Source organism: Phreatobacter stygius, from assembly GCF_005144885.1.
In the GTDB taxonomy this organism is placed as follows: Bacteria; Pseudomonadota; Alphaproteobacteria; order Rhizobiales; family Phreatobacteraceae; genus Phreatobacter; species Phreatobacter stygius.
Genome location: NZ_CP039690.1, coordinates 787167 through 843540, shown reverse-complemented (window position 1 = coordinate 843540; position 56374 = coordinate 787167). Strand labels below are relative to the sequence as shown.

Genomic DNA, 56374 nt, shown 5'->3' with positions numbered 1-56374 from the left:
TGATCCGCGACGCTTCGCTGGGCCGGCGCCTTGCCGGTGCCGCGCGTCAACGCGCCCAGGCCAGCTACGGGGTGGCATCGGCTTGCGACAGCCTGGAAGCGGCCTTGTCGAAGGCGCTGTCGGGTTAGCCCGTCAAGCCCGCCACAGTTCGACATGCGGCGGCTTGGTCGCGCGGTCGAGGACAGCCTTGACGTCCAGGACAAGGTTGGCGCCTGGCTTCAACAGCTTGGCGATACCGCCCCAGGCGGCCTTGACATAGTCGGCATGGGCAACCGCGAGGATGACAGCATCGGCCGGTTCCAGCTCGGCATAGGGCGTCAAGGCGACATCATATTCGCGCATGCAGTCTGCCGGGTCGGCCAAGGGATCGGCGACCTGCACCGCGACGCCAAAGCTGTTCAGCTCCCTGATGACGTCGATGACCTTCGAATTCCGGATGTCCGGAACGTTCTCCTTGTAACCGAGGCCCAGCACCGTGACGGATCGTCCGCCGCCATTGCGGAGCAGCCGCTTGATGCATTCGCGCGCAATCCAGGCCCCCATCTGGTCATTGATGCGACGCCCCGCCAGGATGACCTGCGGATGATAGCCGGCACGTTCAGCGCGATGGGTCAGGTAATAGGGATCAACTCCAATGCAATGTCCGCCGACCAATCCCGGTGTGAAATGGAGAAAGTTCCACTTCGTTCCGGCCGTCGCAAGAACATCGGCCGTATCCACGTCCAGCAAGCTGAAAATGATCGCCAGCTCGTTCATCAGGGCGATGTTGAGGTCGCGTTGGGTATTCTCGATGACCTTGGCGGCTTCGGCGACCTTGATAGAGGGCGCTCTGTAGACGCCGGCGGCGACAATCGAGCCGTAGACCTCGGCGATAATCTCCAGCGTGGCGTCGTCCTGACCGGCGACCACTTTGGCGATCGTCTCCAGGCGGCGTTCGCGATCACCGGGATTGATCCGCTCGGGGCTGTAGCCCACGGTAAAATCCAGGCCGCAGGTGAGGCCCGACTCGCGTTCCAGCAGGGGAATGCAGTCCTCTTCGGTGGCGCCTGGGTAAAAGGTCGACTCGTAGACGACGATGTCGCCTTTCTTGAGAGCCTTGGCGACCGCGCGGGATGCTGCCAGGACCAGTCGCATGTCGGGGCGGTTGGCGTCGTCGATCGGCGTGGGCACGGTGACAATGAAGAAATCCGCGGCGTCGAGCGCCGACGGATCAGTCGTGAACATGATCTTGGCCTGCGCCAGGTCGTCCGCGTTTGTCTCGAGGGTGCGATCGAAGCCGGCTTTGAGTTCTGCGACGCGCGACGGGGCTATTTCAAAGCCGACGACGGGCTGTCCCGTCCGGCCGAACGCGACCGCCACGGGCAAGCCGACATATCCAAGGCCAACGACGGCGATGCGGCGACCGTGCGACATGTCCAAGCTTGAAAAAGTACTCGCATTCCCCAGGGACACCGAGCGATCTCCGTTGCCGTCGTGCATGTCAACCCATTGCTGCGCATCGGCCGATTACGTAAGAGAGTGGCAGATGCCGACGCCTATGCCGGAATACTCGCCCACCGTCTTGCACGTCATTACCGGGCTTGCAAATGCAGGTGCCGAGAATTTCCTGTTGCGGCTCATCAAGGCCACGTCGTCGCTGCTTGGACGCCAACCGGTCGTCCGGCTGAGGACGGTCGATGATCTCGACGCGGCTTACGGCGCGGCAGGCGTTGACGTGATCGCCCTGGGCCTGGACCGCCTCGCCGAGGCCCCGGCGGCCATCACGCGGCTGGCCCATATCATTGAGGAATGCCGCCCGAGGATGGTCTTCGGCTGGATGTATCATGGCTCGTTGGCTGCGAGCCTTGCAGCGCGCCAGGTGGCTTCGGTCTCGCGTCCGCAGGTCACCTGGAACATTCGGCACGGGCTGCAGGTCGGCGCGGCGCAATCCTTGACCCGCAGGCTGGCGATCCGCGCGCTTCCGTTCATGGCCGGTCCGCCGGATGTCCTGACTTTCAATTCGGCCCGGGCCGCCGAGGCGCATGGCCGGCTGGGATACCGTGCCCGGGTGACCCAGGTCATCCCCAACGGGGTTGATGTTCACAACTTCAAGCCGGATGCGGCTGCGGCGAGCCGCTTGAGCGCTCTGTTTCGCGAGCGAGCACCATATTTTGCCGGCCAAGGACCGATCATCGGCCATGTTGCACGCGTGGATCCGCTGAAGGACCATGCCACGGCCATAAAGGTCTTCCGTCACATCGCCGAGGCGCGTCCGGACGCCCGTTTCATGTTCATTGGCGCAGGCACGGATCGGGCCGAATTCTGTCAACGGCTTTTGCTTGCGGGCATTCGCGAGCGGACCGCCGTGCTGGGCGAGCGGCGAGATATTCAGGCGCTGATGCCCGGGCTTGATCTCCTACTTCTGACCTCGCGGAGCGAAGCTTTTCCCAATGTGCTCGCCGAGGCCATGTCATGCGGGGTCGCATGTGTCAGCACGGATGCCGGCGAGGCCGAAGCGATTCTCGGAGACGTTGGCATGTTGGCGAAGCTGGGCGATGCGCGAAACCTTGGCGCGCATGTCCTCGCACTCTTGGCCGAGCCGTCCGACCAGGCCGCCGCTCGCCGCGAGGCGGCGCGTTGCCGTGCGGTCCGGCTACTGTCGTTTGATCATGCCGTCGACAGGTTCGTCCAGATCGTCATCGGGGCAGGCGTCCGTCCAGCCTGAACTGTCCGGCCAGCGTGGCGCCGTGGCTATTTGGCGCGATGTTTTGGCGCGCGCCGTCCCGGCGGCGCGTGATCAATGTCCGATCCATCCGGCGCCGACGTGCCGCTGCCGGGCATCTGAAACGTGAGTGCCGCGGCGCCCGCCAGGTGCTGGCGCATCAGTTCGGCTGCCTTTTGGCGGTCGCCGGCGACAAGCGCATCGAGAATGGCGAGATGCTCGCGCACCGACACCTCGACGCGTTCGGCCCCGCGCTGCCAGGCATAGTTCGACAGAAGCCGCAGGCGGTTCTGCTGGGCGATGACCGGTGCGAAGAAGCGGTTGCCCGAGGCTTCGGCCAGGCCGGCATGGAAGGCCGCATTGGTTTCGAAGAAAGCGACCGCGTCATCGGCGGTCCAGGGGCGATCGAGGAAACGGGCGTGGTCGGCGCGCATCCGGGCTTCGAAGCCGGGCGGCAAGGCGAAGGTTGGTTCGAGCAGGGCTGCCGGTTCCAGCAACATGCGGAAACGATAGGACGCGGCACGATCCTCGGCCGAAGCGAAGCCTTGCGTGAAGCTCCAGCCATGGCCGCGATTGCGCGTCACGACGCCGGCCTCGGCCAATTGCCTGAGCGCATGGGCAACCGTGGTGCGGCCGGCGCTGAAATGCTGGGCCAGATGCCGCTCGGATACCTCGTCGGGCAAGGTGCCGTCGCGACGCGCCCTGGAAATGCCGACCAGCAGGCGGGCGATGCTGGTTTCGTCGCCTGACGAGGCCAGGCGCGACGCATCGCGGTCGAGATCGACAATGCGCACCGAGCGCCCTTCGATCGCGACGATGCCCATCTCTTCGAGCAGCGCCACCGCACCATTGACCGGCGTGCGCGAGACGCCCAGCGCCTCGGCGAGCGCCACCCGGCTCAGCCGGTCGCCGGCTGCCGCGCCGCGGCCGCGCAACAGATCGAGAATGCCGCGTGCCAGGTCCCGCTGCAACGGACTGACCGAGGATGTCGTCTTCGTCATGGCCGTCATTTTGCCATCGGAATGCATTTTGCGATACCAAAAATCTAAAACAATGCCAGGCAGCGCGCCGCGCGGGCGGCGTCAAGCGAACCCGGGCCTTGCCGCCTGCGCCGGGACGATAGCTGTTCCAAGGGGGCATTGGCAGGCCCGCAGACGAACGGCTCGATGGTTTGGCGCCGACGATCGTCGCCAAAGCACCCGCGTGGCCGTTTGACGTTTGGACCGGCGGCAGAGTTGATGCAGGTCGGCGACGTCGTCGTGGCTCGGACGCTCGCGGATGCCGATGGAATGACCAGGATGTATCGACCCGGTGGTGACGTGACCTGTCAGGACATGCTGGAAATCCCAGGCGGCGATGTCGGCCTGAGGGACGACAGGACAAAGCGCCAATGGAATGTCGCGATCCAGCCGTTCATGCTGGCCAGATATCCCGTGACACAGGCGTTCTATCGTGCCGTCACGGCGCAATCGCCTGCGGTTTTCAAGGGCGACCACTATCCGGTCGAGAACGTGTCGTGGTTTGACGCGATCCGCTTCTGCAACCGGCTGTCCGGGGAGGCCGGGCTCCGGGAAAGCTACCGGATCGGCAGTGATGGCGAAGACGTCAGCTTGCGTCCCGATGGCGACGGCTATCGGCTGCCATCCGAAGCGGAGTGGGAATATGCCTGCCGCGCCGGGACCGGCAAGGTCCGATATGGCGAGCTCGACGACATTGCCTGGTACCGGGGCAATTCAGGCAACCAGGTTCAGGCCGTCGGACAGAAGCAGCCCAATGCCTGGGGATTGCACGACATGCTGGGCAATGTCTGGGAATGGTGCTGGGACCAGTACGACCCGGCGGTCTATGGGCCATACCGGGTTTTTCGGGGTGGTGGCTGGGCCGACGCGGAGCGAGGGTGCCTGGCGACAAATCGCCGCCGAAGCCATCCGACCTTTCGGATCGACGATCTGGGGTTTCGCATCGCAAGGTCGGCCTGACGCGCTGTCAGCCACGTGATGTCATTGGCGTAGAGGCTGAGAGGCTCACGCGGACAGCGCGCTGCCCGCAAGAGTTTGGTGAAACCACGCCGCGATGCGTTTGGGCATGGTTTCCCTCACCGTGCGATGTCGATTTTCCACCAGTTCGGGCATGAGTCTTCAAACGCGTGAAACACCGGACGGAACTCCGATATGTCCTTTGCATCGAAACTGCCGGTGACCAGCGCGACGGTCGGATGATCGTCAATGGCCCCCAGTGTGCTGCCGCAACGCGGGCAAAAAGAGCGGCTGGAGCCGTTTGACGATCGATAGAGCGTCGGCATTCCGCCTTCGCCAATCCATTCGACGGCCTCCTTCGGAAACTCCACCCAGCACAGCGTCGGTGCGCCCGAATGACTTTGGCAGAGCGTGCAGGAGCAGGTGTGGGGATTGCCTGGCACGCCCGTCGCCCTGAACCGGATGGCCCCGCAAAGGCACCCACCGAGATAGTGTTTGGTTTCCACCCGAGGCCCTTTCGGTTTGTGTCACACATGTCGTCACAATACGGCCAGCGAAGTCGCCACGCAGTCTGGCGGAGCCGCGGCGATACCCTTTTGCCTCATCGTCTGGCCGGACGCAGCCGGTGCAGCCAGCGGCGGATCGGGTTTTGCGGGATCAGCTTGTCCATGGCGAAGTCGTTGTCGTCCCACTGGCTGTAGGAGCGCAGCTCCCGCGGCAGGCTGTCGATCACCGTGGCCGGGCCCTCGACATCCCAACTGATGACGCAGCAATAGCAACCCTTGTCGACGAAGGCGGTGAGCGACGGCTTGTTCTCCGCCAGCCAGGCTTCCGCCGTGGCGACGAGATCTTCGTCCCTGATATCGATGATGACGGTCGCACGTTTCGTCACGGCTCCACCCTTTCGGGTCATCAGCGGCATGTCGGGTTTTGCCGGGACACCATTGGCGCGAACGGGCCGGCTGGCGGTCCGTTCGCCGTGATCGGCGCAGGGTGCCCGGTCAGCGGCCGCGCCGGGCCGCTAGGTCGGCCATCAGATTGCGCAGACCATAGGTCCAGGGCGGGCACTCGGTGGAGAGCCGGACCCGGTTGGTCAGGCTGCCGAGTTCGGCGCTGGCGATGGTCACGACGTCGTCGAGCTTGTGGGTGAAGCCCTTGCCCGGCGCCTCGCGATCCTGGATCGGCGCGAACAGCGTGCCACAATAGAGCACCAGCCCGTCCGGGTACTGGTGGTGCGGGCCGATCGCCTGGCGCGCCAGGTCCTCGACATCCCTTGATATCGCCGCCATGTCGCTGGCGCCCTGCATGACGAAGCCGTCCTCGCCCGACACGGTGAGCGACACCTTCATGGCGCGGACCTGGTCGACGCCGAAGGTCGCATCGAACAGGCGCACGAAGGGACCGAGCGAAGCCGAGGCATTGTTGTCCTTGGCCTTGCCGAGCAGCAGGGCCGAGCGGCCTTCGACATCCCTCAGGTTGACGTCGTTGCCGAGCGTCGCACCGACGATCCGGCCGGCCGAGGAAATGACCAGCACGACCTCCGGTTCGGGATTGTTCCAGGTCGAGATCGGGTGCAGGCCGACATCGGCGCCGGTGCCGACCGAGGACAGGACCGGCGCCTTGGTGAAGATCTCGGCGTCCGGCCCGATGCCGACCTCGAGATATTGCGACCAGAGCCCGCGCTGGATCAGGTGGGCCTTGAGCGCCTCGGCCGCCGGCGAGCCGGGCTTCAGGCCTTTCAGTTCGCCGCCGATGATCTCGCCGATCTCGGTGCGGATGGCGCTGGCCCGTTCCGGCACGCCCTTGGCCTGTTCCTCGATCACCCGTTCGACCATGGAGAGGGCGAAGGTGACGCCGGCGGCCTTCACCGCCTGGACGTCGATCGGCGAGAGCAGGACCGGTTTGCCCGCGCCCTGCGCCTCGGATGCGGTATTGGCCAGGATCTCGGCGAGCTCGCCGAAGCGCTCGCCGGCAACCGCCTTGAGCGCCGCCGCCGGATCGGGTTGGTCGAACAGGTCGGCGGTGGTCGGGAAGTGCGCGGTGACATCGAACAGGCCGCCGTCGCGGATCGCCACCACGGAGGCGCCGAGGCCCGGGCGATGGACGCGGCCGACGAGCGTTCCGGCCGTGCCGTCCTTCGGCAAGGTCGAGGCTGGGTCAAGCGCCGGGCGGGCCATCAGATGCACCGGCCGCCGTCGACTTCCAGCACCACGCCGGTGAGGAAATTCCCCGGGTCGGCGGCCAGGAACAGCGCGGCATCGGCAATGTCCTTCGGGGTCGACAGCCGGCCCATGGGGATCGAGGCAATGAACTTCGCCCGCATTTCCGGGGTGTCCTCGCCCATGAAAGTGCCGAGCAGCGGCGTGTCGCCGGCGACCGGCGCCAGCGCGCAGACGCGGATCTTGTCCGGGGCGAGTTCCACCGCCATCGATTTCGACATCAGGTTCACCGCGCCCTTCGAGGCGTTGTACCAGGTCAGGCCGGGGCGCGGCCTGAGGCCCGCGGTCGAGCCGACATTGATGATGCAGCCGCCGCCATTGCCGCGCATCAGGGGCACGACGGCATGGGCGAAGTGGAAGATCGACTTCACATTGACGTCGAAGACGCGGTCGAAGGTCGCCTCGTCGACATCCAGCATCGGCTGGTTGCGATGCGACGTGCCGGCATTGTTGATGAGGATGTCGACCTTGCCGAAGCGGGCGACCACCTTGGCCACCGCGCGCTGCACGTCCTTGGCCTTGGACACGTCGCATTTCACGCCCATGGCCTTGCGGCCGATGCCCTTGGCAACCTCCTTCGCGCCGTCCTCGTTGAGGTCGAACACCGCCACCTTGCAACCCTCGCGCGCGAAGGTCTCCGCGATGCCCTTGCCGAAGCCCTGAGCGCCGCCGGTGACGATGGCGACCTTATCCTTGAGACGCATGGTCCCCACTCCCTTGAAAGCAATGATGCGTGTTGTCGGTCCGACCGATGGTGATCACCCCCTGATGATCGCGATCAGCCGGGCCGATGGTGGCCAGCCGGGCTGATGGTGATCAGCCGGGCCGATTGTGATCAGCCGGGCCGATGGTGATCAGCCGTGATTGATGACGACGGTTTTCGAGGCCGAGAATTCGTAGAGCGCCTCGAACCCCTTCTCGCGGCCATGGCCTGATTTCTTGACCCCGCCGAACGGCAGCTCGATGCCGCCGCCGGCGCCGTAGCCGTTGACGAAGACCTGGCCGCAGCGCATGGCGCGGGCGACCCGCATGGAGCGCTTGGCCTCGCGGCTCCAGACACCGGCAACCAGGCCGAAATCGGTGCCGTTGGCGAGCCGGATCGCATCGGCCTCGTCGTCGAAGGGGATGGCCGAGAGCACCGGTCCGAAAACCTCGTCGCAAGCCAGCCGGTTGGAGCGCGGCACCGGGCCGAACAGGGTCGGCGCGACGTAGTAGCCGCCGGCCGGCACGTCGCCGGCGACCGATCCTTCGGCCAGCACCGGGATGCCGTCGGCGCGGGCGCGCTCGACAAAGCCCTCGACGCGCCGCTTCTGGCCGGCATTGATCATCGGGCCACAGTCGAAATCCATGTCCCAACTGCCGACGCGCACGGTCTTGAAGCGCTCCGCGACCCGGCCGACCAACTCGTCATAGGCCTTGCGCTCGATCAGCATGCGCGAACCCGCCGAACAGGTCTGGCCACCGTTCTGGACGATGGCATTGACCAGCACCGGCACGGCCGCGTCGAAATCGGCATCGGCGAACAGCACCTGCGGGCTCTTGCCGCCGAGTTCGAGGGTGCAGCCGATATGGTTCTTGGCGGCCGCCGTCTGGATCAGCGTGCCGACCTCGGGCGAACCGGTGAACGAAATGAAGTCGATGCCGCGGTGGTTGGACAGCGCCGCGCCGGCCTCTTCGCCGAGCCCGGTCAGGAGGTTGATGACGCCAGGCGGGAAGCCGACCTCCAGCGCCAGCTCGCAGATGCGGATGAGCGACAGGCAGGCGTCCTCGGCGGGCTTGACCACGCAGGTATTGCCGCAGGCGAGCGAGGCCGCGACCGAGCGGCCGAAGATCTGGGCCGGATAGTTCCAGGGCACGATATGGCCGGTGACGCCATGGGGGTCACGCACCACGGCGACGGTATAGCCGTTGAGGAAGGGGATGGTCTCGCCGTGAACCTTGTCGGCGGCGGTGCCGTAGAATTCGAAATAGCGGGCGGTGGCGGTGATGTCGGCCTTGCCCTGCTTGAACGGCTTGCCGGTGTCCATGCTCTCGAGGATCGACAGCTCCTCGTGATGGGCGAGGATGGCTTCGCCGAGCCTGACCAGCAGGCGGCCGCGCTCGGTGGCCGTCATCCGGCCCCAGGGGCCGTCCTCGAAGGCGCGGCGGGCGGCGGCCACGGCACGGTCGACATCGCCGGCGCTGGAGCGCGGCATGATGGCGATGACCTTGCCGTCGGACGGACCGACAGCGTCGATGGTGCGGCCGTCGGCGGCCTCGCTCGACGCACCGTCGACAATGTTGAAGACCTTACGGATCTTGGCGGCGGGTTCGCGGTTCCCGGCGGCAGGTTCGGCGATGGTCATGGCGATCTCCTTGGAAGGCGGCCGGGCTCCGGCGGGGTTGGACGGAACCTAGCCGCGCGCGGATATCACTGAAAGGGGCCTGCGCATGGGTGCCGCATGCACAAGTGCGGCATCTGGAAGCGGCCGGAGGATCGGCCGCCGTCCGGACCGCCTCAGCCGCGCGCGGCGATCTGGGCGGCCGCCAGGATCGCGCCGACGCCGAGGCCGATACCGATCAGGAACACCACGAAGGCGCCGAGGCCGCTGAAGCGCACACCTTCGCGTGCCGGTGCCGCCATCGGCACCTCGGACCGGGCCGCGGCTGTTTCGGACCTGGCGGGCGGCGCTTCGGGCCGGACCGGGGCCGACGCCTCGGCAGGTGCCGCGAAGGACTGCGCCGCGAACGACTGGGCCGGGAGCGCATCGGCTCTCGCCTGGACCGCTTGTCCGGTTTCGGCAGGGCTCGCCAGCACGGCCGGCAGCCCGGCACGCGGCAGACCTGTCGGCTGTGGTTCCGCCAGCTGAACGGCCGCCGCGTCGGTGCTCGCCCGCGGTGCGCCGAGCATGCGCTCGCGCTCGATCAGGCGCTGGGCGACATAAGCCGTGACACTGTCGGCAATGGTATCGGCATTATCGCTTTCGAGGATGATCGAGCGGCCGAGACGGCTGTCCTGCAGGAAGCGGAACTGGCGCTTGTCGCGGGCCATCTCGACAAAAGAAATCATGTCGATCCACAGGCGTGGCGGATCGCCGGGGACCAGCCCGGTGTCGAACAGATCAATATGAGCGGGCACCTGGGCGAAGACCGGCGTCAGCTTGTCGCGCAGGATTTCCAGCCGGGCGAGCTCGGCGTCGCGCAGGGCGACGATCACGCCGGTGCGTTCGGCTTCCTGGATGCGCATGCGGCGCATGGCGTCCTTCAGCGATCGTTCGTAGAGCGCGCCGGCGGCAGCGCCTGCCTGCTTCTCGTCCATGACCCGTCCTCGGCAACCGCAGACCCGCGGGGGACCGGACCCCGCGTCCCCGAAAGACATTTAATCACGGACGGCCGTCTTCCCAAGCGCCGCGTCGCAGCCGTCCACCGCTGCGCCGCCGCCGCCGGCGGCGCGAACGGGGCCAATGTGACGTGACGGCCACAGTTCCACAGAAAGCCGGACGGTTTAACCGGTGGGCCTTCGGTAGGACAGCCATGCGCTTGTGGGTTCGGCCGCATCATGACAGCGATTGCCGTGACGAAACATTACAACCGTGCCGGCATGGCCGTCCGATAGGCGGGCAGCTCAAGGCAGAGAAACGGTTCAAGGGAGAATGTCGTGAAACGATCCGTTCTGGCCGCGGTTCTTGCCGTCTCCGCCACCGGCGTCCAGGCCGCCGATCTCGGAGCGCAGAGGATCGCCGTCCCCTCGGCCATTCTCGCCACCGGCCACGACTGGACCGGCTTCTATGCCGGCCTGCACGCCGGTTATGGCTGGGGCAACACCCGTTTCGACCCGCTCGCCAACGTTCCCGACACGCGCTCGCAGGGCGCCCTGATCGGCGGCCAGTTCGGCTGGAACTATCAGGTCGGCCAGTTCGTTCTCGGCCTGGAAGGCACGCTGGCCTGGGCTTCGCTGTCGGGTTCGGTCTCGGATCCCTCCGGCTCGGGCTCCGTCCTGCACTCCAAGGTGAACTGGATCGCCACGCTTGGCCCAAGGCTTGGCTTCGCCTTCGACCGCGCCTTGATCTATGCCAAGGGCGGCTTGGCGATCGCCGGTCTCGAGACCCGCATCGTCAATCCGCTCGCCGGCTCGGCCTCAGGGTCGCATGCGCAGGGCGGCTGGTTTGTCGGCGGCGGTGTCGAATATGCGCTGACGCCGAACTGGAGCGTCAAGGCTGAATATAACTATATCAATCTCGGCACCGGCGTCGCCCTGCTCGACGCGGGCGGCGGGTTTGCACAGGGGTTCCGTACCAACCGGAACATTCACACCATCACGCTTGGCTTCAACTACCTGTTTCCGGTGAGCCGCCAGGCCGCCATCAGGTCGGCGTCCCTGGACGCCGCGGGCGGCTTCAACTGGACCGGCTTCTATCTGGGCGCCCATGCCGGTTATGGCTGGGGTTCGACGACATTCGATGCCGCCTTGGGTCCGCTGGGGCCGAATCATAGCCATGACGGCGTCCTGCTCGGCGGCCAGTTCGGTTGGAACTATCAGATCAATCGGGTCGTGCTGGGCCTGGAAGCGACCGCCACCTGGGCTGGCCTGTCGGGCTCGACGACGGCGCTCGGCAACACGTTCCGGACGCGGGTGAACTGGCTGGCAACCATGGGCCCGAGGGTCGGCTTCACCGTGTTCGATCGCGCCTTGATCTACGGCAAGGGCGGCGTCGCCTTCGCCGGGTTCGAGACCGGCGCGGAAATCGCGGGCAGCGGCGATCGGCTGTCCAGCGCCCGCATCGGCTGGTTCGTCGGCGGCGGCGCGGAATATGCCTTTGCCCCCAATTGGTCGGCCAAGGTCGAGTATAACTACCACAACTTCTCATCCGGCAGCTGGCTGGCCAGCGCGGGGCCCTTCGTGGTCGGCTTGCGCACGAAGGAAGATGTCCACTCGGTCACGGTCGGCGTGAACTACCTGTTCACCACCGGTCCGGGTGCGGTCGTCGCGCGTTACTGATCGCGGCTCTTGCTTCGTTTGATCTGCACAGGCCGCCCTTGGGCGGCCTGTTGCGCGTCAGGGGCGCAGGCGACCTGAAAGCCACACGTGCGGTTGCCGTGCCGAGCGCCGCATGGTGTTCGTCCACCGTGGCACCGGTGCCTCATCGCCGTCGGTGCAAACCGGGGACGTGTGACGTGTCGGCCACAGGCTGACAAAAAGCGGTACGATTCAACCGTGCGAGCTTCCGATAGGGCAGGTATGGCTTGCGAGCCTGGCCGCATCATGACAGCGATTGTCGCAACGGAACATTGCAACCGGCCGGCATGGCAACCCGACATTCAGCGCGGGTCGGCGGCAAGCAAAAACGTTCAAGGGAGAGTGTCTTGAAGCGATCCATTCTGGCCGCGGTTCTTGCCGTTTCAGCCACCGGCGTCCAGGCCGCCGATCTCGGTGGGCAGAGGATCGCCGTTCCCTCGGCCATTCTCGCCACCGGCCACGACTGGACCGGCTTCTATGCCGGCCTGCACGCCGGCTACGGCTGGGGCAATACCAGTTTCGATCCGCTTATGGGCATTCCCAACACGCGGACGTCGGGCGCCCTGATCGGCGGCCAGTTCGGCTGGAACTACCAGGTCGGCCAGTTCGTGCTCGGCCTCGAGGGAACGCTGGCCTGGGCCTCCCTGTCGGGGTCGGTCTCGGATGCCCTGGGTTTCGGCGCCACCATTCACTCCAAGACGAACTGGATCGCTACCCTTGGTCCAAGGCTTGGTTTCGCTTTCGACCGCGCCTTGATCTACGCCAAGGGAGGCTTCGCGATCGCCGGTTTCCAGTCGCGCATCGACAACGGCGGCGGCCTGGCGGCCTCCGGGTCGCATGCGCAGGCCGGCTGGTTCGTCGGTGGTGGCGTCGAATATGCGTTGACGCCGAACTGGAGCGCCAAGGTCGAATATAACTACATCAACCTCGGCAGCGGCTTCGCGCAGTTCGACATTGCTCCGGGTTCGCAGGGCCTGCGGTCCAGCCGCGACATTCACACCATCACGCTCGGCTTCAACTACCTGTTTCCGGTGAGCCGCCAGGCCGCCGCCAGGGCGGCGTCCCTGGATGCGGCCGGCGGCTTCAACTGGACCGGCTTCTATCTCGGCGCCCATGCCGGTTATGGCTGGGGTTCGACGACGTTTGATGCCGCCTTGGGGGGACTGGCCCCGAATCACGGCCATAACGGCGTTCTGCTGGGCGGCCAGTTCGGCTGGAACTATCAGATCAACCGGGCCGTGCTCGGCCTGGAAGCGACCGCCGCGTGGGCCGGCTTGTCGGGTTCGGCCACGTCGGTTGTCGGTACGTTCCGGACGCGGGTGAACTGGCTCGCGACCATGGGCCCGAGGGTCGGCTTCACCGTCCTCGACCGTGCCCTGATCTACGCCAAGGGCGGCGTCGCCTTCGCCGGGTTCAACACCGACGGGGAGCTCCTCGGCCCGACCTCCGGCTCGACCTCCAACGCCCGCATCGGCTGGTTTGTCGGCGGCGGCGCGGAATATGCTTTCGCGCCCAATTGGTCGGCCAAGGTCGAATATAGCTACCACAACTTCTCGGCCGGCAATTGGCTGGTGTCCTCCGGCCCTATCGCGTTCGGCCTGCGCGCGAAGGAAGATGTCCACTCGGTCACGGTCGGCGTGAACTACCTGTTCACCACCGGTCCGGGCGCGGTCGTCGCGCGTTACTGATCGCGGCTCACGCTTTGCGGATCAGCACAGGCCGCCTTCGGGCGGCCTGTTGCGCTTCAGGGACGTGAGGAGGCCTGAGAGCCACACCCTCCCACGATCGGTCGCTTGTTGCATCGCGCCCCGCGGGGGGGCCGTCCGCCACGACTGTTGCCGTTGCGTCACATCCGGTCGCAAAACCACATGTGTCACCGTGCCGCCGCGATTTCCTGGGGTGTTGGCGGTTGATCGGTCATCGGTACCATGCAACCGATACGTTCAGCGCCTTCCAGGGGCATCCGGCACGTGGAGTGCCGTCGCCGGCAGGGCAGCGATCCGGGGCCAGTCGACGGTCGTTGGCCCTCCGGCATCAAACGGGGGAAGCGTCATGAAGAAGCTCATCATCGCAGCCGCTGCCATGGCGGGTCTTGCCTCGGGCGCGCAGGCGGCCGATCTCGGCGTGCAGCGCGTCGCCGTTCCCGCGGCGATCCTCGCGCCCGCGTTCAACTGGACCGGCTTCTATGTCGGCCTCAATGCCGGTATCGGCATCGCCAACACCAATTTGGGCACCCTGACGGGCGGTGCCCTGTCCGGCAGCGGCACCGGCTTCGTCGGCGGCGCCCAGATCGGCTACAACTACCAGATCAACAATTTCGTCCTCGGCGTCGAAGGCGACTTCGGCTATTTCGGGGTTCGCCGCAACTTCAACTCGGCCCTGGGCTTCGGTATCATCTCGGCCTATTGGAAGACCAGCTGGGACGCCTCGATCCGGGCGCGCGCCGGCATCGCCATCGACCGGCTGCTGCTCTATGTCACCGGCGGCGTGGCCTTCGCCGACTTCGGGGCCGGCGTGACCCTCGGCGGCGCCGCCGTGGTCGTGAACTCCGCCAGCCAGACGCGTGTCGGCTGGACCGTCGGTGGCGGCGCCGAATATGCCTTCACGCCGAATTGGACGGTGCGCGGCGAATATCTCTATTCGAACTACGGCAACAAGGACATCTTCGTCGGCGGCGCGAACGTTCGCCTCGAGACCCACAAGTTCCGCCTCGGCGTGAACTATCTGTTCTCGACCGGTCCGGGCGCGATCGTCGCGCGCTACTGATCCGATCAGCCATTATCGTGCTTGTCACAGGCCGCCTTCGGGCGGCCTGCTGCGTTGTGCGCCCAGCATGGGCGCAATCTTGGAGGTGGAAGTCCTCCCGTAAGCTGGCCACAGCGAACGAAGCGAAGCGCAACTGCGGAAGGGCGACCGACCGTGGGGAGGAAGCGTGGAGCGTAACCCGCGAGACGATGGACAAGAACCGGATAGAAGGCGGTGTCGAGCAGGGCGAGCGGGCAACGAACCGCAAAGCCCTTGTGGTCAAGGCTCGATGACGTAAATCCGGCGTTTGTGCGGGGAAGGATTGCGTTCTTACCTGGGGAGATCTCGCCTCGTGCCTGAAAGGGCGACGGTGTCGAACCGGAGCGAGAAGTCAGCCGAGGTCGTAGTAGCCGGCGGGCCACCGTCGGCGAAGGACCGAACGAGAGAGAGTGAAGTTCCCCCAAGGATGAGCAAGGCCATGCGTCAGATGCCGGGTACGCCCGGGAAGCGGGAGAGGCGAACGGGTGAAGCCCGCTCGGGCTCCTGTCTCGACGAAGCCGCGCCCCCGCCCCGGACCAGGAACGACACGGGGCCGGGACTGCTCGAAGCGGTTCTGGCGCGAGAGAACCTTCTGCGGGCCTTGAAGCAGGTGCGCGCCAACAAGGGTGCGGCAGGCGTGGATGGTCTGGATATCGACCAGACGGCCAGCATGCTGCGAACCGACTGGTCCGTGATCCGCGACAGTCTGCTGAAGGGGACGTACCAGCCGCAGCCGGTGCGTCGCGTGATGATCCCGAAGCCGGGGGGAGGCGAGCGCGAGCTCGGCATCCCGACGGTGCTGGATCGCCTGATCCAACAGGCGCTCCTGCAAGTCCTGCAGCCGATCCTTGATCCGACCTTCAGCGAGCACAGCTACGGCTTCCGCCCGGGCAGACGCGCACACGATGCCGTTTTGGCGGCGCAATCGTTCGTGCAGTCCGGGCGGCGGGTTGTGGTGGATGTCGACCTGGAGAAATTCTTCGACCGGGTGGACCACGACATCCTGATCGATCGTCTGCGCCGGAAGGTCCCGGATCCCGGCGTTATCCGTCTGGTCCGTGCCTTCCTGAACGCTGACATTGTTGATGGGGATGCGGTCATCAAGCGGACCAGGGGCACGCCGCAAGGTGGCCCGCTGTCACCGCTGCTGGCCAACGTGCTGCTCGACGAGGTGGACAAGGAGCTTGAACGACGCGGCCATGCCTTCTGCCGCTATGCCGACGACAGCAACGTCTATGTGCGGTCCAGGCGGGCGGGCGAGCGGGTCATGGCTCTGCTGCGACGACTCTACGGCCGGCTTCATCTGACGGTGAACGAGACCAAGAGTGCCGTGGCTTCCGTCTTCGGCCGCCGCTTTCTCGGCTACGCCTTCTGGGTGGCGCCGGGTCGGGTGGTCAAACGGCGGGTCGCCGACAAGGCGATCAAGGCGTTCAAGACCCGGATCCGTGAACTGACACCCCGGGTGACCGGGCGATCGTTAACAGCGGTGACGGCGCGGTTGTGCTCCTTCGTGCTGGGGTGGAAAGCCTACTTCCGACTGGCGCAAACACCCAAGGTCTGGCGCGAGCTGGACGAGTGGATGCGTCATCGCTTGCGGGCCATCCAGCTCAAGCACTGGAAGCGGGGCAGGACAATCCTTCGGGAGCTGATAGCGATGGGAGCCAAACCCAACGTCGCTCAGAAGGTAGCGGGAAACTCCCGCTGCTGGTGGCGCAACAGCGGGATGCTCCTCAACTCAGTCCTCACGATCAAATGGGCCGACCAACTGGGAATGCCCAGGCTCGCCTGACCTCAATCTCTCGAACCGCCCGGTGCGGACCCGCATGCCGGGTGGTGTGGCAGGGGTGCGGTCAAACGACCGCCCCCTATGCCGATTCAGGAGGTCCCGGGGAAAGTCCCGGTCTGCCTGAGCGCTTCGCCGGCGACCATGGCCACGGCGACCGCGACATTGAGCGAGCGCAGGCCCGGCGCCATCGGAATGACGATGCGAGCGTCGGCGGCGTCGTGCACCTCGTCCGGAACCCCGGCCGATTCGCGTCCGGCCATCAGGATGTCACCGGCCTGATAGACAAATTGGGCATAGGGGACCGCGGCCCTGGTGGTCATCAGGACCAGGCGATGCCCGTCTGCCCGCCGGGCCGCTTCGAAGGCCTGGAAGTCGTTGTGGCGGCGCCAGTCGACATGGTCGAGATAGTCCATGCCGGCGCGGCGGAAGGCCCGGTCGGAGACCGGAAAACCGGAGGGTTCGACAATGTCGATGCCGAGGCCGAGACAGGCGGCGAGCCGCATGATGGTGCCGGTGTTCTGGGCGATGTCAGGCTGATAGAGCGCGATGCGGATCATGAGGGCCCTGTTGGCTGCCGTCACGGCATGTCGTCAAGCCGGTCGAAGCTTGGAAACCATGGCGATATTCCCATGCGACGAAGGTGCCATGCGTTCCATGGACACGTTCTAAACGGTGCACTGGACATCCCGAAGCAACGATGCGAATAAGCCAACGCCGACAAAGGTTCCCGCGCGGATTCCTTGGCTCTTGGTTTCGAGGGCCTGGGTTTCGAGGCCCTGCCGGCGCGAGTGGACCGCCCGGGCGGCCCCGCGCCAGGCGCGACGCCATCGCAGCGGGTTCTCTCCAAAGGGCTCTTGGGCTCTCCGGCGCGATCGAGGTCCGCGACGGACCCAGGACGAAAGGACGATGATAGTGGCCAGTGTTGATCACGCCGCAGAGGGCAACCGCCGCGACTTCCTGTTTCTTGCGACCGGTGCCGCGGCCGCGGTGGGTGGTGCTGCAACCGTGTGGCCGTTCATCAGCCAGCTTGCGCCCGATGCCAGCACGGTCTCCGCCGGCGCGCCGATCGAGCTCGACCTGTCGTCGATCGCCTCGGGCGCCCAGATCAAGATCTTGTGGCGCGGCAAACCCTATTTCGTCCGCAACCGCACCGATGCCGAAATCAAGGCCGCCCGCGACGTCGACGTCGCGACGCTGCGTGATCCCGAGACCGATCAGCGCCGGGTCAAGCAAGGCCACGAGAAGTGGCTGATCACCGCCGCCAATTGCACCCATCTCGGCTGCGTGCCGCTCGGCAACCAGGGCGACTTCGGCGGCTGGCTGTGCCCCTGCCATGGCTCGCATTTCGATACTTCAGGCCGCATCCGCAAAGGCCCAGCGCCGACCAACCTGCCGGTGCCGCAGTATAATTTCGTGTCGGATACCCGCATCCGCATCACCGGCGCCGCACCGACCGCCTGACGATCCAATAGAGGTTGAAGACCATGCAGGGTCATTCGCAATACGTTCCCACATCGGGCTTCGGGAAATGGATCGACGCGCGCCTTCCGCTGCCGCGGCTCGTCTATGACTCGTTCATCGCCTATCCGGTGCCGAAGAACCTGAACTATTTCTGGACCTTCGGCGGCATCCTTTCGATCATGCTGGTGTGCCAGATCGTCACCGGCATCGTGCTGGCGATGCATTACACCGCCCATGTCGACATGGCGTTCAACTCGGTTGAACACATCATGCGCGACGTCAATTACGGCTGGCTGCTGCGCTACCTGCATGCCACCGGCGCCTCGATGTTCTTCATCGCGGTCTATGTCCACATGCTGCGCGGCCTCTATTACGGCTCGTACAAGGACCCGCGCGAGGTGCTGTGGATCCTCGGCGTGATCATCTACCTGTTGATGATGGCGACCGCCTTCATGGGCTATGTGCTGCCCTGGGGCCAGATGTCGATGTGGGGCGCGGTGGTCATCACCAACCTGTTCTCGGCCATTCCGCTGGTCGGCCCGACGGTGGTGGAATATTTGTGGGGTGGCTATTCGGTCGACAACCCGACGCTGAACCGCTTCTTCTCGCTGCACTATCTCCTGCCCTTCATGATCGCCGGCGTCGTCGTGCTGCACGTCTGGGCGCTGCATGTCACCGGCCAGAACAATCCGACCGGCGTCGAGGTGAAGGACGTCAAGAAGGACACCGTGCCGTTCACGCCCTATGCGACCATCAAGGACGCCTTCGGCATGGCCGTGTTCTTCATCATGTTCATGTATTTCACCTTCTTCCAGCCGAACTATCTCGGCCACGCGGTCAACTATGTGCCCGCCGACCCGCTGGTGACGCCGGCCCATATCGTGCCTGAATGGTACTTCCTGCCGTTCTACGCGATCCTGCGCGCCATCACCTTCGACATCAACCTGGTGGTGCTCACCATCCCGTCCAAGCTCGGCGGCGTGCTGGCCATGTTCGCGGCGATCGCGGTGCTGGCCTTCCTGCCCTGGCTCGACACCTCGAAGGTGAAGTCGACCGCCTATCGGCCGCTGCACAAGCAGTTCTTCTGGGCCTTCGTCATCGTCTGCGTCATGCTCGGCTGGCTCGGCTCGAAGCCGCCCGAGGGCATTTTCCCGATGCTGTCATTGATCTTCACCGGGCTCTATTTCGCCTATTTCCTGGTGGCGCTGCCGCTTCTCGGCCTGTTCGAGACGCCGAAGCCGCTGCCGGCCTCGATCGCCGATTCCGTGCTCGGCAAGGCCAAGGGCGGCGCCCCGGTGGTGGTCGGCGCCAATGCCGCGCCCGAGGTCAAGGGCTGAGCGGACGCTGAGAGAGAACAAGGGATCGATGACGATGAAATTCACCTCTCTGCGTCTTGCCGCGGCCGCCGGCCTGATCGGCCTTGGCCTCGGCCTGGCCGCGCCGGTACTCGCGGCCGAGCAGGAAAATCCGCCGCGCGCCGTCTGGTCGTTTTCCGGGCCGTTCGGCATGTTCGACCGCGCCCAGCTGCAGCGCGGCTTCCAGGTCTACAAGGACGTCTGCGCCGCCTGCCACGGGCTCAACCAGATGTCGTTCCGCAACCTGTCGCAGCCCGGTGGCCCGGAATTCCCGGCCGACCAGGTGGCGCAGATCGCCGCCGACTGGATCCACAAGGTGCGCGAGATCGGCGATGACGGCCAGCCGGCCGAGCGCGCGCCGCGCCCCGCCGACCGCATTCCCGGCCCCTTCGCCAACGTCAAGGCCGCGGAAGCCGCGCATAACGGCAAGGCGCCGCCGGACCTGTCCTTGATGGCGAAGGCGCGTTCCTACGAGCGCGGCTTCCCCTGGTTCCTGGTCGACATCTTCACGATGTATCAGGAGCACGGGACCGACTATCTGAAGGCCTTCCTGACCGGCTATGAAGCCAACCACGAGGTGATGGCCGGGCTGCACTACAACAAATATTTCCCGGGCAATGCCGTCGCCATGCCGAACATCCTGCAGGATGGCCTGGTGACCTATTCGGACGGCTCGCCGGCGACCGCCCGGCAATATGCCGCCGACGTCACGGCCTTCCTGATGTGGACGGCGGAACCGCATCTGGAGCAGCGCAAGCGCATCGGCTTCCAGGTCCTGCTGTTCCTGCTGGTCATGTCGATCCTGCTCTATTTCACCAAGAAGCGGGTCTGGTCCTCGCTCGAAGGCCACGCCTGACCGGCTGATGCCGAAACGACAGCTTGACGAAGGGCCGCGCGAGCGGCCCTTTTCATGTCAGCGATCGGGGGACGACATGACCAAGGCGGTGCTCGGCATCATCGGCGGCTCCGGGATCTATGATCTGCCGGGGCTGGAGGCGGTCGAGGAGATCAAGGTCGCCTCGCCCTGGGGCGAGCCCTCCGATCTGGTCCGCCGTGGCCGGCTCGGCGCGACCGACATCGTCTTCCTGCCGCGCCATGGCCGCGGTCATGTCCTCGGTCCGTCCGACATCAACTACCGCGCCAATATCGACGTGCTGAAGCGGATGGGGGTGACCGACCTGGTGTCGCTCTCCGCGGTCGGCTCGTTCAAGGGCGACCTGCCGCCCGGCACTTTCGTGTTGGCCGACCAGTTCATCGATCGGACCTTCAAGCGCGAGCCGAGCTTCTTTGGCGCCGGCTGCGTCGCCCATGTAGCCTTTTCCCATCCGGTCGCGCCGCTCCTGCAGAAGCGCGTGGCGGCGGCCGCCGCCGCCGCGGGCATCGGCCATGCGGTTGGCGGCACGTCGGTCTGCATGGAAGGCCCGGCCTTCTCGACGCTGGCCGAAAGCCTGTTCCACAAGGCGCAGGGCTGGGACCTGATCGGCATGACCTCCATGCCGGAGGCCAAGCTCGCCCGCGAAGCCGAGATCGCCTATTGCTTTGTCGGCATGGTCACCGATTTCGATGCCTGGCATGAAGAAGCTGGTCCGGTCGACGTGGCGCTGGTCATGCACCACCTCAACGCCAATGCCGACAAGGGCCGCCGCCTGGTCGCGCGGCTGGCGCGCGACTTTCCGGCGGAGCATGAACCGTGCCCCGTCGGGTCCGACCGGGCGCTCGAATTCGCCATCGTCACCGCCAAGGAGCAGCGCGATCCGGCCTTGCTCGCCAAGCTCGACGCGGTGGCGGGGCGGGTGCTGTAGCGGGCGAATGGCGAATAACGAGTAGCGAATCGGGAATGGCGAGCCGCTCTTGAAGCTCGTGTTCCGTGAGGCACCGCCTTCGCCTCTCCGCCCCGGTGCCGCCCTCGTTTTCGTAGGCTCATCGTCTTGGCCGGGACAAGCCCGGCCAAGACGAGGTGCGAGGCTTGTGAGGCCAGGCCCGGGGCGGAACAATCTCTTCGCCGTCAGCCACGGCCTAGTCGCTACTCGCCATTCGCCACTTCGAAGCCCGCCTCAAGCCAAGGCCCGGCGCAGTGCGGCGGCGGCCTCGCCAAGCGCGATGTCGGCGTCGTCGACCGCACCCTGCATCAGCAGGAAGGCGTGAACCTGGCCTGGCCAGCGCTTCAGCGTCACCGCCACACCGGCCTTTTCGAGGGCGGCCGCATAGGCCTCGCCCTCGTCGCGCAGCACGTCATATTCGGCGGTGAAGATGGTTGCCGGCGGCACGCCCGCCAGGTCGGTCTGGCGCAACGGTGAAGCGCGCACCTGCGCCGCCAGGCCGGGGTCCGGCAAGTATTGCCGCCAGGCCCAACGCATCATGTTGCGGCTGAGGAAAGGGTCTTCGGCATTGGCCTGGTAGGACGGCGTGTCGAAGGCGCAGTCGAGCACCGGATAGAACAAGAGCTGGTGCCGGACGGGCGGGCCGCCGTGGCGGGATTCCTGGGCGAGCACCGCGGCGATAGTACCGCCGGCACTGTCGCCGGCCACAGCGATCCTGGTCGCGATGCCGCCGATCTCGCCGGCCTGGTCATGGACCCAGGCGAGTGCGGCATGGGCATCGTCGACCGCCGCCGGAAACGGCGCTTCCGGGGCAAGGCTGTAGTCGACCGAGACGACCAGCGTGCCGGCGTCGCGGGCGAGTGTCCGGGTGATGCCGTCGGTCAGGTCGGGGCTGCCGACGACGAAGGCGCTGCCATGGAAATAGAGGGTGATCGGGAAGGGGCCGTCACCCCAGGGGTAATAGAGCCTGACCGCCATCGGCCCACGGCTGCCCGCGATCATCAGGTCCTCGACCCTGGGCAGGACGACCGGCGCGGCCGACGGCGCCGGCGGCACGAAGGTGGCGCGGAAATCGGCGCCGGAGATGGTGGTAAAATCAATCGGCGCGACATCGGCCGGGCGCGCCGCGCCGGCGGCATCGATGATCGCCTGGATTTGGGCGTTGAGGGGCATGGCTGGTCCTTGCAGGTCGGACAGGGCGGTCGGGACGGCGCGATGTCAGGGGCATTCGGTCGAGGCGACCAGCCGGCGCGGCGCTTCCAGGCGCCGGCTGACCAGCGCGATGGCAAGGGCGGCCAATGGCGCCAGCGCCGCCACCCAGGTGATCGCGCCGAGGCCGGGGCCGTGGTCGATCACCGCGCCGCCGAGCCAGGCGCCAATGGCGTTACCGAGGTTGAAGGCTGCAATATTGAGGCTCGACGCCAGGCCCTGGCCGGCGCCTTCGGCCTTTTCCAGAAGCCACATCTGCAGCGGCGGCACGGTGGCAAAGGCGGCAACCCCGAGCAGCCCGACAAACAGGACACCGGCAATCTTGTCATGGATGGCGAAGGTCATCAGCACCAGCACGACGGCGAGTGCGGCGAGCGTGCCGAGCACCGAAGGCATCAGCCAGCGGTCGGCGAGCTTGCCGCCGCCGAGATTGCCGGCGACCAGGCCGACGCCGAAGACCAGCAGGATCGGCGACACCGCGCCATCCGGGAAGCCGGTGATGCCGGTCAGGATCGGCGCGATATAGGTGAACACCGCGAAGACGCCGATCCAGCCGAACACCGTCATGGCAAGACCGAGCAGCACCTGCGGGCGCGCGAACACCGCAAGGTCGTCCTTGAGGCTGCCGGAAGCTTCCGGCTTGTCGTCGCGCGGCACGGCAAGTGTGATGACCGCGACCGCGACGAGGCCGATCAGGGTGACGGCCCAGAAGGTCGAGCGCCAGCCGAGCGCCTGGCCAAGCCAGGTGCCGAAGGGCACGCCGAGGATATTGGCAACCGTCAGGCCGGTGAACATGATGGCAATGGCGGACGCCTTCTTGTTCGGCGCGACCAGGCCGGTGGCGACCACCGAGCCGACGCCGAAAAAGGTGCCATGAGCAAAGGCGGTCAGCACGCGAGCGGCCATCAGCGACCAGTAGTCGGGTGCAAGCGCGCAGGCGAGATTGCCGAGGGTGAAGACGATCATCAGGCTGACCAGCACGGTCTTGCGCCGCCAGCGGGCGGTGAGGCCGGTCATCAAGGGGGCGCCGCCGACGACGCCCAGCGCATAACCCGAGATCAACAGGCCGGCAGCGGAGATCGAGACGCCGAGATCGGCGCCGACCTGGATCAGGAGACCCATGATGACGAATTCGGTGACGCCGATACCGAAGGCGCCGGCGGTGAGCGCATAGAGGGCAAGGGGCATGGGAAGGTGTCCGGCCAAGGTGAGGGCGGCCGGCGGAATGCCGGCGTCACCTTGCCAAGTGGACCCGCAGCCATTGATGAACTAGACTGCCTGAAGGAATAGCGCCTGTGAATTGAACTCACCATGAGCCGACAGGACATCAATCGCTCGGGCGAGATGGACGTGTTCGTCCGGGTCATCGAACTCGGCGGCTTCTCGGCTGCCGCGCGGGCCTGCCGGATGACGCCCTCGGCGGTGAGCAAGCTGATCGCGAGGCTCGAAACCCGGCTTGGCGTGCGGCTGATCAACCGCTCCACCCGCAGCCTGCAACTGACCGCCGAAGGCGCGGTGTTCTACGAGCGGGCGGTGCAGATCCTCGGCGATCTCGATACCGCCGAACGCGAGGCGGCGGCCGGCGCCAGCCCGCGCGGCCGGCTTCGGGTCAATGCCAATGTCGCTTTCGGCCGGCGCTACCTGGTGCCGCTCATCCCGGACTTCCTCGCCCGCTATCCGCAGGTTTCGCTCGACCTGGTGCTGACCGATACCGTGGTCGATCTCCTGGAACAGCGCGCCGATGTGGCGATCCGGGTCGGCCCCTTGCGCGAATCGCGTCTGGTGGCCCGAAAGCTCGGCATCAGCCGGGTCGCGGTGGTGGCGTCTCCCGGCTATCTCGCCCGCCACGGCATGCCGGAGACGCCGGCGGATCTGGTGAAGCACAATCTGCTGGGCTTCAGCTTCACGCGGCTGGTCGAGGGCTGGCCGTTTCGCGACGAGACCGGCGGCATCGTCACCGTGTCGCCGGTCGGCAATGCGCTGGCGAGCGATGGCGAGACCATGCTCGAGCTGGTCCTGGCCGGCCTCGGCCTGGCCCGTCTGTCGGTCATGCAGACCCGCGACGATATCGCCGCCGGCCGGCTGGTGCCGGTGCTGGAGCCCTACAATCCCGGCGATACCGAAGACATCAGCGCCATCTTCGTCGGCCAGGGCGGGCATCTGCCGGCGCGCGTGCGCGCCTTCCTCGACTATCTCGTCGAAACGGTTCGCTTGTGACGGTTCCGTCACCCGCCTTTCCTTGCGGTGTGCGGACGGCCTATGAAAGCGCAGACCGCATCCTCATCCGGGGAGCCGGCGGGATGTCGCGGAGACCAGCATGGCGAGCGGACTGGAAGACGAACTGAAGCGTGCGATCCGCACCATTCCCGACTACCCGAAGCCGGGCATCCTGTTCCGCGACATCACCACGCTGCTCGGTGACGCGCGCGCCTTCCGCCGTGCCGTCGATGCGCTGGTCCAGCCCTGGGCGGGCGGCAAGATCGACAAGGTCGCCGGCATGGAAGCGCGCGGCTTCATTCTCGGCGGCGCGGTGGCCCACCAGCTGTCCGCCGGCTTCGTGCCGATCCGCAAGAAGGGCAAGCTGCCCTATAAGACCGTCAGCATGGCCTATGAGCTGGAATATGGCACCGACGAGATGGAGATCCATGTCGATGCGGTGAAACCGGGCGAGCGGGTCATTCTGGTCGACGACCTCATCGCCACGGGTGGCACGGCGGAAGGTGCGGTCAAGCTTTTGCAGCAGGTCGGCGCTGTGATCGAGGCCGCCTGTTTCATCGTCGACCTGCCGGAGCTCGGCGGGGCGGACAAGCTCCGGGCGATGAATGTCGCGGTGCGCACGCTGGTGGCCTTCGAAGGACACTGAGGGACAAACTGGCGTGGAAGACCCCCAAAAGGTTGAAGGCCATGAACCCGCTTGCGCAAGCTCATGGCCCTCGACGGGTTCAGAGCCGAAGCTCCAAGACCCGGTTGGCGCGCCGTCGGGGGGGGCGTGGGGTTCAGCGCGCCACTACTGTGAAACTCGTTTGTGAAGCCTGTGTGTGAAACCTCGGGATGTCGGCGTCAGCGGCAGGTGACGGCCGGTTTGCCAGCCGGCAGCAGCGAAAGTGCGAAGCTCATCGCGTCATCTCCCGTTCGATGGGGCGGACTGTGGTTCGGCGTTGTTTCAGTCCTGTGCCGGCCGTTCACCTCGGCTGCTTCGCCCTCGCCGGGCGCTTGTTACAGTGTCGAGCGATGCGTGCCGAAGCGCTCCTGGATGAAGTCCAGGAAGACCCGCAGCTTCGGCAACCTCTGCCGGCCGGGCGGAAAGACCAGATGCATGGGCACGGGCTCGGCGACGTGCTGGGCTTCCAATAGTGGCACGAGCTGTCCGGTGCGGATCGACGGGGCGACGATGGTGTCGGCGACCCGGGTGATGCCGAGCCCGCCGAGCGCCAGCGCGTGCAGGCTGGCGGCGTCGTCGACGGTTACGGTGCCGCGAACCTCGACCCGGCGGATCTGGCCGCCGTGCCGAAACGGCCAGAGCGACAGGCCCGGTGCATTCGACGGGGTGATGCAGGTGTGCCGGGCGAGATCGTCCGGATGCAGCGGCCTGCCGCGCCGCGCGAGATAGGCCGGCGAGGCGACAATGACGCGATGGACGTCGGCGAAACGACGGCCGACCAGCCGGTCGTCGCCGACCGGGCCGGTGCGGATGCCGATATCGAGGTTGGCGGCGACGATATCGACCATGCGGTCGGTAATGCCGAGCTCGATCGTGACCTCCGGATAGGCCTCGGTGAAATCGCCGAGGACCGGTGCCAGCAGGTTGGTGGCGAAGGCAACGCCGGATGTGATGCGCAGCGTGCCGCGCGGCCTGCCGCGGTTCTCCATGACGCCAGCCTCGGCATCGTTGATTTCGCCAATGATCCTTCGGGCGGAATCGTAGAAGGCGCGGCCTTCGGTCGTCAGCGCGATCCGCCGGGTGGTGCGCTCGAGCAGCTTGACGCCGAGCCGCTCCTCAAGCCGGGTGACCGCCTTGGAGATGGCGGAGGGTGTGAGATTCAAGCGTTCCGCCGCCGCCGTCAGCCCGCCGTGATCGACACAGGCGACCAGGATCTCCATTTCCGCAGCCCGGTCCATTTATGCTCACCGGTCATTGAAGTGATGAATGGTAGCCTGATTTTTGAACCAAAGGAAAGAGGTAGTCTCGGGCAATTGGCCGAGCCAGGTCGGCGTGATGGGGGTTGCGATGACCAAGTGGATCGATCGGCGTCATCACTACTCCTATGCCGAGGCGCGCCAGCTGGCTGCTCGCGAGCGTGCGGTCGTGGTCAGGCGGATCGGCCGGGGTCTTCGCCTGATGGTCGCGGGCTGGCTGGGCGTCGGGGCTCGCGGTCAAGTTCGGGAAGACCATGGCGTTCGCGGCGAACGGGTGCCGCCGCGCTGACCCGCGACAGGCGGTCGGCCGCGATGTTTCAGCTCATCTCGGAATCGAGCTTTTCATGCCATCTCCCGTCAACACCAGCGGCGGATGATGGCGTCCTGTTTTTCAGGTCGAGCCTATTTTTCAGCTCAAGACTGCCGATTTCACGCTGTCGAGGCGGAGGACCGCTGTGGCAAATTTCAAGATCCCCGAGAACGGACGTGACATCTCGTCTTTTGATCTGCCGCTCGATCGCACCATCCGGCTGCTGCAATGGGGCGGCGATCCCCAGGGCAATCGCCTTGATGTCGCGCTCGATCGAAGCGTGGCGGGCGTCACCTTGACGGCGCTGAGCGCCAAGCAGCCGGCGGCTTCGACCTTGTTCGAGGTGAAGGGGACCGCCATCGGCACGACGTTCGGCGTCGCGGCCTATCTGCCGGGAACCACGCAACGGTACAGCAAGGACCTGAAAATGCGGGTCTGCGGCGAGCCGGTCAACCAGCTCGGCTACACCGTCGACCTCATCGCGCAATTGGCGGCCAACGGCAGCGCGAAGCAGGTCTATTTGTACTCGCGCATTTTGAGCGACCCGTCCGATTCAACCCATATTCTGTCGCAGAACACGACGGCCGGGCAGTATAATTGCGGCGATGTTGCCGCAGGCTATGGCACCAAGATATTCACCAAGCCGACCCATACCGCCTATTTCACCTACTACCTGCCGCCGCAGAGCGACAAGATGGCGGACCTCCGCTTCAATGCGAACCGCCTGAAACTCGGCATCGCGAAGATCAAGACAATGCTCGACAAGGGGACGCCGGTTCGGGTCTGGCTGATCCATCATGACGGCTTCAAGCCGATCATCCAGGGCGATACGCGAACCCATTTCCTGACCATCGTCGGTTATTCGGCGACCAAGTTCCTCTGCCTGGACCCTTGGCCGGGCGGTTCCGAACTGGACTATCAGGGCGGCATGTATGCGAAGACCAGAAACGCCTTCATGGGCGAACTCGAATTCGACCCGGTGCGCCTGGAGCTTGGCATCGGCTCGCCAGCGGGATCGCTCGGCGCGCACAGCTACAAGGTCATCGCCGGCCCCTAGGCAGTCTCGCGCCCGGCCCGACGGACAGTTCTCGCATGGCCCGCGAAGGCGCGATCGACCGGCCGCCGGGTGGCGGTCAGCGCGGCAGGAAGACCGAACCGTCGAAGGAAAACACCAGGTCGCCACGCTGGTTGACGCCGGTATTGCGGCTCAGCACGACGCCCCAGCCGGGCCGCGAGGCGAGCAGGCGCTTGGTGGTGAATTCGGCGGCATAGGTGACGGTGTCGCCAGCATAGACCGGCTTCGACCAGGCGAGATTGCTGAAGCCGCCGGACGGGCCGTTCCGCGGCGGCGGCAGGCCCTCGGCCGCCCGTTCGGCGGCGATCGCCTTCCAACGCTCGACGCGCAGCCGCATCCAGACCCCGCCGGTATGCCAGCCCGATGCGATGAGCCCGCCGAAATGGCTCCGCTTGGCGGCTTCTTCGTCGATGTGAAACGGCTGCGGATCGTATTTGCGGGCGAAGGCGATGATGGCTTCAGCCGTGAAGGTGTGCGCGCCGAGCTCTTCGCGCTCGCCGATGACGATGTCGTCATACATGAGCGGCTCCCTGGGTTGCGCCCGCCGCGCGCCGGCCGAACAGGATCGGGTTGATCTGGACCAGCACCACCTCGCCCGTCTGGTTGATCAGCTCGAAGCGGAACCGGACGATGCCGCGATCCGGCTTGGAGGCGGACGGGCGAGCGTCCAGGATCTCGCGGCGCACCGACAGGATGTCGCCGGGAAAGACCGGTTTCAGCCACTTCATCTCATCGATGCCGGGCCCGCCCATGGAGGTGGAATCGGTAATGAAGTGATCGCAGTTCAGCCGCATCAGGATGGCGCAGGAATGCCAGCCGGAGGCGGCGAGCCCGCCGAGCAGCGACGCCCGGCCGGCCTCGTCGTCGAGATGGAACGGCTGCGGATCGAATTCGCTGGCATAGTCGATCACCTCCTGGCGGGTGACCGGATAGGCGCCATAGGTTTCGACCTGGCCGGCGACGAAATCCTCGAAGGCAATGCGCGGCGCCATGGCGAGCCTCAGTTGGCGAAGCGGAAATGCAGCACGTCGCCATCGGCGACGACATAGTCCTTGCCTTCCAGGCGCAGCCTGCCGGCGTCACGCGCACCGGCCTCGCCGTTCAGCGCGGTATAGTCAGCGAAGGCAATGGTCTCGGCGCGGATGAAGCCCTTCTCGAAATCGGTATGGATGACGCCGGCCGCCTGGGGCGCCTTGGTGCCCTTGGTGATGGTCCAGGCGCGTGCCTCCTTCGGCCCGACGGTGAAATAGGTGACCAGCGCCAGCAATTCGTAACCGGCGCGGATCACCCGGTTGAGGCCGGGTTCGGCAAGGCCGACCGCGTCGAGGAAATCCTTCTGCTCGTCGGGCGACATGACGGCGATCTCGCTTTCGATCTGCGCCGAGACCACCACGGCCTTGGCGCCCTCGGCCTTGGCACGCTCGAACACCTTGGCCGAAAAGGCATTGCCCTGGTCGGCCGAGGCCTCCTCGACATTGCAGACATAAAGTACCGGCTTGCTGGTCAAGAGGTTGAGCATCTCGAAGGCCTTGCGCTCCTCCGGCTTCACCTCGGTGACCCGGGCCGGCCGGCCGTCGCGCAGGTGCACCAGCGCGCGATTGATCAGGTCGACCGCTTCCTTGGCTTCCTTGTCGCCGGCTTTCGCCTTCTTCTCCAGGCCGACGACGCGTTTCTCCAGGCTGTCGAGATCGGCGAGCATCAGTTCCGTTTCGATCGTCTCGATGTCGGCGATCGGGTCGATCTTGCCCTCGACATGGGTGATGTCGCTGTCTTCGAAGCAGCGCACGACATGGGCGATGGCATCGACCTCGCGGATATTGGCGAGGAACTGGTTACCCAGGCCCTCGCCCTTGGAGGCGCCGCGGACGATCCCGGCAATGTCGACAAAGGTGATGCGGGTCGGGATGATCTGCTGCGACTTGCCGATGCTGGCGAGCTTGTCGAGGCGCGGATCCGGCACCGCGACGTCGCCGACATTCGGCTCGATCGTGCAGAACGGATAATTGGCGGCCTGCGCTGCAGCGGTCTGCGTCAGGGCGTTGAAGAGGGTCGACTTGCCGACGTTCGGCAGGCCGACGATGCCGCATTTGAAGCCCATGGCGATCAGATCCGTTGGTTGGTTGCGCGCCTTGTCGAGCGCCTGATGCGGGGTGTCAACCCTCGCGTCTAATCCAGGGGGTGAGGGCGGTCGAAGCCTAGGCTTCGCCGATCCGCTTCACCTCGCCCCAGCCGCGGCCGTCCATGGCCAGATGAACGCGGTTCTGGAACAAGGCATCGTCGCCGGCGGCCAGGAGGTCGGCGGCCTCTGCCGAGGCGGTCACCAGGTCTTCCACCCAGGGCTGCTCGCTCTTGGCGAAGTCGTTCAGCACATAGGCATGGACCAGCGCCTTGTCGCCGGGATGGCCGATCCCCAAGCGCACCCGGCGATAGTCGTTGCCGCATTGCGCGGTGATCGAGCGCAGCCCGTTATGGCCGGCATTGCCGCCGCCGGTCTTGACCCTGAGCTTGGCCGGCGGCAGGTCGAGCTCGTCATGGAAGACGATGACGTCGCCAAGCTCGATCTTGAAGAAGCGCATGGCTTCGCCGACCGAGCGGCCGCTCTCGTTCATATAGGTGCCGGGCATGACCAGCAGCACCTTCTCGGCGCCGATCATGCCCTCGGCGGCGAGGCCCTGGAAACGCTGGCGCCAGGGCGCAAAGCGGTGCCGGCGGTGGATCGCCTCCGCCGCCATGAAGCCGATATTGTGCCGGTTGCCGGCATATTTGGCCCCGGGATTGCCGAGGCCGGCCACGAGGATCATCGCATGCCCCTTCGCGCGACGGCCGGTCCAGGACCGGCCAGCCGCCGCCACTGTGTCTGATCGCCTTGAAACGAAAAAGGCCCTCTCGCGAGAGAGGGCCCCGATCGATGGACCTTGCGGGGCTGAAAGCCCCGCAGGCTCACTTCTTGGCAGCCGGAGCGGCGGCCGCGGCAGCCGGAGCGTCGGCGGCCGGAGTTTCCTCGGGCTCGGCGAAGCCGGACGGCGCGACGATCGACAGCAGCGTCGGGTTGTCCTTGGCGGTGGCGCGGGCGCCGGCCGGCAGGACGATGTCGTTCAGGTGGATCGACGAGCCGAGGTTCAGCTCGGAGACGTCGATGTCGACGGCTTCCGGAATGCTGTCGGCCTTGCACAGCAGCGTGATCGAGTGCTCGACCAGGTTGATCGCGCCGCCGCGCTTGACGCCGGGCGAGACGTCCGCGCCCTTGACGTGGATCGGGATGTCGACCGTGATCTCGGCGCCGACGCCCAGACGCAGGAAGTCGACATGGATCGGGAAATCCTTCACCGGGTCTAGCTGGTAGTCGCGCGGAATGACGCGGTGCTTCTGACCGTCGACCTCGAGCTCGAACACGGTCGAGAGGAAGTGACCGGCGTAGATGCGCTGGTGCAGGGTCTTGTAGTCGAGCGAAATCAGCACGGGGGACTTCTTGTCCCCGTAGATGACGCCGGGCACGCGGCCCAGACGACGTTCGGCGCGTGCGGCCCCCTTGCCGCCGTTCGCGCGGACCGTCGCCGACATCTGGTTGATGGCAGCCATGGTCTTAGTCTCCAAATGAAAAGACCCGCGGCCAATGCCTCCAGGGGTGCGGAGATATGCCACGGGACGGGCGGGCTATAGCCGAAATGGCGGCGCGGAGCAACGGTCAAGCGCAATGGCCGCGCCAGGGGCAACCAAGCAAGGCATTGCAGCCGGCGCCGTCGCGCCGTGCCGGACACTTTGTCGTGACATATGTCCCCAGTGCATGCCTCGCGGCGGCGTGCCAATCAGATATGGCCGGGTTCACGGCAGCAAACGGCCATACCCATGCGGTGAGCCAATGGCTGTCATGGTTTCCGGTAATGGTGTCGCGCCGCAGCATGCGGTAGACGGCAGCAAATTGCGTTGACGACGCGTTATTGCCTGGGATCGTTACTTTGATGACCGACATTGCCACGAACCGTCCCCTGACCAAGGGTGACGCGAAAACGCTCGCTCTTGCCTCGCTGGGCGGCGCGCTGGAGTTCTACGACTTCATCATCTACGTGTTTTTTGCTGCCGTCATCGGCAAGCTGTTCTTCCCGCCGGACATGCCGGAATGGCTGGAGCAGATCCAGACCTTCGGAATCTTCGCGGCTGGATATCTGGCGCGGCCGCTCGGCGGCATCATCATGGCGCATTTCGGCGACAAGACCGGCCGCAAGCGCATGTTCACCCTGTCGATCTTCATGATGGCCGTGCCGACGCTGCTGATCGGCCTGATGCCGACCTATGCCTCGATCGGTTATGCCGCGCCGGTCCTGCTCCTGGTCATGCGCATCTTCCAGGGCGCGGCGATCGGCGGCGAAGCGCCGGGCGCCTGGGTGTTCGTTTCCGAGCACGTGGCCGAGAATCGTGTCGGGCTGGCCTGCGGGCTTCTGACCGGCGGCCTGACCGGCGGCATTCTGCTGGGGTCGCTGATGGCGACCGCCATCAATTATGTCTATTCGCCCGCGGCCATTCACGACTGGGTCTGGCGCATTCCTTTCCTGGTCGGCGGGGTGTTCGGCTTCGTCGCGATGTATCTGCGCCGCTGGCTGTCGGAAACGCCGGTTTTCGAAGCCATGCGCGCCCGCAAGGCGACGGTTCAGGACATGCCGATGAAACAGGTGCTGTCAGGCCACGGGCCGGCGGTCATCGTCTGCATGCTGGCGACCTGGATGCTCACCGCCATCGTCGTGGTGGTGATCCTGACCACGCCAACCCTGATGCAGCGCCTGCACGGCATCGCGCCCTTGACCACGCTGATCGGCAGTGTCGCCGCGACGCTTGCCATCACGGTGTCGGCCATCGCGGTCGGCGCGCTGATCGACCGCTTCGGCGTGCTGGCGGTGAGCCTGGTCGGCGGTCCCCTGATGATCGCCGCGACCTATGCGCTGTTCATCGGCACCGCCGCCGATCCGGCCAGGCTGGTGCCGCTCTATGCCTTGGCGGGGCTCGCCGCCGGCATGATCACCATCGTGCCGGTCATCATGGTGCGCGCCTTTCCGGGCGCCGTGCGCTTCTCCGGCGTGTCGTTCTCCTACAATGTCGCTTATGCGGTGTTCGGCGGCCTGACGCCTGTCGCGGTGCAGGTGCTGCTGACCTCGGATACGCTCGGCCCGGCCCATTACGTCGCCGGCGCAACTGTCATCGGCATGGTTGCGGCCATCGCCAATGTCTGGCGCGCGGCCGGTCGCCCGGTGGCCCTGCCCGCCGGGTGAGAGCCGGCCGGGCGAACCGCAGCGACCTAGGACACGACCTGGCGCCCGGGCTTGGGATTGATATGGGCGGCGAGATGGCTGAGCCGGTCCTGGCCGAAGAAGGCTTCGCCATCGGCGATGAACCAGGGAATTCCAAAGCAGCCGCCGGCAATCGCGTCGGCATTGCTCGCATCCTGGTCGCGCCGCGCCCCGGCCCAGGCCGCGGCGGTCAGGATCCGTTGCGCCCCGAGGCCAAGGCTGTCGGTTGCCTCGACTATGTCCTCGAGGCTGCCGATCGGTTTGCCCTCGCTGAAATAGCGATGCCAGGTCACCTGGAGGAAGCGCTTGGCGAGCTGGGTGTTTTCGTCGCGAAGCCCCCAATAGGCGGATTTCGCGAGGGATGTGTCGCGGGCCGAGGCCGAGGGGGAGCGAAGTGACGCGCCGCGCCGTGCCGCACAGCGCATGGCGTCGCGCCTGATATAGGGGCCCTTCAGCCGGCGTATGGTCCGATAGGCGTCCAAGACGCCCTGGGCTTCCCAGACCGCGTCGATTTCGACGGGGCGCCACGCCACGGTTCGCCCCGCGGCCGCGGCAATGTCCTCGATGTCGAGCGAGGCGATATAGCTGTAAGGCGATGCGAACTCGAAAAAGAATTGGATCTCAGCCATTTCGTTTCCCCGTGTCGGGTCGGTCGCCGGGATATCGGCCTATTGGCGGGCCTGGCTCATGGCGGCCTCGAACATCCCGGCGGCTTCGCGCACCGCCAGGGTAATGGCTCGCCCGTCCGCCTCGACGCGGGCCTGGATGAGGCTGCCTTCCAGGAGGGTTACGGCGAGCGTTCCCAAAGTCTCGGCCCTTTCGGCGGCGACATGGGAATCCATCAGCGCCTTGGCGAACAGGCCGGCCCAGTCGGCAAACACCGCCCGGCCAGCCGCCGTCACCGTGGTTTCGGCGGGTGCGATTTCCAGAAGAACCGTGGCGATCGGACAGCCGTCGCGATATCCCGATTGCTCCAGCCAGACGATCAGCAACGCGCCATAGGCGAGGATCGCGGCGGCCGGGTTGCCGTCATGCCGCGCGAGGAGGTCGGCCAGCGTCGCGGTGACCTTGCTCCCGGCATAACCAATGGCCGCGGCGCCGATTTCGGCCTTGCCGCCGGGAAAGTAGTGATAGAGCGAGCCCTTCGGCGCGCCGGACCGGGCGACGATCTCATTGGTGCCGGTTGCGGCGTAACCGGCCCGGCGGAACAGATCGGCGGCGGCCCGGATGATCTTGTCGCGGTGTTTCGGTGCCGTTGGCATGGCGTCTCCGGTCGAGATGACAGGTCCTCAATATATAGACTGGTCTATATCAATCGTCTTGGCCTCACCAGAGGCAAGCCACCACGACCGCGCCCTCGGCCCGATGCCACGCGTCACATGGCTTCCAGGGTCGCACCGGCGGGTGCATCGTCGTCATGGCAAATTCTTGCCATCCGACGATCAGATAATTACCAGGATAAAATATGTATGGCAATAATACCAAGGTAAAATAATGAAAGCTATCCCGGGCTGCCCGCGGCGCTCGCCGCGCGCGCCACCCGCCTGATCGCCTGGGGCGGCTGGCCGAAAGCGCGCACAAAGGCCCGGCGCATGCGTTCGGGATCGGTAAAGCCGACGCCGCGGGCGATCGCTTCGATCGGTTCGCGTCCGGCTTCGATGCGGGCGCGGGCAGCCTCGGCGCGCAGCCGCTCGACGGCCTTGGCGGGCGTCTGTCCGGTCTCGGCCAGGAAGGCGCGGCCGAACTGGCGCGGGCTGAGGCAGGCGACGTCGGCGAGGCGCTCGACACTCAGGGTTTCGTGCAGGTGATCGCGGGCATAGGTGAGTGCTTCGCGGATCCGGCTCGACGGCGGGTCGAGCTCGAGCAGCGTCGAGAATTGCGATTGTCCGCCCGGGCGCCGGTGATAGACCACGAGATGGCGGGCGATGGCGCGGGCGATGTCGAGGCCGAGATCGTCCTCGACCAGGGCCAGGGCCAGGTCGATGCCGGAGCTGACGCCGGCCGAGGTCCAGATCGGGCCGTCCTTGGTGAAGATCCGGTCAGCCTCGACCCGGATGCGCGGATTGTGCCGCTGCAGCGACGCCGCATAATGCCAGTGGGTGGTCGCCCGCCGCCCGTCGAGCAGGCCGGCTGCGGCCATCACGAAGGCGCCGGTGCAGACGCTGGCGACGCGCCGGCAACGCTCCGGCGCCTGGCCGAGAAAGGCCAGCAGGGCAGGGGCCTTCGCCGCCTCGCGCGTACCGGCGCCGCCGGCAACGATCAGCGTGTCGAGCGGCTGGCCGTCCAAGGGATTCTTGCCCAAGGCCTGGGTCATCACCTCCAAGCCGGACGAACTGGTGACCGGGCCGCCCTGCTCGGACAGCACGACCAGCCGGTAGGGCGCCATCGACAGCGCACGGGTCGGCGCGTCGAACACCGCCAAGGGGCCGGAGAGATCGAGGATCTGGAACGACGGGAAGACGAGAAATCCGATTGTTTTGGTCATGCTGTTTTGGTCATGGCCTGAAATGAGGGATCAATGTCATTCAAGTCGCGACCTTGATCTGCGAGCTTTGCCCTGTCAACGCCTTGGAGGCTCCCGATGACCACGCCCTTCTCGATCGTCTTCCCGCTCTATGCCGGCATGACCCATCTCGATTTCACCGGACCGCACCAGTTCCTGTCGCGCCTGCCGGGCGCTCAGTTGACGGTCGCCTCGGTCGGCGGCGTAGCGGTCAAGGCCGATGGGCTGACCTTTGCCGATCTCGCCAAGCTCGAGGAGATTGAGCATTGCGACGTGCTCTGCGTGCCGGGTGGCGCCAGTTGCACCAACGCCATGCAGGACCCGGTCTTCATGGCGGCGGTCCGGCGGCTGGCGGCCGGCGCGCGTTATGTCACCTCGGTCTGCACCGGCTCGCTGATCCTCGGTGCCGCCGGCCTGCTGGAAGGACGTCGCGCCGCCTGCCACTGGGCCTGGCGGGAATTCCTGCCGCTGTTCGGCGCCATTCCGGATCCGGGCCGGGTCGTGCGCGACGGCAATCTGATCACCGGCGGCGGGGTCACCGCGGGCATCGATTTTGCCATTACGCTCGCCGCCGAACTGGCCGATGCCAATGTCGCGCAGGCGATCCAGCTCGGCCTCGAATATGCCCCGGCGCCGCCGTTCAATGCCGGCCACCCGGACACCGCGCCGGTCGAGATCTACACCATGGTCTCATCGATCAGCGGCGCCAACAACAAGCGGCGGCGCGGTGAGGTCGAGCACGCCGCGGAAGCCTATGCCGCGGGCAAGCGCGCGGCGGCCTGAGCGCGGACGAGGCCGGCGCCGCGACGCTTCGTGCGCCGGTTCAGAACCTGACCGCCAGATTGGCCTTGACGCCGTGATCCTGGGCGCCACGGGCAATCTGGCCGGCGTAGGACAGGCCGACCGTGGCGGCGCCGGTGAGCTTGAGGTCGAGCCCGGCGTCGACGACGGCGCTGTCTCGGGCGATCGGCACGCCGGCAATGGTAAAGGCGCTGCTGCCGGCAAAGGCCTGGGTGGAGAGCGGGATGGTATTCCCGAAGGCGTGACGCCAGCCGAGCGTGGCGCGGGCCGTCGCCTCGATCGCGCCGAAGGCAAAGCCGGTCTCGGCGCGCAGGCCAAGCGTGGTGAAGGTGGCGCCGGTCGAGCCGGCGCGGATAGAGAGCGCCGCCATGCCGCCCTGTTCGGCGAAGCCGTCGGTGCGCAGGCTGACATAGGCGAGATTGGCGAAGGGCTCGAGCCGGAACGATCCGGCCCCGAGACGATAGCCGAGCTCGCCGAAGACCTGGACGGTGCCCGCGCCGCTCTTGCTCTTGAGGCTGTCGGCGAAGCCGGGGAGCGCGACCGAGCGGCCGGCCGCGACATCGTGCCATGTGTAGGCAAGGCCGGACCTGAAGGCCAGATTGCCCCACTCGGTGCCGGCATAGAGGCCCAGGTGATAGTTGTCGCTCGCGCCCGAGGCGGCGCGATCCCGCGTGTTGAAGGTCGAACGGCTGTAGCCGGCCAGGAGGCCGAGACGCCAGTTGTCCGCAACCAGGCCGTCGGCGCCGATCAGGAAGCCGCCGGTGGAGCGGGTGAACCTTGCGGCATTGCCGTCGCCGTTGAAGCGGCCCCACGCGCCGAAGGCGGTGCCCCAGGCGGCGAAGCGGTCGGTGGTCGCGGGGGCGAGCTCAGGTCCGCCGGCCGCATAGGCCATCACCGGCGTCGGCGACGCGCCGACAGCGCCGAAGGCCGCGCGCAGCCGGTCGATCGCGGCGGCGCGGACGAAGCGGCTGTCCTCGATCAGCGCGCTCTTGGCCGAGGCATGGACCTCGCCGGAAAGCGCATCGAAACTCCGGCGCGCGATATCGGGGCTGGTCGACAGCGCGACGGCGCGCCAGACGGAAGAGGTGTCGGGCAGCGTCTCGACCGCCGCCCCGGTGGCGACCTGGTTGCGGGTCATGCCGACGCTGGCGAAGCCAACAGCGTTGCGGGTCAGTTGCAGCGTCACGTCGTTGCCGTCGCCGCCGGCATAGTCGAGCCTGGGATCGAGGAAGACCAGGTTGCTGGTGACCGTTGCGAAGGTGCCGGTAACCACGCCGGCGCTCTGCTTGTCGATGATGGTGAAGGGACTGTTGATGACGTTCCAACTCGCCGCCGTCGTCGGCGACGGCACAAGGTCGAGTGTGGCGCCCGAGATGTCGACAGTGCCGGCGACGACGATCTTGTCGGTCTGGGCCAGCCTGCCTTCGATGCGCAGCGTGCCGTGGTTGGCATAGTTCCCGGCAATGGTCTGGGTGCCGATGGAATTGCCCGGCGCATGGACGCCGCCGAAGGCGATGGTGACGGTCGAGCCGGTGCTGCCGACCGTACCGGTGCCGCCGAGCAAACCGCCCGAAGCGACGATGAGCGATCCGCCGAGCGATCCACCCGAGGCATCCCCGATACTGAGCATGCCGCCGCTGATGGTGGTCAAACCGGTAAAGCCCGAACTGTTGCCGGTCAGCAGCAGATTGCCGGTCCCGGTCTTGGCAAAGCGACCGGCGCCCGAGACGATGCCGGCATAGGCGCCATCGCTCGCCTGGTCGAAGCTGAATGACCCGGGCGAGGCGATGGCGACATTGCCGCCGAAGCGGTTTGTCGCCGAGACCAGCCCGCCGGTTTCCACCGACCAGTCGAGGACAGAACTGCCCGCCAGCGTCAGCGTTCCCGCGCCGCGCTTGATCATCGCGCCGTGATTGCCCGACAGGCCGGCGATATTGCCGGCAAAGCTGGCATCCGTTGCCTGGTCGAACACCACCGTGCCGGCCGTGCCGATAGTGCCGCTGATCGAGGCCGCATTGCCGATCAGCGTGCCGGCCTGAACCAGCGTATTGCCGTAGCCGTTGGCCCCGGTCAGCACCAGCGTGCCCGCGCCCTGCTTGATCAGGTCGCCGGGGCCGGAGACCGTGCCGGTGAGGCCGAGCGTGGTTGCCGCCCCGACATCGAAGCCGCCGCCGCCCGCGCCGAGCGTGACCGCGCGCGCCGTGTCGAAGCCGGCCGTCGTCGCGAGCCTGCCGCCGTTGAAGGCGAGCCCGCCCGAGGCGGCACCGAGATTGGCGTCGGCGGCAACCGACAGCACGCCGGCATTGATCGTGGAGCCGCCGGTATAGGTGTTGGCGCCGGTCAGCGTCAGCGTGCCGGCGCCGGTCTTGGTCAGGCTGTTGCCCGTACCATCCGTCAGGACCGAGCCGATCGTGACGCCGACGCCGTTGTCGACCAGGATTGTCGCGGCCGGGCCAGAGGCCGGATTGAAGGCGAGCGCGCCGCCGCTCAGCACATAGCCGTTGGTCGAGAATTGCAGGGTATCGAAGTTCTGCGTGCCAGAGACGGTGACGGTTCCGGCCGCGCCCCTGAACACGCCGACCGAGCCGCCCCAGGTGCCGTTGATATTGGCTTGGCCGGGCATTCCGGTCCAATTGGTTCCCGTGCTGCTCCAGATACCCGCGGCGCCGTCGACACTGCCGTTGCCGGTCGTATCAGCACCGTCCCAGAAGTGCATGGTCTGGCTCGCGCCGAGCACCGACAGGTTGACCTGATCGGGAATGCCGTATTGCACCTGATGGCTGGCGACGGTGAAGCCGCCATTGGTCGAGGTTACGGTTTCCATGCCGAAGGTGCTGCCGGCCGTCAGCGTGCCGTAGTCGAACAGCCGGTAATAGCCGGCCGAGGCGACACGGGCTTCGAGCGTTCCGCCCAGGGTCAGGGTGCCGCCGACCTTGACCAGGTCATTGCCGGTGGCCGGGCCGGTGCCGCCGACGCTGCCCGGCGTGTTCAGCTCGAACACGGTCCTCGAGCCGCCGCTGAGCGTCAGGTTGCTGGTGAAGGTCAATGTACCGGGGCTGTTGCCGGCCGACAGCGTGCCATCGACCGTGACATTGCCGGTGAGTGTCCCCGCGCCACCGAGCGTGCCGCCGTTGGCGACATTGACGATCCCGCCGAGCGTGCCACCCGTCGCATCCCCGACCAGCAGCTTGCCGCCCGACACCGTCGTCATGCCGGCAAAGCCCGAACTATCGCCGGTGAGCAGCGTCGTGCCGGCCAGATGCGCCACGCTATGGGTGCCGGTTCCCGAGCTCACCAATCTGGTCGAGAAGCGATAATCGGCATCCGCGTGGTTGAAGACGAGCTTGCCGGTGCCGTCGCCGAACCGTATCTCGGCGGCCTTGAGCGTGCCGGCTGCCCCGCCCGACGCCGCGCCGATGTTCAGCGTTCCCGCTGACGTGCTGGAATAGCCCAGATGGACGAGGCCTGAACCCGCGGCGCTCGAGACGGTCCCGCCATCCGCGATGGTCAGTGTGCCATGGCCGGAATTGCCGACAAAGAGGTCGTTGGAATTGTCCCAGCGCGCGCCTGCTCCCGCCACCGTGACCGTGCCGACCGAGGTCGCGAACCGACCGACATAGCCAACCCCATTGGTGACGGTACCGCCCGCGCCGATGCTCAGTGTGCCCTGGCCGGAATTGCCGACAAAGAGGTCAATGGAATTGGTCCAGGTTGCGCCCAGCCCCTCGACCGTGACCGTGCCGACCGCATCGGCGGCAGCAGCGCCGATAAAGCCTTGCCCATTGGTGACGATACCGCCCGCGCCGATGGTCAGTGTGCCTTGGCCGCGATGGCCGACATGGAGGTTGCTGGAATTGCTCCAGGTCGCGGCTGTTCCGGCCACTGTCGCCGTGCCGACCGAGCCATTGCTGCGGCCGACATAGCCGTGGGCATTGGTGACGGTACCGCCCGCGCCGATGCCCAGCCTGCCTTGGCCGGCATCGCCGACGGTGAGGTCGCGGGAATTTTCCCAGCGCGCGCCTGCTCCGGCCACTGACGCCGTGCCAACCGAGCTATTGCTGAAACCGATAGTGCCCCACGCATTGGCGACGGTACCGCCGGCGCCGATGCTGAGCGTGCCCTGGCCGCCATAACCGACATGGAGATTGTCGGCATTGGTCCAGGCCGCGCCCGCTCCCGCCACCGTCACCGTGCCGACCGAGCCATTGTCATCGCCGATAGTGCCGTAGGCATTGGTGACGGTGCCGCCAGCGCCGATGCTCAGCGTGCCTGCGCCGCCACGGCCGACCATCATGTCGCTGGAATTGACCCAGCGCGCGTCCGTTCCGGCCACCGTGACCGTGCCGACCGAGCCATTGTCATGGCCGATCGCGCCGACCCCATTGGTGACGGTTCCGCCCGCACCAATGCTCAGTGTGCCTTGGCCACCAAGGCCGACACTGAGGTTGCCGGAATGGGCCCAGCGCGCGCCCTGCCCCTCGACGGTGACCGTGCCGACCGCGTTGGCGACAGCGCCGATCAAGCCGTCCGCATTGGTGACGATGCCACCCGCGCCGATGGTCAGTGTGCCTTGGCCGGAATGGCTGATGGTGAGGTCGCCGGAATTGTCCCAGCGCGCGTCCGTTCCGGCCACCGTGACCGCGCCGACCGAGCCGGAGTTGGTGCCGATCGTGCCGACCCTGTTGGTGACGGTGCCACCCGCGCCGATGGTCAGCGTGCCTCGGCCGGAATTGCCGACGGTGAGGTCGCGGGAATTGTCCCAGCGTGCGCCTGTTCCGGCCACCGTGACCGTGCCGACCGAGCCGGAATTGGCGCCGATAGCGCCGTGCCTGCTGGTGACGGTGCCGCCCGCGCCGATGGTCAGTGTGCCTTGGCCGTCAAGGCCGGCAGAGAGGTCGTAGAAATTTTCCCAGCGCGCGCCGGCTCCGGCCACGGTGACCGTGCCGACCGCATTGGCGCCATAGCCGATATTGCCGTGCCCGTTGGTGACGAACCCGCCCGCGCCGATGGTCAGAGTGCCTTGGCCGCCATCGCCGACGAAAAGGTGGCCGGAATTGAGCCAGACCGCGCCTGGTCCGGCCACCGAGACGGTGCCGACGGAGCCACTGGCCAAGCCGATATGGCCGCTCAGATTCCTGACGTTACCGCCCGCGCCGATGGTCAGCGCGCCCCGGCCGTTTTGGCCGACACGGAGATCCGATCCACCCAAGTTCCATGTCGTCGGGTTTGGTGACGACGGGGAGACGTCATTGTCGGTCGCATCGATGGCGACGCCGGGAGGGATCGACTGGGCAACCGCCGGAGAGGCCGCGCCCAGCAGCAACGCGATCAGCGAGCAGGAGCCAAGCGGAACGGTCCTGCCCATGCCCCCATGCGGCGCGGATGCGCTCGCGTCCCGCACACGCCGCAAAACCCTGGTTTTCCCCAATGCTATCACTCTGGACGCGAATGCCTCGCGCGTTTCACCTTGAGGTTTAAGGGGGCGATTTGCCAGAGAATCGGCGGACGCAGCTGCAAATTTGGCAATAGGTGCAAAATTGTCGTCTGCCACTGCAAGCGAGGTCAAACGAACCGCGGCCCTGACGGCTCTTCGAATCACGACACGGGCGTCAGCGCAGATGCCGCATCCAGTCCCACATGCTGCGCGCGTTCCGGCGTCCGGTGAGCTCATCCTGCCTGCCTTCGGCGGCGAAGGCCCGCATCTCGCGCGGGCTCATGCCGAAAGCGCGGCGGAAGACACGGCTGAAATTGGTCGGGTCCGAAAAACCGAAATCCGCGGCGATCTCGGCGATCGACATGTGCCGCAAGGCCGGCGCGACGATCGCGGCCTTGGCGCGGCGCAGCCTCACCTCCTGAATATAGGCCGCAACGCCGCCATAGGCGCCCATCAGGTAATAGAGCTTGCGCTGTGACATGCCGAAGGCAGCCGCGATCCTGGCCGCTGCCAGATCCGGCTCCATGGCATGCTCTTCGATGTAACGGCAGATCCGCGCCGTCAGCGCCGATTGCAAGGTGGTGGACTGTCCTTCCGACGCGCTTCCGTTGATCGCCGCCGCGGCAAGCTCGAGTGTCGGGCGAATGACGGCGCGCGCGGCCTCCGGGCTCAGTTCCGGAGTGGCCCGATACAACTCGTATAAATGGCTGCGGAACAGCGATACCAACGGGTCCTTGCCGGAAATGACGTGGGCATTGTGCTCGTCCGGCGCGCTGAGCAGGGGCGCCAGAACCGGGCGGGGCACGACCAGAAAGAGATCATCCTGGCCATTGAGCCGCGAGGAACTTGTCTGCGTCTGGTCGAGGATCAGCAGGTCCCCTGGCTCGATCCGCTGATAAGGACCGTTGTCTCGCGAAACGCCACACGCCCTGCCATGGAAATGCAGCGTGTAGCTGTCCAGTCCATCTCGCGCGGCTTGTGCGCGGGCGCGGCCGACCTGCTGCCTCACCCTGACTTCCAGCGAACCGAAGATGAAGCTGTCGAAGTGAGACGCTCTCGACCTGATGTGGATAGGTCGTTCCGGCTGGTTGTGCAGCTGGATATTGTACATGCTGCCCAAGCCCTCCTGCCAAGCTTCAATACCGGCTTTGACGGGAAGCTCAGTCAGGTCGAAGTTCGACTGCGGGATGCTTGGGGTCAAAATGTTCGCCGCCGCCTTATTGGTCGCCAAGGTCCGCTTTCGCCGTTGCGCCACAATCTTTGATGGCCGCCAGCGAAAAGGCAATTGAGGAGCCGTCGTCGTTGCCATCTGGCCGCGCGTCGATCACCTCGGCGCATGATCGCATGGCGCTGCATGACGCGGTCGCCGCCATTCATGCCGATCTCAGCCTTCCTGGTCGCCGAAGATCGTCTCGAAGGCGGATTGCAGGTTCTCCAGCGACAGCGGCCGATAGGTGAAGACCACCTTGCGCGCGCCGGCCGGCACTTCGACGCCACGAAACAGCACGTCGGTTCGAAGCAGCGGGCGGCGCTGGCCGTCGACCTCGACCTCCCAGCCGGGATACCAGGGCGCATGCAAGGTCAGGATCGCGGTGGCGCGGGTCTCGACCGCGATCTCGACCCGGTCGGGCGCCGAGGCGACGATATCGGCCTTGCCCGGCGTCTGGGACAGCGCTTGCGCATAGGTTTGCGACAGGTCGTCATCGTCGTCGACCATCACTTCGGAACGGCTCAGGCGGGCCGGAAAGCGGCCGGTATCGATCAGTTCGTCGGCATCGGCGACCCGGACGATATTGGCCAGCTCGACCCGCGGCGCGACATCCGGCAGCCGGTAGATCCAGGCACGCGGCCCGGCCATGACGACTTCGGCAACCGTCCGGCTGCTCAGATGCGGCATCTCGTTGATCGGCCGGTCGAGCACGACATATTCGAGGCCGAGCAGCTTGCCGAGCAGGCAGTCGTAACCCGGGAACGAGGTCGGGAAGCGCCGGTGCAGGGCGGTATAGGGGCTCTCGCCGGGCGAGACCAGGCGGTCATAGGGGCCAATGCGCAGCGGGTTGTAGCCATTGGTCGCCTCGAAACCGAAGACCATGGCGGCGTTCTGCCAGGGGCCGCCGAGCCCGACGATCTCGACCCGCGGGCGGGCCGCGCCGGTCGAGCGGCTGGCGATCTCGCGCTGGATGGTGTCGATGATGCGGGCGGTCTCGCCGGTCGGCCGCTCCAGGAAGGCGTAATAGGCCTTGGGCTCGGCATTGAGCGAGGAGGCGGCATTGCGCATGACCAGTTCGCCCGCGGTGAAGGCGACCGCCACACTTGCCGCGACCAGGCGGCCGCGCGCCGAGCCGGCGAGCATCAGGAGCGCGATCAGCCCGCCATAGACCGGCACGGTCTTGGCGATCTCCAGGCTTGCGGCAAGGCCTTTCGACGACAGCATGGAAAAGCCGATGGCCCAGCCGAGCAGCAGCACGACGAGGCCCGCGACCACGGCCAGGAGCCAGGCGGGCGGCGCCGGCAGGCCTTTGCGGACATAGTCGGCGACCAGGTGACCGCTCAGATAGCTGAGCGCCAGCACCAGGATGAAGGCGCCGCCGACCGGTCGGCGGAACAGCGCGACGCCGGGGAAATAGTCGAACATCAGCGGGAAGAACGGCGAATAGCGGCCAACCGCATAGAGCACCGCCAAGGCCGCGACGGCGGCGAACAGGCGCCGACCGGGAACGATCAGGCGGCCGCCGGCAATGCCGTGCCAGATGACCAGCAGCGCGGTCAGGCTGCCGGCGAACAGATAGTTGAACGAGCGGTCGGTGGCATCAAGGCCGGGCCGCGTGCCATGGCTCGGGCCCCAGTCGCCGAGGCTCGAGGGCTCGAGCGAGCCGAAGATATTGGGCACCAGGAAATTGGCGAAATTGACCGGATAGAGCGACGACAGCAGCGCCAGTTCCAGGCCGATCTGCGGCCGGTTGGAAAAGGCGGCGAATTGCAGGGTCAGCAGCATTGGCACGGCGATCAGCGCAAGGCCGGTGAGCGCCATTACCAGCAGCACCGGAACGCGGCTGGCGGCATAACGCCATGCCGCCGGCTGGACGATGACGTGGCGAAGCGCCAGGGCCGCCAGCACGACCGACAGCAGGAGCGGCGTCTGGGTGCGGCCGAGGGCCACCAGGCCGGCGGTCGCGCCGAAGCCTATGGCCGCCAGGATCGAGCGCCGGTCGAAGGCGATCTCCATCAGGAGCAGGGCCAAGGGAAACAGCCCGAACGCGGTGATGATGCCGACATGGTTGAGCCGGCCGGAGACCACGCCGCCGAGCATGAAGACCGAGGCGGCGAGCACCGAGGCCGCCGCCGGCCAGCCGTGGCGATGGCCGAAGCCGACCAGCGCCAGCCCGCCGATCAGGAGATGGGCGAAGACCAGCAGGTCGAAGGTGATGAGCGAAGGTGCCGGATCGATCATCGCCCAGGCGACAAAAAGCGGCGAGAAGATCAGCGATTGCGGGTCGGCGATGCTCGGATGGCCAGCGTAATGATAGGGGTTCCAGAACGGTGTCGCGCCCTCATGGATGGCTTGCGCCATGAAACGGAAGAAGGCGTAGAACTGGTTCTTCGAGTCCCAGGGCACCACCACGTCGTTCAGCGGCCACTGGATCGCCGCCGCCGTCCAGATGACGACGACCGCCAGAAGTGCGGCCCAGAGACCGAAACGTCTTGTGGAAATGGCGTGATGGACAAGCGCCCGGACGGGCGCGACGGCAAGCAATCGGTGACGCACTCAAGCAATCAAGGCGCGAACGCCCAGCCCCCCGGCCAAACGACTTCCGCTGGAACGGCCCTCTCTGAGGCCTTGGCGGACATGCGAATGGAACTGTTCCATCAGTGGAATTCAAGCCGATTGTCTGCTTGAGGAGACCTTTGTCCTGACATTTTGAAGCAAGTTTGCAAGGTGCGGCCGATCGGCAACACTTCCGTCCGAGACGACCGCCGCGGCCCGGTGGTTGCCGCAGGGCCGGCGCGCCGTGGTAAGCTGCCGCCATGGCCAGTTACGATCACACACGATCGACCTATGGCGGCTTGCGCGGATTGATCGCCAATGCGGCGACACGTTTGCGCGGCTTCGGCGAGGTCGGCGCCAGGCGCTTCAACGAGCTGATGCCGAAGGGGCTTTACGCCCGTTCGCTGATCATCGTGATCGCGCCGATCGTCATCCTGCAATCGGTCGTCGCCTATATCTTCATGGAGCGCCACTGGCAGCTGGTGACGCTGCGCCTGTCGGGGGCGGTGACCCAGGACATCGCCGCGCTGATCGACATTCACAAGACCTATCCGCAGGATCGCGACTTCGAGACGCTGCGCCGGATCGCCCGCGACCGGTTGAACCTGATGGTCGAGATCCTGCCGCCCGAGCCGCTGCCGGCACCGGGGCCGCGGCCGTTCTTCGACGTGCTGGATGCGGCCCTGTCGCGCGAGATCGCGCTGCAGATCGGCCGTCCCTTCTGGATCGATACGGTGGGCAATTCGGCGCTGATCGAAATCCGCGTCCAGCTCGAGACCGGCCAGATCCTCAAGGTCTTCGCCAGGCGCGGCATGGCCTATGCCTCCAACAGCCACATCTTCCTGGTCTGGATGGTGATCGCCTCGCTGGTGCTGCTGGCCATCGCGATCCTGTTCCTGAGAAACCAGATCCGGCCGATCCAGGCCCTGGCGGCGGCGGCCGAGGAGTTCGGCAAAGGCCGCGAGGTCATCGGCTTCAGGCCGCGCGGCGCAAGCGAGGTCAGGGCGGCGGCGCTCGCCTTCATCGAGATGAAACGGCGCATCGAACGGCAGATCGACCAGCGCACCACCATGCTCGCCGGCGTCAGCCACGACCTGCGCACGGTGCTGACCCGGTTCAAGCTGGAACTGGCGCTGCTGCCCGATGATCCCGAGATCGAGGCCATGCGCCGGGATGTCGACGAGATGGGGCGCATGCTGGAGGCCTATCTGGCCTTTGCCCGCGGCGACATGGGCGAGCTGCCGGCGCCGACCGACATGCAGGCCTTCCTGGAGGAATTGCGCGCGGCGGCCGAGCGTTCCGGCCACAAGGCGAGCGTCAGCTTCCACGGCGAGCCGATCGTCAAGGTCCGGCCGGATGCGTTCCGCCGCTGCCTCGCCAATCTGGTCAGCAATGCCGCGCGCTATGCCGATACCATCGCCATTTCAGGCCATCGCGACCATCGCTGGCTGACCGTGACGATCGACGACGACGGGCCGGGCATTCCGCAGGAGCGGCGCGACGACGTGTTCAAGCCGTTCCTCAGGCTTGACGATGCGCGCAATGTCGATGAAGGCGGCACTGGCCTTGGCCTGGCGATCGCCCGCGACATCGCGCGCTCCCATGGCGGCGAGATCAACCTGTCGGACAGTGCGCTTGGCGGCCTGCGCGCCACCGTTCGGGTGCCGGTCTAGGCCCCAGCGAAGGGCGGCCGAACAGGCTGGTCGCGCGTCAGGCGGGCATCGTCTCGGCGCCGCGCCAGCGGGCCAGGCACCACAGAACGATGTCATGGACAATCAGCGACAGATGGCTGCCGGTGATCGCCGCCGACAGCGCCATGCCGGCAAGCCAATAGGCCGGCAATGACGAGAGCATGGTCGAGGCTGAAGGTATCCGGCTTGCTTCGTCCAGGATCGGCTGGGCGACATGGGCAAGCAGCAAGAGGCCGGCAAGGCCGCCGAGCACCACGGCGCTGGCGCGGGTATTGGCCAGCGGCCGGCTCGGGCCGAGGAGCGGGCGGATGAGCCCGATCAGCACCAGCGTGCCGATCACCGCCCAGGACAGCGCATGCGTGCCGGCATAGACCATGGCCTCGAAGCTGCGCCGGGCACCGATCAGCGCGTCGAGCCGGGCCTCCAGGGTTTCCGGCGCCATCCACAGGATCGCCAGCCGATAGCCGGGCACCGGCTCGATCAGGCCGTGGCCGGTGGTCGCCGCGGCCAGTGCGACGGCGACGAGATAGATGCCGCAAAAGGTGACGATCAGACGCTTCACAGGGGCATTCCCATCCTGGTCCCATCGGACCCTAGGTGTTTAGTCCCGGCATTTGATGGAGTGGATCGAGCCTGAATCGTTGAGGCTCTGTTGTCCAGAGTTTGCAGATGAATTCGTAGGGTGTGAGGCCCTTGAGGGTCTTCAGCCTCCGCCCGAAATTGTAGGCGCTGACGAAGTCGGCGAGATGCGCTTCGAACTGCCGGTGGCTGTCGTAGTGGTAACGCTTGACGGTGGCTTCTTTGATGGTGCGGTTCATGCGCTCGACCTGGCCGTTCGTCCAAGGGTGCTTCACCTTGGTGAGGCGGTGCTCGATGCCGTTCTCCTGGCAGCGCATGCCGAACATGTGCGTCACGTAGCGCGCCGTCGGACCATCGGCATACCGTGGCGGGAAGGTGAACTGGATGCCGTTGTCGGTGAGAACGGTATGGATCTTGTAGGGGACGGCCTCGATCAAGGCCGAGAGGAAGGCTGACGCGGAGGTCCGCCCCGTCTTCCTGACGATCTGTACGACGGCGAATTTGCTCGTGCGATCGATGGCGACATAGAGGTACAGCTTGCCCTCAGCGGTCTGCACCTCGGCGATATCGATGTGGAAGAAGCCGATCGGATAGGATTTGAACTTCGTCTTCGCCGGCTTCTCGCCTTCGACCTCGGGCAGGCGGCTGATCCCGTGACGCTGCAGGCAGCGGTGCAGGGATGACCGCGTCAGCGTCGGGATCGTCGGCTGTAGCGCATAGAGGCAGTCGTCGAGCGGCAGCAAAGTATGCTTCCGGAAGGCGACGATCACGGCCTCTTCCTCAATCGTCAGCACTGTCGAAGTCGGGTTCTTCGGCCCGGTCGGCACATCGGTCACCGAGGTCCGCTTCTTCCACTTCGCGACCGTCTTCTGGTTAATCCCGTAGCGCTTAGACAGAGCCCTCAGGCTCTCTTGACTATGTTGTATCGCTCGACGGACCGCCTCAGTCGTCGTGGCGCTCCCGTGGAGAACCTGGCCCATAGCGCGTCCCTCGATTCCTGCATCGAGATTGCACCATCAAAGCCCGGGATCAAACACCTAGGTGGGCAAGGGCGGCTTCCGCAACGAAATGGTAAAGAAAGGGTTAACGGCGCGGCTCGCAACGATACCCTTGCGGACGTGGCGGCGGCCGACCGGCGGACGGCTTTTGCAACGGGGCGACTTGCCCCTAGGATGACGGCTCCAGGGTTCGACAGCCGGGACCAAGCAATGACCAACCCAGCCAGCCATGCCATGCCCGATGTCATCCGCACCTGGCATCAGATCGTCGAAGCGCGTGATCCGAAGCGGCTCGACGGCTTACTTGCCGACGACGTGGTTTTCGTCTCGCCGGTGGTGCACACGCCGCAAACCGGCAAGGCGGTCACCGCGGCCTATCTGACCGCGGCGCTGCAGGTCCTGAACAACGGTCATTTCCGTTATCTCGGTGCCTGGTACGGCGAAGCCTCGGCGGTGCTGGAATTCGAGACGACGGTCGACGGCATCGTCATCAACGGCGTCGACATGATCGGCTGGAACGAGGCGGGCAAGATCACCCATTTCAAGGTGATGGCCAGGCCCTTGAAAGCGATCAACCTGTTGCACCAGCTGATGGGCGCCATGCTGCAGAAGATGGCCGGCAGGCCGTAGCCGAGAAATTCGGGCTCACGCTCGCGGTGGCGGCCGGCAGGAGCTGGCGAGGCGTGCGGTCTCGTCGCGCGGCACGAATTTCAGCACGATGCGGCCGCCGAGCATGCCGCCGCTCGGCCGCCAGTCGCCCGGCACGCGCATCTCGGGCGCGGTGTCTTCGCACAGGCAGCCTGAGCAATAGGTGAAATAGCCGGGCCCGGCCGGCGCCGCCGCCGATCCGCCGGCAAATAAGAAAAGGCCCGCCGCGACAACAGTCGCCGCGGGCAGGAGCCGGCGAAACGGCACAACGATCAAGGTCGCCATGGGCAGGCTCCGAACGGCCGGAACGGCCGCGACTTGAGCCATGGGTAGCGCGGCGCGGCGGGATGGTTCAATCCACCCCGCCGGGAGCCTTGCCGGTTCAGCGCAATTCGGCGCAGAACTTCTGGATCTTCTCGCAGGCAGCCGTCAGCGTTTCCGTCGATTCGGCATAGGACAGGCGGAACGCCGGGCCAAGGCCGAAGGCCGAGCCGTGAACGATGGCGACGCCCTCGTTCTCGACCAGTTCCATGGCGAAGTCCTCGTCGGTCTCGATCACCTTGCCGGACGCGGTCTTCTTGCCGATCGCGCCCTTGATCGAGGGATAGACGTAGAAAGCGCCTTCCGGCACCGGGCAGCTCAGGCCCTTGGCCTGGTTCAGCATCGAGACCACCAGGTCGCGGCGCTGCTCGAAGGCCTTGCGGCGGACCGGAATGAAGTCCTGCGTGCCGTCGAGCGCTTCCACCGCCGCCCATTGGGCGACCGACGAGGCGCCCGAGGTCTGCTGGCCCTGGACCAGGTCCATCGCCTTGATCAGGCTCTCCGGGCCGGCGGCATAACCGATCCGCCAGCCGGTCATGGCATAGGCCTTCGACACGCCGTTCATGGTCAGCGTGCGCTCATAGAGCGAGGGCTCGACCTGCGCCGGCGTGGTGAAGGTGAAATCGCCATAGACGAGGTGCTCGTACATGTCGTCGGTGAGGATCCAGACGTGCGGATGGCGCACCAGCACGTCGGTCAGCGCCTTCAGCTCGGCGCGCGTATAAGCGGCGCCCGTCGGGTTCGACGGCGAGTTGAAGATGAACCACTTGGTCTTCGGCGTGATGACCTTGTCGAGCGCTTCCGCGGTGAGCTTGTAATTGGTCTCCGGCCCGGCGCTGACCGGCACCGGCGTGCCGCCGCACAAGGCCACCATTTCCGGATAGCTGACCCAGTAGGGCGCCGGGATGACCACCTCGTCGCCGGGATTCAGGGTCGCCAGGAAGGCGTTGAACAGCACCTGCTTGCCGCCGGTGCAGACGATCGCCTGCTGCCACTTGTAGTCCAGGCCGTTCTCGCGCTTGAATTTCCTGACGATGGCCTGGCGCAGCTCGGTAATACCGGAGACCGGGGTATATTTGGTCTTGCCCTCGGCGATCGCCTTGACCGCGGCCATCTTGATATTGTCAGGCGTGTCGAAGTCGGGCTCACCCGCGGAGAGCGAGATGACTTTCTTGCCCTGCGCGTTCAAATCGCGCGCCTTCTGCGCCATGGCAATGGTGGCGGAAGGCTTCACGCGCTTCAGGGCGTCGGCAAGGAAGGCCATCGAGGGGCTCCGTCTGGTTTTACTTTCTCCGCCAAGCCGCTAAGACCACACCGAACTGCTTGGCAATCCGGGCGCGAGCTTTAGTCGCGCGAAACGGAGCGAACAAGCGAAAATCCCTGATGGGAGACATCATTTTGGGAGGCACCTCGATGACGACCCGCCGCACCGTTCTGTCTTTGATGGGGTCGGCGCTCGCCGCCCCGGTCTTTCTGCGCGACGCTTTGGCGCAGCGGCAGACCTGGGCGCCGACCCGCCCGATCCGCCTGATCGTCGCCTATCCGGCCGGCGGACCGACCGACGGCATCGCCCGCATCGTCGCCCAGGACATCGCCGGCCCGCTCGGCCAGGCCGTGGTGGTGGAAAATGTCGGCGGGGCGTCGGGTGCCATCGGCACGCGCCAGGTGGCCAGGGGTGAACCCGACGGCCACCTGATCACCTTCGGCAACAACCAGACGCATGGCAACAACATGTTCCTCATGCGCGAGCCCGGCTATGACGCGGTCAAGGATTTCGCGCCGCTGGCCGGCGCCGGCGCCTTCGAGCACATTTTCGTGGTCAAGAACGACCTGCCGGTGAAAACGATCCCTGAACTGATCGCGCTGGCCAAATCGAAGCCGGGCGAACTCAATTACGGTTCGACCGGCATCGGCTCCGGTTCGCACCTGTCCACCGAACTGTTCATGGTGCGCACCGGCATCCAGATGACCCACGTGCCCTATCGGGGTGCCGCGCCGCTGGTGCAGGACGTGGTCGGCGGCCGCATCGATGTCGCCAATTCGACCATGGCGAGCGTCTTCACCCAGATCCAGGGTGGTCTTCTGCGCGGCATCGCGATCGGCAGCCCGAAACGCAATGCCCAATTGCCCGACGTGCCGACCTTGCGCGAGCAGGGCGTGACCAATGCCGATGCCGAGAGCTGGACCGGCTTCTTCGCGCCGGCCGCGACGCCGCATCCGGCGATCTACCGGCTGTCCAAGGAAATCCTGGCCTCGCTCGCCAAGCCGAGCGTGGTCGAAGCCATCACCAAGCTCGGTTTCACCATTTCGGTGCGCGACCCGGAAGCCTTCAAGCCCTATCACGAGCAGGAGATGCGCACCTGGGCCGAGGTGATCAAGGCAGCCAACATCAAGCCGGAGGGCTGACAGGGCGGTCCGGCCGGGTCGTCGCGCCGCTCCCGGGATGTTGAAGCGCGCCGCGAATTCGCGCCGGACTTCCGCCGCAACGTTCGGTATATCGAACGTCATGACATTGACACTCCATGCCATGCAGCGCTCGGCCAATTGCTACAAGGTGCGGCTCGCGCTCGCCCATCTCGGCCAGGACTTTGTCCTGAAAGACGTGGATATCCGCCGCGGCGATACCCGCACGCCGGAATTCCTGGCCTTGAACCCGCGCGGCCGCGTGCCGGTGCTGCAACTGGACGACGGCACCGTGCTGATCGAATCGAACGCCATCCTGCTGTTTCTCGGCGAGGGCACCCGGTTCGTGCCGGAGGACAAGATCGCGCGGGCCCGCATGATGCAATGGATGTTCTTCGAACAGAACTCGCATCACCCCTCGATCGGCGAAGCCCGCTTCTGGATGACGCTCATTCCCGGCGGGCGCGAACTGAAGCGCGACCTGATCGACGACTGGATGGAGCAGGCCGAAGGCGCCCTCGCCCGCATGCAGGATCAACTGACGCGCCATCCCTTCATCGCCGGCGACAGCTTCACGCTCGCCGATATCGCGCTCTACGCCAATACCCATCTCGCTGCGGAGGCCGATCTCAACCTGCAGGCCTTCCCGGCGGTCTTCGACTGGATCGGCAGGATCGCCGCCATGCCCGGCCATGTCGACATGGACTGGCGGCCGGCCGGCTGAGACGGGCCTGACCGATGGGATCAGCCGACGAGGCCATCCATGGGCCTGACCGCCAGGCTGCCGGGGAACACCGTCTCGGCGAGGTGGCGCGGATCCGCGGCAAGGTGGTCGCGCAGCACGCCCTTCAGCACCGCCCGCAGGTCGGTGGTGGCTTTCAGGTCGCGGCCGTCATGGAGGTCGGCCGGGGCGAGGCCCGGCCAGTCGGCCAGCACCCGCCCGCCCTTGACCGCGCCGCCGGCCAGCAGCGCGACGGTGGCGGTGCCGTGATCGGTGCCTTCGGTGCCGTTGACCCGGGCGGTGCGGCCGAATTCGGTGATGAAGGTGATGACCGTCTCAGCCCAGGCCGGCCCCAGGATGGTCTTCGCCTCGGCCAGGGCCTGGTCGATGGCCGCGAGCCGGCCGGCCAGCTGGCCGGTGGCGCCGCCTTCATTGGCATGGGTGTCGAAGCCGTCGAGCGCCAGCGCGCCGATACGTGGTCCGTCCGGCTTGGCGAGAAAGGACGCCGCGCCGGACATGGCCTGCACGACATAAGCGGTCTGGCGGCGCGCGCCGTCGGTCGAGACCTTGCCGAGATCGCGGTCGGCGCGCCGTTCGAGGATTTCGGCAAAGGCCGGATCGGTGTGGCGATAAAGCGCGATCAGGCGATGGGTCAGGTCGTCGCCGGCGGGCGGCAGGGTCTGCGGCTGCCAGGCCATGACCGGCGCCCGGCCACGCGCGACCAGCGGCACCAGCGGGCCGACCCCGACAACCGGGCGCCTGATGATCCGGTCGCCCGGCGCGAGCGTCTCGAGCGCCCGGTTCAGCCAGCCGGATTCATGGAAGCCGAGCTTTTCGGTGCCGCTCTCCAACAGGTCCTGGCCGTCGAAATGCGAGCGTTCGCGGTAGGGACTGGCGACCGCATGGACGATCAGGGCTTGCCGCGCCTGGTAGAGCGCATGCAGTTGCGGCATCGCCGGATGCAGCGCGAAGAAGCCGTCGAGCGGGCGCGCGGCATTGTCGCCCGTGGCTGACAGCGCGATGGCGCCGCGCAAGCCGGCATAGGCGGGATCGGCGACCGGCGCCGCCAAGGACAATCCGTCGAGCGCGCCGCGCAGCACCACCACCAGCAGGCGCGGGTCGCGGCCCTCGGCGCGCGCCAGCTTGGGCGCGGCGGCCCAGGCGAACATCAGGCCGGTGGCGCCGAGAAAGGCCCGGCGCGACAGGTCGAGCCGGCTCTCGCAGTGATCGACGTGGTCGGCGCGGGGCCGGTCGGCCGGATGGGACAAGGCGGTTGGCATGATCACCTCCGCAAGAATTCGGGCGACATGAGTGCAATGGTCAGCCCTTGCTGCGGCGTCTCGGCCCGCCGGATCGCCTCGCGGGTCGCCTCGCTCATGCGGGGACCGAGCAGGAGATCGGCGATCGGCACCGGCGAGCCGCTGATCTGGGCTGAGCGGACGAACAGATGGGCAATGTCGACGCGCTGGACCAGGCCATCCATCCAGGGCGCGCTGTCCTCGGAAAAGCCCTGGGGCGAGGGCACGCGCCAGGTCGGCTGGCCGAGCACGGTCAAGGCGCGCTGGAACCGCTGCGGCTCGGGCGCGAGGCCAAGGCCGCGATGCAGCGCCACGACCCATTCGAACGGCCGGCGCAGCTTGGTGGCGGGCGCCTCGAAGGCCTCGGGCGCCTCGATCAAGGCGCGGGTGGTGGCATTGAGGTTGCCGCCGGTCGCCAGGAAGGCCGTTTCGAGCCTGGCGACGAGGCTGGCCGGCGGGGTGTCACTGATGAAATGGCGGACGAGCTTGGTCGCCACATGGCGGGCCGTCGCCGGGCTCCGCGCGAGGTCGGCGAGCAATTGCAGGCCACCCTGCTCGCCCTCCGGATAGGCCTTGCCGAGCACCGTCTTCGGGCCCGGCTCGTGGCTGCGCGGATTGAAGCGGAAGCGGAACGGCAAGGCGTCGGGGTCGCCCGGATTGCCCATGGTCCAGCCGGTCAGCACGGCGGCGAAAGCGGTGACGTCGTCCTGGCCGTAGCCGGTGCGCACGCCGAGCGTGTGCAGTTCCAGGATCTCGCGCGCCAGGTTCTCGTTCAGGCCGCGGCCCTGCCGCTTGCCGGCGGGCGAATTGGGACCGATCGAACGGCCATTGTCGAGATAGAGCAACATGGCCGGATGGCGTGCCGAGGCCATCAGCATGGCGGCGAAATCGCCGGTCACGTGACGGCGGATGACCTCGCGCTCATAGGCGCCGGCCATGGCGCGGACCAGGCCGCCCTTGTCCATCGAAATGCAGAAATGGTTCGACCAGAACCAGACCAGCCGCTCGCGCAGGCCGAGGCCGGGTTCGCAGGCCCTGAGATAACGCGCGGCGAATTCGGCCCGGATCACCTGTTCCATCGGCGTAGGCGCTGCCGGCGGGCGGGACGGCGCCGGCATCTCGGCCGCGGCGGGAGCCGCCGGGCCGGACCCGGCCGGACGGGCGATCTCGGCCGCGGCAGCGCGGGCTTGCTGGCGTTCGGCCTGGGCGGCGCGCTGAACCTGACCGGCTTGGTCGGAGGTCTTGAGCTCGCCGGTGAGCGGCCGGTCCGGCGCGGTCAGATCGGCGATCAGCGCGCCGCGCGGATCGCGGCCAATGGCATTCAGATCGGCCTGGCTCTGGCCCACGGAAATGCCGAGGCCGAAACGCGACAGGGCCAGGCGGGCGGGATCGAGACGCGGTATCGCCATGGGCGGGTCCCTGGGACAAGCCCGGGTTCGACGGAAGGCCCGATTCTAGTCCGCGGCAACTGTCAGATGCCTGAACGACGAAATCATGACCGGCGCTGGTCGGCATCGACCTACGCGAAACCCGGTTCTGCTCTCGCAGAGCCCGGTTCTGCTCTCGCAGAACCTTGTGCGACTTGCTACTTGAAGGGGAGGTGAAGGAGATACCGATGGCCGTCAGGGTCCAGCGCGATGATTTCGACCAGGGCGCGGAGGTCAGGCGGCTGACCGCCGGGCGCAGCGACGTCGGCGCCGTCGTCACCTTTGCCGGCCTGTGCCGGGGCACGACCGGCAGCGAGACCATTGGCGCGATGACGCTCGAGACCTATGAGGCCATGGCGCTCGCCGAGCTGTCGCGGATCGAGGCGGAGGCGCGCGCCCGCTGGCCGCTGCAGGACGTGCTGATCATTCATCGGCACGGCCGGATGGAGCCGGGCGACAATATCGTGCTGGTGGTGACGCTCTCGGTGCATCGTGAGGCGGCCTTTCAGGCGGCTGAATTCCTGATGGATTATCTCAAGACCCGGGCGCCGTTCTGGAAGTTCGAGGAAAAGGGCGAGGGTGCCGGTTGGGTTGCCGCCAAGGACGAGGACGACAGCGCGGCGGAGCGCTGGACGGCCGGTTGAACGGTCAATTGCCGCGCCGATAAGCAAATATT

51 protein-coding genes (1 of these 51 running past the window's edge) are annotated in these 56374 nt (G+C 66.5%); 22 read left to right on the top strand and 29 right to left on the bottom strand.

What is annotated here, in order from left to right; all coding sequences use genetic code 11:
* Positions 1-128: the end of a glycosyltransferase gene (locus tag E8M01_RS03965; protein ID WP_170181770.1), read on the top strand. The gene continues 1057 nt to the left of window position 1, outside the view; the window shows 128 of its 1185 coding nt (coding positions 1058-1185); its start codon lies off the left edge, out of view; it ends in the stop codon at positions 126-128.
* A gap of 4 nt (positions 129-132) precedes the next feature.
* Here E8M01_RS03965 and E8M01_RS03960 read toward each other — a convergent pair whose 3' ends face one another.
* A complete protein-coding gene (locus E8M01_RS03960; protein ID WP_136958924.1) occupies positions 133-1413 on the bottom strand; it encodes a nucleotide sugar dehydrogenase in 1281 nt (426 codons plus the stop codon).
* A 112-nt stretch (positions 1414-1525) separates the two neighbouring features.
* Here E8M01_RS03960 and E8M01_RS03955 point away from each other — a divergent pair, with 112 nt between their 5' ends.
* Positions 1526-2704, top strand: a complete 1179-nt coding sequence (locus E8M01_RS03955) for a glycosyltransferase (protein WP_170181769.1) — start codon at positions 1526-1528, stop codon at positions 2702-2704.
* A gap of 26 nt (positions 2705-2730) precedes the next feature.
* Here E8M01_RS03955 and E8M01_RS03950 read toward each other — a convergent pair whose 3' ends face one another.
* A complete protein-coding gene (locus E8M01_RS03950) occupies positions 2731-3702 on the bottom strand; it encodes a GntR family transcriptional regulator (RefSeq protein ID WP_246088589.1) in 972 nt (323 codons plus the stop codon).
* A 237-nt stretch (positions 3703-3939) separates the two neighbouring features.
* On the opposite strand from E8M01_RS03950, the gene E8M01_RS03945 reads away from it, so the two are divergent.
* On the top strand, positions 3940-4680 hold the full coding sequence (locus tag E8M01_RS03945) for a formylglycine-generating enzyme family protein (RefSeq protein WP_246088588.1): 741 nt from the start codon (positions 3940-3942) through the stop codon (positions 4678-4680).
* 116 nt (positions 4681-4796) lie between these two features.
* On the opposite strand, the gene E8M01_RS03940 is transcribed toward E8M01_RS03945, so the two are convergent.
* The 6 genes from E8M01_RS03940 to E8M01_RS03915 all read right to left on the bottom strand — a co-directional run bounded on the left by E8M01_RS03940 (position 4797) and on the right by E8M01_RS03915 (position 10194).
* Entirely contained in the window at positions 4797-5120 is a 324-nt protein-coding gene (locus E8M01_RS03940; RefSeq protein ID WP_484266837.1) for a GFA family protein, read from the bottom strand.
* 158 nt (positions 5121-5278) lie between these two features.
* Entirely contained in the window at positions 5279-5569 is a 291-nt protein-coding gene (locus tag E8M01_RS03935; RefSeq protein ID WP_136958920.1) for a hypothetical protein, read from the bottom strand.
* A 109-nt stretch (positions 5570-5678) separates the two neighbouring features.
* Complete coding sequence (locus tag E8M01_RS03930) at positions 5679-6854, bottom strand: fumarylacetoacetate hydrolase family protein (protein ID WP_136958919.1); 1176 nt, start codon at positions 6852-6854, stop codon at positions 5679-5681.
* On the bottom strand, positions 6854-7600 hold the full coding sequence (locus E8M01_RS03925) for an SDR family oxidoreductase (RefSeq protein WP_136958918.1): 747 nt from the start codon (positions 7598-7600) through the stop codon (positions 6854-6856). Before E8M01_RS03925 ends, E8M01_RS03930 begins: the two co-directional genes overlap by 1 nt.
* 150 nt (positions 7601-7750) lie before the next feature.
* Positions 7751-9241 (bottom strand): aldehyde dehydrogenase family protein, encoded by a 1491-nt coding sequence (locus E8M01_RS03920; RefSeq protein ID WP_136958917.1) that lies wholly within the window; start codon positions 9239-9241, stop codon positions 7751-7753.
* 152 nt (positions 9242-9393) lie between these two features.
* Positions 9394-10194: a hypothetical protein gene (locus tag E8M01_RS03915; protein WP_136958916.1), complete on the bottom strand. Its 801-nt coding sequence runs from the start codon at positions 10192-10194 to the stop codon at positions 9394-9396.
* Between the two features lie 339 nt (positions 10195-10533).
* Here E8M01_RS03915 and E8M01_RS03910 point away from each other — a divergent pair, with 339 nt between their 5' ends.
* The 4 genes from E8M01_RS03910 to ltrA all read left to right on the top strand — a co-directional run bounded on the left by E8M01_RS03910 (position 10534) and on the right by ltrA (position 16465).
* The gene (locus E8M01_RS03910) at positions 10534-11874 is read left to right on the top strand and encodes an outer membrane protein (RefSeq protein ID WP_136958915.1); all 1341 of its coding nucleotides are present in this window, start codon (positions 10534-10536) and stop codon (positions 11872-11874) included.
* 365 nt (positions 11875-12239) lie between these two features.
* Positions 12240-13580: an outer membrane protein gene (locus E8M01_RS03905; RefSeq protein WP_170181768.1), complete on the top strand. Its 1341-nt coding sequence runs from the start codon at positions 12240-12242 to the stop codon at positions 13578-13580.
* A gap of 364 nt (positions 13581-13944) precedes the next feature.
* On the top strand, positions 13945-14658 hold the full coding sequence (locus E8M01_RS03900; protein WP_136958913.1) for an outer membrane protein: 714 nt from the start codon (positions 13945-13947) through the stop codon (positions 14656-14658).
* Positions 14659-15115: 457 nt separating this feature from the next.
* Complete coding sequence (gene ltrA, locus E8M01_RS03890) at positions 15116-16465, top strand: group II intron reverse transcriptase/maturase (RefSeq protein ID WP_246088531.1); 1350 nt, start codon at positions 15116-15118, stop codon at positions 16463-16465.
* 86 nt (positions 16466-16551) lie between these two features.
* Here ltrA and E8M01_RS03885 read toward each other — a convergent pair whose 3' ends face one another.
* Entirely contained in the window at positions 16552-17019 is a 468-nt protein-coding gene (locus E8M01_RS03885) for a tRNA (cytidine(34)-2'-O)-methyltransferase (RefSeq protein ID WP_136964435.1), read from the bottom strand.
* 349 nt (positions 17020-17368) lie between these two features.
* Here E8M01_RS03885 and petA point away from each other — a divergent pair, with 349 nt between their 5' ends.
* From petA to E8M01_RS03865, 4 genes are all read left to right on the top strand, one after another.
* Positions 17369-17923 carry a ubiquinol-cytochrome c reductase iron-sulfur subunit gene (petA, locus tag E8M01_RS03880; RefSeq protein WP_136958911.1) on the top strand — a complete coding sequence of 185 codons (555 nt, stop codon included), beginning with the start codon at positions 17369-17371 and terminating at the stop codon, positions 17921-17923.
* Between the two features lie 23 nt (positions 17924-17946).
* On the top strand, positions 17947-19260 hold the full coding sequence (locus E8M01_RS03875) for a cytochrome b (protein WP_136958910.1): 1314 nt from the start codon (positions 17947-17949) through the stop codon (positions 19258-19260).
* A 34-nt stretch (positions 19261-19294) separates the two neighbouring features.
* Positions 19295-20134, top strand: coding sequence for a cytochrome c1 (locus E8M01_RS03870; protein WP_136958909.1), 840 nt, complete (start codon positions 19295-19297; stop codon positions 20132-20134).
* A 76-nt stretch (positions 20135-20210) separates the two neighbouring features.
* Positions 20211-21080, top strand: a complete 870-nt coding sequence (locus tag E8M01_RS03865; RefSeq protein ID WP_136958908.1) for an S-methyl-5'-thioadenosine phosphorylase — start codon at positions 20211-20213, stop codon at positions 21078-21080.
* 252 nt (positions 21081-21332) lie between these two features.
* On the opposite strand, the gene E8M01_RS03860 is transcribed toward E8M01_RS03865, so the two are convergent.
* Both E8M01_RS03860 and E8M01_RS03855 read right to left on the bottom strand, forming a co-directional pair.
* Positions 21333-22271: an alpha/beta hydrolase gene (locus E8M01_RS03860; RefSeq protein WP_136958907.1), complete on the bottom strand. Its 939-nt coding sequence runs from the start codon at positions 22269-22271 to the stop codon at positions 21333-21335.
* 45 nt (positions 22272-22316) lie between these two features.
* Entirely contained in the window at positions 22317-23495 is a 1179-nt protein-coding gene (locus tag E8M01_RS03855; RefSeq protein ID WP_136958906.1) for an MFS transporter, read from the bottom strand.
* Positions 23496-23618: 123 nt separating this feature from the next.
* Here E8M01_RS03855 and E8M01_RS03850 point away from each other — a divergent pair, with 123 nt between their 5' ends.
* Together E8M01_RS03850 and E8M01_RS03845 are read left to right on the top strand one after the other, a co-directional pair.
* Positions 23619-24524 carry a LysR family transcriptional regulator gene (locus E8M01_RS03850; protein ID WP_136958905.1) on the top strand — a complete coding sequence of 302 codons (906 nt, stop codon included), beginning with the start codon at positions 23619-23621 and terminating at the stop codon, positions 24522-24524.
* Between the two features lie 100 nt (positions 24525-24624).
* The gene (locus E8M01_RS03845; protein WP_136958904.1) at positions 24625-25170 is read left to right on the top strand and encodes an adenine phosphoribosyltransferase; all 546 of its coding nucleotides are present in this window, start codon (positions 24625-24627) and stop codon (positions 25168-25170) included.
* Between the two features lie 353 nt (positions 25171-25523).
* On the opposite strand, the gene E8M01_RS03840 is transcribed toward E8M01_RS03845, so the two are convergent.
* Positions 25524-26426, bottom strand: coding sequence for a LysR family transcriptional regulator (locus E8M01_RS03840; RefSeq protein ID WP_136958903.1), 903 nt, complete (start codon positions 26424-26426; stop codon positions 25524-25526).
* 109 nt (positions 26427-26535) lie between these two features.
* On the opposite strand from E8M01_RS03840, the gene E8M01_RS03835 reads away from it, so the two are divergent.
* Positions 26536-26733 (top strand): hypothetical protein, encoded by a 198-nt coding sequence (locus tag E8M01_RS03835; protein ID WP_136958902.1) that lies wholly within the window; start codon positions 26536-26538, stop codon positions 26731-26733.
* Positions 26734-26899: 166 nt separating this feature from the next.
* Positions 26900-27811, top strand: coding sequence for a C39 family peptidase (locus E8M01_RS03830; protein ID WP_136958901.1), 912 nt, complete (start codon positions 26900-26902; stop codon positions 27809-27811).
* Positions 27812-27887: 76 nt separating this feature from the next.
* Here E8M01_RS03830 and E8M01_RS03825 read toward each other — a convergent pair whose 3' ends face one another.
* The 5 genes from E8M01_RS03825 to E8M01_RS03805 form a co-directional block, all read right to left on the bottom strand.
* A complete protein-coding gene (locus E8M01_RS03825; protein ID WP_136958900.1) occupies positions 27888-28349 on the bottom strand; it encodes a MaoC family dehydratase in 462 nt (153 codons plus the stop codon).
* Positions 28342-28821, bottom strand: coding sequence for a MaoC family dehydratase (locus E8M01_RS03820; protein ID WP_136958899.1), 480 nt, complete (start codon positions 28819-28821; stop codon positions 28342-28344). The genes E8M01_RS03825 and E8M01_RS03820 overlap by 8 nt, the downstream gene beginning before the upstream one ends.
* Positions 28822-28829: 8 nt before the next feature.
* Complete coding sequence (gene ychF / locus E8M01_RS03815) at positions 28830-29927, bottom strand: redox-regulated ATPase YchF (protein ID WP_136958898.1); 1098 nt, start codon at positions 29925-29927, stop codon at positions 28830-28832.
* Between the two features lie 97 nt (positions 29928-30024).
* Positions 30025-30630: an aminoacyl-tRNA hydrolase gene (gene pth, locus E8M01_RS03810; RefSeq protein ID WP_136958897.1), complete on the bottom strand. Its 606-nt coding sequence runs from the start codon at positions 30628-30630 to the stop codon at positions 30025-30027.
* Positions 30631-30769: 139 nt separating this feature from the next.
* Entirely contained in the window at positions 30770-31408 is a 639-nt protein-coding gene (locus E8M01_RS03805) for a 50S ribosomal protein L25/general stress protein Ctc (RefSeq protein WP_136958896.1), read from the bottom strand.
* Between the two features lie 380 nt (positions 31409-31788).
* Here E8M01_RS03805 and E8M01_RS03800 point away from each other — a divergent pair, with 380 nt between their 5' ends.
* Complete coding sequence (locus E8M01_RS03800; RefSeq protein ID WP_136958895.1) at positions 31789-33090, top strand: MFS transporter; 1302 nt, start codon at positions 31789-31791, stop codon at positions 33088-33090.
* A 26-nt stretch (positions 33091-33116) separates the two neighbouring features.
* Here E8M01_RS03800 and E8M01_RS03795 read toward each other — a convergent pair whose 3' ends face one another.
* The 3 genes from E8M01_RS03795 to E8M01_RS03785 all read right to left on the bottom strand — a co-directional run bounded on the left by E8M01_RS03795 (position 33117) and on the right by E8M01_RS03785 (position 35593).
* Entirely contained in the window at positions 33117-33737 is a 621-nt protein-coding gene (locus tag E8M01_RS03795; protein ID WP_136958894.1) for a 2-hydroxychromene-2-carboxylate isomerase, read from the bottom strand.
* Between the two features lie 39 nt (positions 33738-33776).
* On the bottom strand, positions 33777-34370 hold the full coding sequence (locus tag E8M01_RS03790) for a TetR/AcrR family transcriptional regulator (protein WP_136958893.1): 594 nt from the start codon (positions 34368-34370) through the stop codon (positions 33777-33779).
* A gap of 239 nt (positions 34371-34609) precedes the next feature.
* Entirely contained in the window at positions 34610-35593 is a 984-nt protein-coding gene (locus E8M01_RS03785; protein WP_136958892.1) for a GlxA family transcriptional regulator, read from the bottom strand.
* Positions 35594-35689: 96 nt separating this feature from the next.
* Here E8M01_RS03785 and E8M01_RS03780 point away from each other — a divergent pair, with 96 nt between their 5' ends.
* The gene (locus E8M01_RS03780) at positions 35690-36394 is read left to right on the top strand and encodes a DJ-1/PfpI family protein (protein WP_136958891.1); all 705 of its coding nucleotides are present in this window, start codon (positions 35690-35692) and stop codon (positions 36392-36394) included.
* Positions 36395-36434: 40 nt separating this feature from the next.
* On the opposite strand, the gene E8M01_RS03775 is transcribed toward E8M01_RS03780, so the two are convergent.
* The 3 genes from E8M01_RS03775 to E8M01_RS03765 form a co-directional block, all read right to left on the bottom strand.
* On the bottom strand, positions 36435-41978 hold the full coding sequence (locus E8M01_RS03775; RefSeq protein WP_170181767.1) for an autotransporter domain-containing protein: 5544 nt from the start codon (positions 41976-41978) through the stop codon (positions 36435-36437).
* A 43-nt stretch (positions 41979-42021) separates the two neighbouring features.
* On the bottom strand, positions 42022-43077 hold the full coding sequence (locus E8M01_RS03770; RefSeq protein WP_170181766.1) for a helix-turn-helix domain-containing protein: 1056 nt from the start codon (positions 43075-43077) through the stop codon (positions 42022-42024).
* 153 nt (positions 43078-43230) lie between these two features.
* On the bottom strand, positions 43231-45612 hold the full coding sequence (locus tag E8M01_RS03765; RefSeq protein WP_136958888.1) for a YfhO family protein: 2382 nt from the start codon (positions 45610-45612) through the stop codon (positions 43231-43233).
* 260 nt (positions 45613-45872) lie between these two features.
* On the opposite strand from E8M01_RS03765, the gene E8M01_RS03760 reads away from it, so the two are divergent.
* A complete protein-coding gene (locus tag E8M01_RS03760) occupies positions 45873-47285 on the top strand; it encodes an ATP-binding protein (protein WP_136958887.1) in 1413 nt (470 codons plus the stop codon).
* Positions 47286-47322: 37 nt separating this feature from the next.
* Here E8M01_RS03760 and E8M01_RS03755 read toward each other — a convergent pair whose 3' ends face one another.
* On the bottom strand, positions 47323-47865 hold the full coding sequence (locus tag E8M01_RS03755) for a hypothetical protein (protein ID WP_136958886.1): 543 nt from the start codon (positions 47863-47865) through the stop codon (positions 47323-47325).
* Positions 47866-47896: 31 nt separating this feature from the next.
* Entirely contained in the window at positions 47897-48862 is a 966-nt protein-coding gene (locus E8M01_RS03750; protein WP_136958885.1) for an IS481 family transposase, read from the bottom strand.
* A gap of 228 nt (positions 48863-49090) precedes the next feature.
* Between E8M01_RS03750 and E8M01_RS03745 the strand changes: the two genes are divergently transcribed.
* Positions 49091-49510, top strand: coding sequence for a nuclear transport factor 2 family protein (locus E8M01_RS03745; RefSeq protein ID WP_246088586.1), 420 nt, complete (start codon positions 49091-49093; stop codon positions 49508-49510).
* Positions 49511-49525: 15 nt separating this feature from the next.
* On the opposite strand, the gene E8M01_RS03740 is transcribed toward E8M01_RS03745, so the two are convergent.
* Complete coding sequence (locus tag E8M01_RS03740; RefSeq protein ID WP_136958884.1) at positions 49526-49813, bottom strand: hypothetical protein; 288 nt, start codon at positions 49811-49813, stop codon at positions 49526-49528.
* Positions 49814-49910: 97 nt separating this feature from the next.
* Positions 49911-51113 carry a pyridoxal phosphate-dependent aminotransferase gene (locus tag E8M01_RS03735; protein ID WP_136958883.1) on the bottom strand — a complete coding sequence of 401 codons (1203 nt, stop codon included), beginning with the start codon at positions 51111-51113 and terminating at the stop codon, positions 49911-49913.
* 149 nt (positions 51114-51262) lie between these two features.
* Between E8M01_RS03735 and E8M01_RS03730 the strand changes: the two genes are divergently transcribed.
* Positions 51263-52255 carry a Bug family tripartite tricarboxylate transporter substrate binding protein gene (locus tag E8M01_RS03730; protein WP_170181765.1) on the top strand — a complete coding sequence of 331 codons (993 nt, stop codon included), beginning with the start codon at positions 51263-51265 and terminating at the stop codon, positions 52253-52255.
* 100 nt (positions 52256-52355) lie between these two features.
* Positions 52356-52976: a glutathione S-transferase family protein gene (locus E8M01_RS03725; RefSeq protein WP_136958881.1), complete on the top strand. Its 621-nt coding sequence runs from the start codon at positions 52356-52358 to the stop codon at positions 52974-52976.
* A gap of 20 nt (positions 52977-52996) precedes the next feature.
* Here the strand turns inward: E8M01_RS03725 and E8M01_RS03720 are convergent, their stop codons facing one another.
* Together E8M01_RS03720 and E8M01_RS03715 are read right to left on the bottom strand one after the other, a co-directional pair.
* Positions 52997-54253 (bottom strand): DUF1501 domain-containing protein, encoded by a 1257-nt coding sequence (locus E8M01_RS03720; protein WP_136958880.1) that lies wholly within the window; start codon positions 54251-54253, stop codon positions 52997-52999.
* A gap of 2 nt (positions 54254-54255) precedes the next feature.
* The gene (locus tag E8M01_RS03715; RefSeq protein WP_136958879.1) at positions 54256-55680 is read right to left on the bottom strand and encodes a DUF1800 domain-containing protein; all 1425 of its coding nucleotides are present in this window, start codon (positions 55678-55680) and stop codon (positions 54256-54258) included.
* A gap of 206 nt (positions 55681-55886) precedes the next feature.
* Between E8M01_RS03715 and E8M01_RS03710 the strand changes: the two genes are divergently transcribed.
* Entirely contained in the window at positions 55887-56342 is a 456-nt protein-coding gene (locus E8M01_RS03710; RefSeq protein ID WP_136958878.1) for a molybdenum cofactor biosynthesis protein MoaE, read from the top strand.
* Positions 56343-56374: the final 32 nt, after the last annotated feature.

What these genes read in the sequence shown, in the direction of transcription:
- E8M01_RS03760 (WP_136958887.1), top strand. Translation starts at nt 45,873, where the DNA reads ATGGCCAGTTACGATCACACACGATCGACCTATGGCGGCTTGCGCGGA.
- E8M01_RS03955 (WP_170181769.1), top strand. Translation starts at nt 1,526, where the DNA reads ATGCCGACGCCTATGCCGGAATACTCGCCCACCGTCTTGCACGTCATT.
- E8M01_RS03900 (WP_136958913.1), top strand. Translation starts at nt 13,945, where the DNA reads ATGAAGAAGCTCATCATCGCAGCCGCTGCCATGGCGGGTCTTGCCTCG.
- E8M01_RS03715 (WP_136958879.1), bottom strand. Translation starts at nt 55,680, where the DNA reads ATGGCGATACCGCGTCTCGATCCCGCCCGCCTGGCCCTGTCGCGTTTC.
- E8M01_RS03790 (WP_136958893.1), bottom strand. Translation starts at nt 34,370, where the DNA reads ATGCCAACGGCACCGAAACACCGCGACAAGATCATCCGGGCCGCCGCC.
- E8M01_RS03780 (WP_136958891.1), top strand. Translation starts at nt 35,690, where the DNA reads ATGACCACGCCCTTCTCGATCGTCTTCCCGCTCTATGCCGGCATGACC.
- E8M01_RS03720 (WP_136958880.1), bottom strand. Translation starts at nt 54,253, where the DNA reads ATGCCAACCGCCTTGTCCCATCCGGCCGACCGGCCCCGCGCCGACCAC.
- E8M01_RS03875 (WP_136958910.1), top strand. Translation starts at nt 17,947, where the DNA reads ATGCAGGGTCATTCGCAATACGTTCCCACATCGGGCTTCGGGAAATGG.
- E8M01_RS03845 (WP_136958904.1), top strand. Translation starts at nt 24,625, where the DNA reads ATGGCGAGCGGACTGGAAGACGAACTGAAGCGTGCGATCCGCACCATT.
- E8M01_RS03850 (WP_136958905.1), top strand. Translation starts at nt 23,619, where the DNA reads ATGAGCCGACAGGACATCAATCGCTCGGGCGAGATGGACGTGTTCGTC.
- E8M01_RS03730 (WP_170181765.1), top strand. Translation starts at nt 51,263, where the DNA reads ATGACGACCCGCCGCACCGTTCTGTCTTTGATGGGGTCGGCGCTCGCC.
- E8M01_RS03820 (WP_136958899.1), bottom strand. Translation starts at nt 28,821, where the DNA reads ATGGCGCCGCGCATTGCCTTCGAGGATTTCGTCGCCGGCCAGGTCGAA.
- E8M01_RS03800 (WP_136958895.1), top strand. Translation starts at nt 31,789, where the DNA reads ATGACCGACATTGCCACGAACCGTCCCCTGACCAAGGGTGACGCGAAA.
- E8M01_RS03870 (WP_136958909.1), top strand. Translation starts at nt 19,295, where the DNA reads ATGAAATTCACCTCTCTGCGTCTTGCCGCGGCCGCCGGCCTGATCGGC.
- E8M01_RS03735 (WP_136958883.1), bottom strand. Translation starts at nt 51,113, where the DNA reads ATGGCCTTCCTTGCCGACGCCCTGAAGCGCGTGAAGCCTTCCGCCACC.
- E8M01_RS03805 (WP_136958896.1), bottom strand. Translation starts at nt 31,408, where the DNA reads ATGGCTGCCATCAACCAGATGTCGGCGACGGTCCGCGCGAACGGCGGC.
- E8M01_RS03825 (WP_136958900.1), bottom strand. Translation starts at nt 28,349, where the DNA reads ATGTATGACGACATCGTCATCGGCGAGCGCGAAGAGCTCGGCGCGCAC.
- pth (WP_136958897.1), bottom strand. Translation starts at nt 30,630, where the DNA reads ATGATCCTCGTGGCCGGCCTCGGCAATCCCGGGGCCAAATATGCCGGC.
- ltrA (WP_246088531.1), top strand. Translation starts at nt 15,116, where the DNA reads ATGCGTCAGATGCCGGGTACGCCCGGGAAGCGGGAGAGGCGAACGGGT.
- E8M01_RS03710 (WP_136958878.1), top strand. Translation starts at nt 55,887, where the DNA reads ATGGCCGTCAGGGTCCAGCGCGATGATTTCGACCAGGGCGCGGAGGTC.
- E8M01_RS03835 (WP_136958902.1), top strand. Translation starts at nt 26,536, where the DNA reads ATGACCAAGTGGATCGATCGGCGTCATCACTACTCCTATGCCGAGGCG.
- E8M01_RS03960 (WP_136958924.1), bottom strand. Translation starts at nt 1,413, where the DNA reads ATGTCGCACGGTCGCCGCATCGCCGTCGTTGGCCTTGGATATGTCGGC.
- ychF (WP_136958898.1), bottom strand. Translation starts at nt 29,927, where the DNA reads ATGGGCTTCAAATGCGGCATCGTCGGCCTGCCGAACGTCGGCAAGTCG.
- E8M01_RS03855 (WP_136958906.1), bottom strand. Translation starts at nt 23,495, where the DNA reads ATGCCCCTTGCCCTCTATGCGCTCACCGCCGGCGCCTTCGGTATCGGC.
- E8M01_RS03920 (WP_136958917.1), bottom strand. Translation starts at nt 9,241, where the DNA reads ATGACCATCGCCGAACCTGCCGCCGGGAACCGCGAACCCGCCGCCAAG.
- E8M01_RS03925 (WP_136958918.1), bottom strand. Translation starts at nt 7,600, where the DNA reads ATGCGTCTCAAGGATAAGGTCGCCATCGTCACCGGCGGCGCTCAGGGC.
- E8M01_RS03745 (WP_246088586.1), top strand. Translation starts at nt 49,091, where the DNA reads ATGACCAACCCAGCCAGCCATGCCATGCCCGATGTCATCCGCACCTGG.
- E8M01_RS03945 (WP_246088588.1), top strand. Translation starts at nt 3,940, where the DNA reads ATGCAGGTCGGCGACGTCGTCGTGGCTCGGACGCTCGCGGATGCCGAT.
- E8M01_RS03930 (WP_136958919.1), bottom strand. Translation starts at nt 6,854, where the DNA reads ATGGCCCGCCCGGCGCTTGACCCAGCCTCGACCTTGCCGAAGGACGGC.
- E8M01_RS03950 (WP_246088589.1), bottom strand. Translation starts at nt 3,702, where the DNA reads ATGACGAAGACGACATCCTCGGTCAGTCCGTTGCAGCGGGACCTGGCA.
- E8M01_RS03795 (WP_136958894.1), bottom strand. Translation starts at nt 33,737, where the DNA reads ATGGCTGAGATCCAATTCTTTTTCGAGTTCGCATCGCCTTACAGCTAT.
- petA (WP_136958911.1), top strand. Translation starts at nt 17,369, where the DNA reads ATGATAGTGGCCAGTGTTGATCACGCCGCAGAGGGCAACCGCCGCGAC.
- E8M01_RS03865 (WP_136958908.1), top strand. Translation starts at nt 20,211, where the DNA reads ATGACCAAGGCGGTGCTCGGCATCATCGGCGGCTCCGGGATCTATGAT.
- E8M01_RS03915 (WP_136958916.1), bottom strand. Translation starts at nt 10,194, where the DNA reads ATGGACGAGAAGCAGGCAGGCGCTGCCGCCGGCGCGCTCTACGAACGA.
- E8M01_RS03785 (WP_136958892.1), bottom strand. Translation starts at nt 35,593, where the DNA reads ATGACCAAAACAATCGGATTTCTCGTCTTCCCGTCGTTCCAGATCCTC.
- E8M01_RS03885 (WP_136964435.1), bottom strand. Translation starts at nt 17,019, where the DNA reads ATGATCCGCATCGCGCTCTATCAGCCTGACATCGCCCAGAACACCGGC.
- E8M01_RS03740 (WP_136958884.1), bottom strand. Translation starts at nt 49,813, where the DNA reads ATGGCGACCTTGATCGTTGTGCCGTTTCGCCGGCTCCTGCCCGCGGCG.
- E8M01_RS03840 (WP_136958903.1), bottom strand. Translation starts at nt 26,426, where the DNA reads ATGGACCGGGCTGCGGAAATGGAGATCCTGGTCGCCTGTGTCGATCAC.
- E8M01_RS03860 (WP_136958907.1), bottom strand. Translation starts at nt 22,271, where the DNA reads ATGCCCCTCAACGCCCAAATCCAGGCGATCATCGATGCCGCCGGCGCG.
- E8M01_RS03725 (WP_136958881.1), top strand. Translation starts at nt 52,356, where the DNA reads ATGACATTGACACTCCATGCCATGCAGCGCTCGGCCAATTGCTACAAG.
- E8M01_RS03750 (WP_136958885.1), bottom strand. Translation starts at nt 48,862, where the DNA reads ATGGGCCAGGTTCTCCACGGGAGCGCCACGACGACTGAGGCGGTCCGT.